The sequence below is a fragment of the Novosphingobium sp. SG751A genome, assembly GCF_013149295.1.
Classification (GTDB): domain Bacteria; phylum Pseudomonadota; class Alphaproteobacteria; order Sphingomonadales; family Sphingomonadaceae; genus Novosphingobium.
Genome location: NZ_JABGCB010000011.1, coordinates 113,801 through 171,471, shown reverse-complemented (window position 1 = coordinate 171,471; position 57,671 = coordinate 113,801). Strand labels below are relative to the sequence as shown.

General features: G+C 67.4%; 31 protein-coding genes and 1 pseudogene (1 of these 32 cut by a window edge). 14 read left to right on the top strand and 18 right to left on the bottom strand.

All coding sequences use genetic code 11. The features are described from left to right. From FHW96_RS16185 to rimO, 5 genes are all read right to left on the bottom strand, one after another. Positions 1–932, bottom strand: the 5' portion of a protein-coding gene (locus FHW96_RS16185) for a toxic anion resistance protein (protein WP_172341608.1). The gene continues 265 nt to the left of window position 1, outside the view; the window shows 932 of its 1,197 coding nt (coding positions 1–932); the start codon lies at positions 930–932; its stop codon lies off the left edge, out of view. A gap of 65 nt (positions 933–997) precedes the next feature. Further along, positions 998–1,558 carry a YqgE/AlgH family protein gene (locus FHW96_RS16180; RefSeq protein ID WP_172341607.1) on the bottom strand — a complete coding sequence of 187 codons (561 nt, stop codon included), beginning with the start codon at positions 1,556–1,558 and terminating at the stop codon, positions 998–1,000. 41 nt (positions 1,559–1,599) lie between these two features. Then, positions 1,600–2,118 carry a hypothetical protein gene (locus FHW96_RS16175; protein ID WP_172341606.1) on the bottom strand — a complete coding sequence of 173 codons (519 nt, stop codon included), beginning with the start codon at positions 2,116–2,118 and terminating at the stop codon, positions 1,600–1,602. Next, positions 2,118–2,894, bottom strand: a complete 777-nt coding sequence (locus tag FHW96_RS16170; RefSeq protein ID WP_172341605.1) for a molybdopterin-binding protein — start codon at positions 2,892–2,894, stop codon at positions 2,118–2,120. Before FHW96_RS16170 ends, FHW96_RS16175 begins: the two co-directional genes overlap by 1 nt. Positions 2,895–3,139: 245 nt before the next feature. Further along, positions 3,140–4,522: a 30S ribosomal protein S12 methylthiotransferase RimO gene (gene rimO / locus FHW96_RS16165; RefSeq protein ID WP_172341604.1), complete on the bottom strand. Its 1,383-nt coding sequence runs from the start codon at positions 4,520–4,522 to the stop codon at positions 3,140–3,142. 74 nt (positions 4,523–4,596) lie between these two features. On the opposite strand from rimO, the gene FHW96_RS26265 reads away from it, so the two are divergent. Further along, entirely contained in the window at positions 4,597–4,956 is a 360-nt protein-coding gene (locus FHW96_RS26265; protein WP_253951021.1) for a DUF1761 domain-containing protein, read from the top strand. Between the two features lie 51 nt (positions 4,957–5,007). Here FHW96_RS26265 and FHW96_RS26260 read toward each other — a convergent pair. The 9 genes and pseudogenes from FHW96_RS26260 to FHW96_RS16120 all read right to left on the bottom strand — a co-directional run. Further along, positions 5,008–5,199, bottom strand: a pseudogene (locus FHW96_RS26260) (gamma-glutamylcyclotransferase); the annotation flags it as partial. A 79-nt stretch (positions 5,200–5,278) separates the two neighbouring features. Further along, positions 5,279–6,316, bottom strand: coding sequence for a M23 family metallopeptidase (locus FHW96_RS16155; RefSeq protein WP_172341603.1), 1,038 nt, complete (start codon positions 6,314–6,316; stop codon positions 5,279–5,281). Beyond that, positions 6,313–7,077 carry a 5'/3'-nucleotidase SurE gene (gene surE / locus FHW96_RS16150; RefSeq protein ID WP_172341602.1) on the bottom strand — a complete coding sequence of 255 codons (765 nt, stop codon included), beginning with the start codon at positions 7,075–7,077 and terminating at the stop codon, positions 6,313–6,315. Before surE ends, FHW96_RS16155 begins: the two co-directional genes overlap by 4 nt. A gap of 139 nt (positions 7,078–7,216) precedes the next feature. Next, on the bottom strand, positions 7,217–7,486 hold the full coding sequence (locus FHW96_RS16145; RefSeq protein ID WP_172341601.1) for a hypothetical protein: 270 nt from the start codon (positions 7,484–7,486) through the stop codon (positions 7,217–7,219). 66 nt (positions 7,487–7,552) lie between these two features. Further along, on the bottom strand, positions 7,553–8,824 hold the full coding sequence (gene serS, locus FHW96_RS16140; RefSeq protein WP_172341600.1) for a serine--tRNA ligase: 1,272 nt from the start codon (positions 8,822–8,824) through the stop codon (positions 7,553–7,555). A gap of 122 nt (positions 8,825–8,946) precedes the next feature. Next, entirely contained in the window at positions 8,947–9,141 is a 195-nt protein-coding gene (locus FHW96_RS16135) for a hypothetical protein (RefSeq protein WP_172341599.1), read from the bottom strand. A gap of 101 nt (positions 9,142–9,242) precedes the next feature. Then, positions 9,243–9,428 carry a hypothetical protein gene (locus FHW96_RS16130; RefSeq protein ID WP_172341598.1) on the bottom strand — a complete coding sequence of 62 codons (186 nt, stop codon included), beginning with the start codon at positions 9,426–9,428 and terminating at the stop codon, positions 9,243–9,245. 81 nt (positions 9,429–9,509) lie between these two features. Further along, positions 9,510–10,796: a dicarboxylate/amino acid:cation symporter gene (locus FHW96_RS16125; protein ID WP_172341597.1), complete on the bottom strand. Its 1,287-nt coding sequence runs from the start codon at positions 10,794–10,796 to the stop codon at positions 9,510–9,512. An 80-nt stretch (positions 10,797–10,876) separates the two neighbouring features. After that, positions 10,877–12,064, bottom strand: coding sequence for a cytochrome P450 (locus FHW96_RS16120; protein ID WP_172341596.1), 1,188 nt, complete (start codon positions 12,062–12,064; stop codon positions 10,877–10,879). A 119-nt stretch (positions 12,065–12,183) separates the two neighbouring features. Here FHW96_RS16120 and FHW96_RS16115 point away from each other — a divergent pair, with 119 nt between their 5' ends. Further along, positions 12,184–13,083, top strand: coding sequence for a helix-turn-helix domain-containing protein (locus tag FHW96_RS16115; RefSeq protein WP_172341595.1), 900 nt, complete (start codon positions 12,184–12,186; stop codon positions 13,081–13,083). Here the strand turns inward: FHW96_RS16115 and FHW96_RS16110 are convergent. Continuing rightward, positions 13,074–13,709, bottom strand: coding sequence for a TetR/AcrR family transcriptional regulator (locus tag FHW96_RS16110; RefSeq protein ID WP_172341594.1), 636 nt, complete (start codon positions 13,707–13,709; stop codon positions 13,074–13,076). The genes FHW96_RS16115 and FHW96_RS16110 overlap by 10 nt on opposite strands. 103 nt (positions 13,710–13,812) lie before the next feature. Between FHW96_RS16110 and FHW96_RS16105 the strand changes: the two genes are divergently transcribed. Both FHW96_RS16105 and FHW96_RS16100 read left to right on the top strand, forming a co-directional pair. Further along, on the top strand, positions 13,813–14,742 hold the full coding sequence (locus tag FHW96_RS16105; RefSeq protein WP_172341593.1) for an MBL fold metallo-hydrolase: 930 nt from the start codon (positions 13,813–13,815) through the stop codon (positions 14,740–14,742). A 47-nt stretch (positions 14,743–14,789) separates the two neighbouring features. After that, the gene (locus tag FHW96_RS16100) at positions 14,790–15,755 is read left to right on the top strand and encodes an MBL fold metallo-hydrolase (RefSeq protein ID WP_172341592.1); all 966 of its coding nucleotides are present in this window, start codon (positions 14,790–14,792) and stop codon (positions 15,753–15,755) included. A gap of 86 nt (positions 15,756–15,841) precedes the next feature. Here the strand turns inward: FHW96_RS16100 and hcp are convergent, their stop codons facing one another. Then, complete coding sequence (hcp, locus tag FHW96_RS16095) at positions 15,842–17,482, bottom strand: hydroxylamine reductase (protein WP_172341591.1); 1,641 nt, start codon at positions 17,480–17,482, stop codon at positions 15,842–15,844. Between the two features lie 97 nt (positions 17,483–17,579). Between hcp and FHW96_RS16090 the strand changes: the two genes are divergently transcribed. The 8 genes from FHW96_RS16090 to FHW96_RS16055 all read left to right on the top strand — a co-directional run bounded on the left by FHW96_RS16090 (position 17,580) and on the right by FHW96_RS16055 (position 28,065). Then, positions 17,580–17,966 (top strand): Rrf2 family transcriptional regulator, encoded by a 387-nt coding sequence (locus FHW96_RS16090; protein WP_172341590.1) that lies wholly within the window; start codon positions 17,580–17,582, stop codon positions 17,964–17,966. A gap of 4 nt (positions 17,967–17,970) precedes the next feature. Then, entirely contained in the window at positions 17,971–19,068 is a 1,098-nt protein-coding gene (locus FHW96_RS16085; RefSeq protein WP_253951008.1) for an HPP family protein, read from the top strand. 89 nt (positions 19,069–19,157) lie between these two features. Beyond that, positions 19,158–19,826, top strand: coding sequence for a response regulator transcription factor (locus FHW96_RS16080; RefSeq protein WP_172341589.1), 669 nt, complete (start codon positions 19,158–19,160; stop codon positions 19,824–19,826). Positions 19,827–19,836: 10 nt separating this feature from the next. Then, a complete protein-coding gene (locus tag FHW96_RS16075) occupies positions 19,837–21,171 on the top strand; it encodes a HAMP domain-containing sensor histidine kinase (protein ID WP_172341588.1) in 1,335 nt (444 codons plus the stop codon). Next, entirely contained in the window at positions 21,168–22,538 is a 1,371-nt protein-coding gene (locus FHW96_RS16070; protein ID WP_172341587.1) for a TolC family protein, read from the top strand. The genes FHW96_RS16075 and FHW96_RS16070 overlap by 4 nt, the downstream gene beginning before the upstream one ends. Continuing rightward, positions 22,535–23,503 (top strand): hypothetical protein, encoded by a 969-nt coding sequence (locus FHW96_RS16065; protein WP_172341586.1) that lies wholly within the window; start codon positions 22,535–22,537, stop codon positions 23,501–23,503. The genes FHW96_RS16070 and FHW96_RS16065 overlap by 4 nt, the downstream gene beginning before the upstream one ends. 3 nt (positions 23,504–23,506) lie before the next feature. Then, positions 23,507–26,590, top strand: a complete 3,084-nt coding sequence (locus tag FHW96_RS16060) for an efflux RND transporter permease subunit (RefSeq protein WP_172341585.1) — start codon at positions 23,507–23,509, stop codon at positions 26,588–26,590. 407 nt (positions 26,591–26,997) lie between these two features. Continuing rightward, positions 26,998–28,065, top strand: coding sequence for a hypothetical protein (locus FHW96_RS16055; RefSeq protein WP_172341584.1), 1,068 nt, complete (start codon positions 26,998–27,000; stop codon positions 28,063–28,065). A 50-nt stretch (positions 28,066–28,115) separates the two neighbouring features. Here the strand turns inward: FHW96_RS16055 and FHW96_RS16050 are convergent, their stop codons facing one another. Continuing rightward, positions 28,116–28,907 carry a SapC family protein gene (locus tag FHW96_RS16050; RefSeq protein WP_172341583.1) on the bottom strand — a complete coding sequence of 264 codons (792 nt, stop codon included), beginning with the start codon at positions 28,905–28,907 and terminating at the stop codon, positions 28,116–28,118. Between the two features lie 423 nt (positions 28,908–29,330). Between FHW96_RS16050 and FHW96_RS16045 the strand changes: the two genes are divergently transcribed. Both FHW96_RS16045 and FHW96_RS16040 read left to right on the top strand, forming a co-directional pair. After that, positions 29,331–51,065: an autotransporter outer membrane beta-barrel domain-containing protein gene (locus tag FHW96_RS16045; protein WP_172341582.1), complete on the top strand. Its 21,735-nt coding sequence runs from the start codon at positions 29,331–29,333 to the stop codon at positions 51,063–51,065. Positions 51,066–51,150: 85 nt separating this feature from the next. After that, positions 51,151–57,345 (top strand): hypothetical protein, encoded by a 6,195-nt coding sequence (locus FHW96_RS16040; RefSeq protein WP_172341581.1) that lies wholly within the window; start codon positions 51,151–51,153, stop codon positions 57,343–57,345. Between the two features lie 51 nt (positions 57,346–57,396). Here the strand turns inward: FHW96_RS16040 and FHW96_RS16035 are convergent, their stop codons facing one another. Then, positions 57,397–57,654, bottom strand: a complete 258-nt coding sequence (locus tag FHW96_RS16035; protein WP_172341580.1) for a hypothetical protein — start codon at positions 57,652–57,654, stop codon at positions 57,397–57,399. Positions 57,655–57,671 lie beyond the last annotated feature (17 nt).

Below are 57,671 nucleotides of genomic sequence, written 5' to 3'. Positions count from 1 at the left end.
AGCAGGGTGCTGGTCGAATCGATGATATTGGCGGTGGTTTCATTGAGCGCCGTGATTTGTTGCAGCACAAGGCGCTGGTTGGTCATCGCCTGCGCCACGGTCACCGCCGTGCGCAACGCCGCCACCGTGGTCGTGCCGGCGCGGTCCACGCCCTTGACCAGTTCGACATTGTTCTTCTTGACCAGATCGAGCGCCAGATAGCCCTGCACCGTCACGGCCATTTGCGTGAGCAGATCCTGCGTGCGCTGGCGCGTGTAGAACAGGGCGGATTCGCGCAAAGCCTTGGCCTTGGCCGGATCGGTGGCGTCCAGGTCGCCCGCCTTGTCCTCGATCTTCTCGTCCAGCTTCTTGGAGATATGGATCATCTGTTCCAGATTTCCCATCGCCTCCCACAGCTTGGCGCGCTCGACGTCGATGGCGGCATTGTCCATCAACAGCTCGTCCTTGCCGCTGGCCAGCTTGTCGAGGATCGCCTTGATATGGCCCTGGCTCGACACATAGCCGTCGAAGTATTTCTGCATCGAATTGCCAAAGGGGATGAGGCCGAACAGCTTCTTGCCCGGCGACAATTTGCCCGCCTTGGCCGGATCGAGCGCCTCGACCGTGCGGCGCAATTCGATCAGATTGGCGCCCACGCCCTGATCCTTGTCCATCGCGCGCACAGGCCGGTCGAGAAAGCGGTTCGACATGCCCGAGGCCGCCGCGATTTCCTTGCGGCCCATGCTGGTCAACTGGTCCACACGCTTGCCGAATTCGGGCGAATTGGTGTCCTGCGCGATCAGATCGGCGATGAAGCTGTCGACCTTTTCATCCAGCTTGCTCTTCTGTTCGGCGGCCAGCGGGACAAGGCCCGCGGCCTGCGCAGGCGCCACCACCGGCACCGGATCGGGCGGGGTCAGCGTGATTGCCGGGCTTTCAAGCGTGCTCGCCATGACTATCCTCTTTGCTCAGATCTCGTGTATTATGAATATAACACGGTTGACGCAAGGCGCAAACCCTATGCCTGCCCGGTGACATTGGTCAGATGGGCTGGGTCGATCCCCTCGGCCCGCCATGCCGCGCTCCATCGCGCCTCAACCGGATGGTTGAACAGGATCGCGCCGCGCCCTTCGGCGGCATACCAGCCATGCTGGCGCATTTCGGCGTCCAACTGCGCCTCGCCCCATCCGGCATAACCCAGCGCGACCAGCCAGCGCGCCGGTCCGCGCCCTTCGGCAATCGCGGCCAGAATGTCGCGGCTGCCCGTCAGGCTCCACTGATCGCTGACCAGCAGCGTGCCTTCGCCCTTCCAGTCTGGGCTGTGCAGGACAAAGCCGCGTTGGGGCTCGACCGGGCCGCCGTGATGCACTTCGCAATCGGGGGCCATCCCGGTCGGAATATTGAGATCATCGAGCAGATTGTGCAGCGTGACGCCTTCGAGCACCTGGCCCACGCCAATGCCCAGCGCGCCATCCTTGTCATGCATGCACAGCGCCAGCACCGCTTCTTCAAAGCGCGGATCAGGCATGCCGGGCATGGCCAGCAGCAGGCGTCCGGCAAGGGATTGCGCTTCAATCATCAGCTAAAGGTAAGCGGGAAAGGACAATTCTGCAAGCTGCGCTATTTACCGATTACCGCAGGCGTATAGCATTCGAGCACCAGCGCCAGCGGCGAACCATCGGGCAGGCGCAGCAGCGCGCGATGCGACAGCACGGTATCACGCGGGCAACCGGGCGCCGCCCCGCGCACCGCCCCCAGCCTTTCGCGGGTAAAGCCCAGCGGGCCCGCCACCTTGCCAAAAGGTGTGTCGGTGGTGTCCAGCGTCTGGTTCATCGCCGGGGTCAGCCTTTGGCGCGCATACCAATTATGCGCCTCGGACAGAACCTTGGCGCCGCAGGACAGGCGAACATGGCGATAGGCCGGTTCCTGATCCTCTGGCAGCTTGAGCGTCTCGTCCAGATCGGGCGGTGGCATGGTGTCCTCGCCCTTGACCTGCGCGGCTGTTATCCGCGCCGGATCGGCCAGATGCTGCGCGCCGCACCATTGGCCCAGCGCGGCGGTCGCGCTGTCCTGCGCGGACAGTGTGGCCTCAAACGCCGAAAGCGCCCCGGCATGGGCCAGCAGCAGCGCCAGAAGCATCAGATCCCGCCCAGCACCGGATCGCGCCCCATCGCCTCCAGCGCCGCCGACAGAGCCGTGACGCAGGCGGCCAGTTGCTCGGCATCGGTCGACCGGATCACGAAATTCGAGCCCGTGCGCCCATCGCGAAAAAAGGGATAGGAGCCGATCGAGACGCCCACATGGTCCTTTTCAGTCTGGGCCAGCAATTGCACCACCTCGCTCTCGCCTACCCAGCAGCCGACCGTTTCGGCCAGCACCGGCAGGCCGCCCTCCAGCGATCCGGTGAGCGCATCAAGCATGCCCGCCGTAATCATCGGCACGCCCGCCATGATATAAATATTGCCCCAATGGATGCCAGGTGCGCCCGAATAGCGGTTGGGAATGAGCCCCGCCCCCTCGGGAACGCGGGCCATGCGCAGGCGCATCTCGGTCAATTCGCTGCCGCGCGAGGCATAGTAATCAGCCAGAATCTGGCGCGCCTCGGGGTGGACCACCACCGGTACGCCCAGAGCCTGCGCAATCGCATCCACCGTGATGTCATCATGCGTCGGGCCGATGCCGCCGGTGGTGAAGAGATAGTCGTTGCGCACGCGCAAGCTGTTGACCGCCTCGACAATCGCGTCCGTATCGTCGGCCACCACGCGTACTTCGCGCAGGCGGATGCCCTGAACCCCCAACCAGCTCGCGATTTGGGCAATATTCTTGTCCTGCGTGCGGCCGGAAAGGATTTCGTCGCCAATCACCACCAGCGCAGCGGTGAAGATGCGGGGCGAGGGAGAAGCTGATTCATCCATGTCCACAGGGGTAAGCAGACTGGCACGGCGCGGCAAGGCGGGAAAAAGGGCAAAACTGTGCAAATCTTGCCAGAATCCAATGAGGGCTACGGATTGCGGGCAAAAAAAACCCGGCCGGAGCCGGGCTTTGGAAGTTTTGGGAGAGGATGCCTAAAAGGCCCGCTCCTTAAGCCTGACAACGCTGACTATTGCAATTGCGAAAACTGCGTATATGATTGCATAAAGTGCAACGAAACAGTTGACTGCTATGCAATCACCCCAAAAAGGTCATGCGCATCAGCATCTTCGATCAGAACATCAACGATGTCGCCCGACTTCAGATCCTGCGGCACATCGCGCAAAAGCACCTGTCCGTCGATCTCTGGGGCATCGGCCTGGCTGCGGCCGGTGGCGCCCATGTCGCCGTCTTCGTCGGGTTCGCCCACTTCGTCGATGATGACGCGAATCACGCGGCCCACCTTGGCCTGAAGCCGCGCGGCGCTGATCGCCTCGGTCTTTTCCATCAGGCGGGCGAAACGCTCCTCCTTGACCGCTTCGGGCACCGCGCCGGGCAGGTCATTGGCGGTGGCGCCCTCAACCGGCTCAAATCGGAAAGCGCCCACACGGTCCAATTGCGCTTCGTCCAGCCAGTCGAGCAGATATTGGAAATCCTCCTCCGTCTCGCCGGGGAAGCCGACCACGAAGGACGAGCGAATCGCCAGATCGGGGCAGATCTCGCGCCACTTCTTGATGCGTTCGAGAACCCGCGCTTCGTTGGCGGGACGCTTCATCGCGCGCAGCACATTGGGCGCGGCGTGCTGGAAGGGAATGTCGAGATAGGGCGTGATCAGCCCCTGCGCCATCAGCGGGATGACATCATCGACATGCGGATAGGGATAGACATAATGCAGACGCACCCACGGGGCCTCGCCCTCGGGGGTGCGAAGCTGCCCCAGTTCGCGGGCCAGATCGGTCATGTGGGCGCGGACCTCGCGGTCCTTCCACGTGCGGCTTTCATGGCGAATATCCACGCCATAGGCCGAGGTGTCCTGCGAGATGACCAGCAGTTCCTTGGTCCCCGCGGCCACCAGCTTTTCAGCCTCGCGCAGCACCGCGTCGATGCGGCGGCTGGCCAGTTTGCCGCGCAGTTGCGGGATGATGCAGAAGGAGCAGGAATGGTTGCAACCCTCTGAAATCTTGAGATAGGAATAGTGGCGCGGGGTCAGCTTGACTTCGCCATCGGCGCCGGCTGGGATCAGATCGACGAAAGGCCCGCGCGTGGGCGGGGCGGCCTCGTGCACGGCATCGACCACCTGTTCATACTGATGCGCGCCGGTCACGGCCAGCACATCGGGAAAACGCGCGCGGATCACCTCGGCCTCATTGCCCATACAGCCGGTCACGATCACGCGGCCATTTTCGGCAATCGCCTCGCCGATTGCAGCCAGAGATTCCTCCTTGGCCGAATCGAGAAAGCCGCAGGTGTTGACCAGCACCACGTCCGCCCCGACATAATCGGGCGCAAACGCATAGCCATCGGCACGCAGGCGGGTCAGGATGCGTTCGCTGTCGACCAGCGCCTTGGGGCAGCCGAGGCTGACCATGCCAACCTTGGGAGATTCGGGAATTTTTGTCAGCTTGTCACTCATGGGCTGCGCCCCTACTCTAAAATGGCGAATAAGGCCAGTTGCGGCGAATCCGACCGTGCAAAGAAGGAAAGTTGATGGGTCCGGTAAACTGGATGGCGGTGGTGGTGTCGGCGCTGGTGGCGGGCTTGCTGGCCTATCCGTGCTATGGCCTTTGGCGAGTGCGACAGATGCCCGCGCCGCGCAGCTTTCTGGCCATGCTCTTTCCAGCCGCGCTGATCGGGCATAATTTTGCGCGGCTCGGCGCAGAAGCGCTGGCGGCAAAGCCAAAGCTTTACTGGATGATGTCAGGCGGTTGGGCTCTGGCTATCGTAATCCCGATCGGGGTTGTTCTGTACAGCCGCCATGCCCTGCGCGGGCGCGAAGCATGGGCGGATGCGACCTATGTTCTGGTCGCCTTCATGGCGATGGGCACGGTGTTCTGGGCGATGGCCTAAGGCCTGGCGCGCGGCATAGATGAAGGCGGGGATCTCCTCGCCATCGACCCGGACCATGATCGTCCGGCGTTCATAACCCTCGCCCTCAAGCGCATCGAGGCGCGCCCAGTGATCGGGCAGGGCGGGCGATTCGAACAGATCGACCGCCACCTCGCCCTCATCCCCCGGCACCAGCGCGGGATAGCCCAAAGCCGCCCCCCAGCCGGTTCCACCAGCTGCCCGCGCACCGCCCCGCGCCGCCATACACCGGGCAGATCGGCCAGTTGGTGATGGTTCGGCTTGCCCGGCGCCAGCGTGCCATAGGTGGCCAAACGGGACTGGCTCATCGAGCGGGCTTGTTCACGGCAGGCGTCTTGCCCTCGCCCTTCTTGCCATCTTCGGGCTTTTCGGTTTTGGCGGGCTTTTCGGCCTTGTCGCCCTTGGCCACATCGCGGCGGGGCAGCAGCGGCAGCGGGTTGACCGGATCGTCATTGCGGCGGATCTCGAAATGCAATTCGTCGCGCGTGGCCCGGCCCGAATGGCCGACAAGGCCCACCCGCTCATGCGCCTTGACGCTGTCGCCGCGCTTGACCGTCAGCTTCGAGAGGAAACCATAGGCGGTCTGCCATCCCTTGCCATGGTCGATCACCACCAGATTGCCGAAACTGTCCGGTTCGCGCCCGGCAAAGATCACCTCGCCCGGCGCGCTGGTGCGCACAGCCTCGCCCTCGGGCGCGACAATATCGAGCCCGTTGTGGAAATCGCCGCCGCCCATGTCGCGGCTCTTGGCCACGAAACCGCGCCGCATCCGCCCTTCCAGCGGCCAAAGGAAGCGAGGTTTGGCATCGGTCTTGGCTTCGCTCTCGGGCGCGGCCTCATCGGCAGACTGATCCGCCTTGCCCGCATCCGCCTTGGCCATATCCGCTTTGCCCGCGCCATCAGGCTTCAGCACGGTGGGGATCAGCAGTTTCTGTCCCTCACGCAGCCGCGCATTGGGTTCCAGCCCATTGGCCACCGCGATTGAAGGATAGGACACGCCATAGCGATAGGCGATGTCGAAACCGGTCTCGCCCGCCTTGACCACATGGTGGCGTGTACGCGGCAGAAACAGTTTTTGCCCGGCATGGACGGCGTAATGGGGCGCCTTGAGGTGGTTGGCCTCGATGATCAGGACCTTGGGCACCTTGGCCCGGTTCGCGATCCCACCCAGCGTTTCACCCGGCACCACCACATGCTCGCTCTCTTCCTCCAGCGGCAGCGGCGAGGGCAGATCGCCCTCGGCGCGGGGGCGGCTCTTGGCCGTCTGCGCCCAAGCGCCGGGCGCGCCGATGATCAGCGAACCCGCCACCAGCGCGGCCATGCGCCAATGCGCTTTGCTCATTGAGCGAACCGCCCGGCCAGCGCGGCCAGCGAGGCGTCATGCGTCAGATCGAGCTGAAGCGGGGTGACCGAGATGAAGCCGTCGGCAATCGCCTCAAGATCGGTGCGGTGGCCCAGCGTATGTTCGATACCGTGCAGGCCGAACCAGAAATAGGGATAGCCGCGCGGGTCGATGCTTTCGACCACCGATCCGCGGGCGTAATCGTGAAAGCCCTGGCGCACGACGCGGATGCCCTGAACATCACCGGCGCGCAGGGGCGGGAAATTGACATTGACCAGCGTGCGCGGCGCAAAGGGCGTGTCGATCAACGGGCGCAGCACCTTCTCGCCCCATTGCTCGGCGGCGTCGAAGGAGACATCGTCGCCCACGCCTTCCTTGGAATAGACCTGAGATAGCGCGATCGAGCGGATGCCCGCCAGCGTCCCCTCCATCGCGGCCGAGACCGTGCCCGAATAGGTTACGTCATCGCCCAGATTGGCGCCGCGATTGACGCCCGACAGGATCAGATCGGGCGCCTCGGGCAAGACCTTGCGCAGGGCCAGTGTGACCGAATCGGTGGGCGTACCGGTGACCGAAAAGCGGCGCTCGCCATGACAGCGCAGCCGCACCGGGCGCGTCAGCGTCAGGCTGTGTCCGGCCCCCGATTGCTCCTCGGAAGGCGCCACGATCCAGATGTCGTCGGAAAGGGTGCGCGCAATGGCTTCCAGAACCTTGAGGCCGGGCGCGTGAATCCCGTCGTCATTGGTCAGGAGGATGCGCATGCCTTGGCCCTTTCATTAAGAAATCAACCACCCGGCCTTACAGCCAAGCGCGCCGCCCCGCAACGAAAGCAGGACGGCGCGACAGGGATTTCTTGGCCGATTTGGCGGTCAGATTTCCAAAATGGGCCAGTCTTGGGGGTCAAATATGTTTTTTGGCCGCCTTGGCGGCATCATCGACCGCATCATCGACCGCATCGTCGGCCTTGTCTGCGGCCTTGTCGATGGCTTTGCCGATCTGGTCGGCGGTGTGGTCGATGGCGTTGCTTTTGGCGGTTTCGCTGGCATCATACCGGTTAAAGAGGACCAGTCCGCCCACCAGCACCGCCAGCAGCAGAATGACCAGCAGGATGGTGCCGGTGCTGCTTCTTTCGACCACGATGATCCGGGGTTCGCTCCGCTGTTCTGTCATGGCCTGCGCTCCTTTGCTGCCGATGCCTGATGGAAGAGGCACCGGCGGCAAAGGTTCCATGATCGGTTAGAGCGCGGTGACGCGATCCAGCCCGCCCATATAGGGGCGCAGCACCTCGGGAATGGTCACCGAGCCATCTTCGTTCTGATAGTTTTCGAGGATCGCCACCAGCGTGCGGCCCACGGCAAGGCCCGAACCGTTGAGCGTGTGGACGAATTTAGTGCCCTTTTCACCCGCCGGCCGATAGCGGGCATTCATGCGGCGCGCCTGAAAATCGCCGCAGTTCGAGCAGGAACTGATCTCGCGATACTTGCCCTGACCCGGCAGCCAGACTTCGAGGTCATAGGTCTTGCGCGCGGAAAAGCCCATGTCGCCGCTGCACAGCAGCATCCGGCGATAGGGCAGGCCAAGGCTTTGCAGGATATGTTCGGCAGCCCCCGTCATGCGTTCGTGTTCATCATCGCTCTGTTCGGGCGTGGTGATGGAGACGAGTTCGCATTTGTCGAACTGATGCTGGCGGATGAGGCCGCGCGTGTCCTTGCCCGCCGCGCCCGCTTCGCTGCGGAAGCACAGGGTCAGCGCAGTGAAGCGCAAGGGCAGGTCGCCATCGAGGATCTGTTCGCGCACAAGGTTGGTCAGCGACACTTCGGCGGTGGGGATCAGCCAGCGGCCGTCGGTGGTGGCAAACAGGTCTTCGGCAAACTTGGGCAATTGCGCGGTGCCGAAAAGCGCGTCGTCGCGCACCAGCACGGGCGGCACGACTTCCTGATAGCCGAAGGTTTCGGTGTGGGTGTCGAGCATGAACTGGCCGATGGCGCGGTTGAGGCGCGCAATCGGCCCGCGCAGATAGGCAAAGCGCGCGCCCGAAACGACCTGCGCGCTTTCGAAATCGAGGCCCAGCGGGGCGCCAATGTCGAAATGCTCCCTGGCCCCCTCGATGGTGCGCGGTTCGCCCCAGCGGGCCACTTCGGCATTGTCATTCTCGTCTGCGCCCTGCGGCACTTCATCAACGGGCAGGTTGGGGATCGTGGAGAGCAGATCAACCAGCACCTTGTCGGCGGCGCGCTTGGCTTCCTCCTTGGCAGGCAGATCGACCTTGATCGCCTCGACCTCGGCCTTGAGCGCAGCCGCGCCCTCCTTGTCACCCTTGCCCATCAGCGCGCCGATCTGCTTTGACGCCGCATTGCGCGTCGCCAGCATCGTGTCCACCGAGGTCTGTGCCGAGCGCGCGTCTGCGTCCGCCTTAAGAATGGTGGCCGAAAGCGGCTCAAGACCACGGCGCGCAAGGCCGGCGTCAAAAGCTGCGGGGTTTTCGCGGATGAATCGAATGTCGTGCATAGGGTAAGGCGGGTATGGGGTGGGCCGGTTTTGGTCAAGTCCCTATGGGGATTGCGCCTTCAGCCCCGGCCATCCGGCCTGTTGTCTCAGGCGGGCGTTGAAGCCCGCCGCATCACAAATTCTCAATCGCGGGTGCGGTCGCAGAAGGAGCGCAGCCGGTCCTCATCCACTTCATTCTGAACATCGACCCGAATCTTGCCCAGAAAATTGCGGATTTCCACTTCGCCCAGATTGTTGCCGTCGCCGATCCACTTTTCGATGTCGGTAATCTGTGTGCGGTCAACGGTGAAAGACTTAAAAGGGATTGGCGCACTCATGGCAATTTCCTCGATGTTTTATGAAAAGGCTAAATCATGATCATCGTTTGGCCATGTCCTGTATAGGTGATTCTGGTTACCAACGGATTAAGTGGTGGTACTTATAGTTGGTGGGCAAGAGGTGCCTCCGGCGGGCAAAGGGCGGGGGCCCTTTGCAATCCTGTTAATGGGTGATGTTTGGTTTGCTGTGGTGGGTTTTGGGCGATGGTTTCTAAAGCCTGCGGCGCGACGATCTTGCGCTGCATGGCGTCGCAGGCTTTTATTTTCCCAATGCTGCGCCGAGCCATTGCGGCCGATCCATGGCGCAACAAAACCATTAATGGGATCGCCAAGGGACGAGTCCCCTGGCCCGCCGGAGGCAAACCCTTTTACCCCTTCAACGCCGCATCCAACGCCGCCTTGTCCAGCTTCCCCTCCCAGCGCGCGACCACGACCGTGGCCACCGCATTGCCGACGAAATTGGTAAGGCTGCGGCATTCGGACATGAAGCGATCGACGCCAAGGATCAGCGCCATGCCCGCCACCGGCACGGATGGCACGATGGAAAGCGTGGCCGCCAGCGTGATGAAGCCCGCGCCCGTCACCCCCGCCGCGCCTTTGGACGACAGCATGGCCACGCCCAGCAAGAGCGCCTGCTGCCCCAGTGTCAGGTCCACATTGCACGCCTGCGCGATGAAGAGCGCGGCCAAAGTCATGTAGATATTCGTGCCGTCGAGGTTGAACGAATAGCCCGTCGGCACGACGAGTCCCACCACCGCCTTGGGGCATCCTGCGCGCTCCATTTTTTCGATCAGCGCAGGCAGCGCGCTTTCCGAGGAGGACGTGCCCAGTACAAGCAGCAGTTCGGATTTGAGATAGGCCAGCAGACGGAAAATCGAAAAGCCCGCAAACCGCCCCACGATCCCCAGCACCACGATCACAAACAGCAGCGAGGTCAGGTAGAACGTGGCCACCAGCCCGACCAGATGGGCCAGACTGTGAACGCCATATTTGCCGATGGTAAAGGCCATCGCGCCAAAGGCCCCCAGCGGCGCTGCCTTCATCACGATGGAGACCAGCCGGAAAAAGACCGTCGAAACATCCTCCAGCACGCCCAGCACCCGTTCGCCCGCATCGCCCACCGAGGCCAGCGAGACGCCGAACAGGATCGCCACCACCAGCACTTGCAGGATATTGCCATCGGTCAGCGCCGAGACATAGGTTTCGGGCACCATCGCATTGATAAAGCCCATGATCGAGCTTTCATGCGCCTTGGCGGCATAATCGGCCACCTTGCTGGCGTCGAGCGATGCCGGGTCGATATTCAGCCCCGCGCCGGGGCGCACCGTATTGGCCACGATGAGGCCCACGATCAGCGCCAGCGTCGAAAAGGTGAAGAAATAGGCAAAAGCCTTGGCTGCCACGCGCCCCACCGAGGACAGATCGCGCATGCCCGCAATGCCCGTCACGATGGTCAGAAAGATAACCGGCGCGATCACCATCTTGACCAGCTTGATGAAAATATCGCCCAGCGGCTTCATCGCCTCGCCCGCATCGGGGGCGAAATGGCCAAGGGCCACGCCCGCAGCAATCGCCATCAGCACTTGCGCATAAAGGTGGCCATACCAGCGCTTGGTCGCCGGCTCGGCCAGGGTGGAAATGTCAGGAATATGCATGGAGGCCTTTCGCGCATCGATTTGCCCCCATGATAGCGGCTGAACCCATGCGCGAAAGGGGGCTGGCTACGCCTTATCGCTTATCCGCGCCGCAGCAGGAGTTTGCTGGGGCTGCGGAAATTGGAGGATGGCACCCAGTCGAGCTTCTCATCGACGCGGGTGAATTCGGGCACGGCGGTCAGGAATTCTTCAAACAGGATCTGAACCGCCACCCGCGCCAGCATTGAGCCGAGGCAGGCGTGAACCCCGCCGCCAAAGCCCAGATGGCGCTTGGGCCGCCTTGTGATGTCATAGGCGTCGGGCTCGTTGAACACGGCGCTGTCGCGGTTGGCCGAGCCATAGGCCAGCATGATGAAATCACCCGCTTTGATGGTCTGCCCATGCAATTCGATATCCTGCGTCGCACAACGCTTGAACCGCTGGGCCGAGGTGTTGAAGCGCAAGCTCTCCTCGATGGCATCGGGCAGCAGCGAGAGATCGGCGCAGATCGCGCGGCGCGCTTGCGGAAAATCGGCCATGTTCAGCGCGAACATGCCCATAAAGCCCGACAGCGATTCAATCCCCGCCATGATCAGCGTGGTGACGGTCAGCTGCACTTCCTTGTCGAGCAGCTTTTCGCCGTCGATTTCGGCGGTGATGAAGTTGGAGAGCAGATCGTCGCCCGGATTGGCCTTGCGCTCCTGCACGATGCGCTGCGCATAATCGGCCATCCATTGGAAAGCGGCCAGATGGGCGGGGCTCTTTTGCCGCGTGACCGGATCGGTCTGGACCATCAGCACGGCATTGTCGCGCACTTTATCGGCATTTTCAGGCGGCAGGGCAAAGAGATAGAAGATGAGGTCAAGCGTGACCGCGCCGCCCAGTTCGCCCACGAAATCGAACACATCCTTGCCCTCGATGGCCGCCAGATGTTTGCGCACCGAGGCGCGCGCCGGTTCGATCACATGGTCGAGCGCCCGCTTCGTCATTGCCGATTGCACCAGCGCGCGCAGGCGGTCATGGCGCGGCGGATCGCTGCTGCCCAGCGTTGCCCCCGCGCGGCCGGGAAATTCGTTGATGAGGTTGCCCTTGGCCGAAGAATAGAGCCGCCAGTTCTGCAAGGCGTTCAAAATATCCTCATGGCGCGAGAGCACCCACATGCCCGCTTCCTCGCTCCAGAAACAGGGATGTTCCTCGCGCAGGACTTTATAGGCGGGATAAGGATCGGCGTCATTTTGCGGCGAATAGGGATCGAAGCGGAATGACTGATCCAGCGTCAGCTCGCTCATCTTGCATATCCTCTCATGGTTTCTATGCCGCCATGATTGCCATGGACGCGGGCCCTGCGTGAGGCGCGCGCCGCGCAAGCTCTTGCACTTTTCGATCAATCGGCGCAGGTTTTGGCCCCATGGCAAACAGGCATCAGATCCGCCGCTATGCGCTTTATGGCGAGGGCAATCATGCGATTGCCCCGGAATTCCTGCATATCGAAACCATCTCGGCCCGGTCCAGCCAGCATGAGTGGACGATTTCGCCCCATGCCCATCCTGGTATTTTTCAACTTCTTCTGCTTGATGGCGGCCATGGCGATCTGGTCGATGATACCGGCATTACCCGGCTCGATCCGGTCAGCCTGGTGGTGGTGCCCTCGGGCTGCGTCCATGCGTTCCGCTTTTCCACCGACGCGCAAGGCTGGGTGCTCTCGCTGGCCGATGCGCTGCTGCATGATCGGCGGCTGGCGGGCTTGCTGGGCGATGGTGGGCTGGCCGGGCATGGCGCGCGCCATCGTCGCCTGCCTGCTGCCTCGGCGCGGCGACTCGGCTGGCTGATGGCCGACCTGGCGCAGGGCGCGGCCGAGGGCGCGGGGATGTTGCCCGCCTCGCTGGTGGCGCATCTGGCGCTGGTGCTGGCGCTGGCCGCTGAGGGCCTGAGCGCCGCGCCAGGTCCGCCACGCAGCGGGCATGACGCGTTGGTCGCCCGTTTTAAAGCCTTGGTCGAGGCGCATTATACCCAAGGCTGGGGCGTGCAGGATTACGCCGCCCAACTGGCCACCACCGCGCCCACGCTGACCCGCGCCTGCCGCGCCGTGCTGGATCAGGCCCCCGCCGAAGTGGTGCAGCAACGCCTGCTGCTCGAAGCGATGCGCCTGCTCACCTATACTGCCAGCAGCATAGGCCAGGTCGCATCCACGCTGGGCTTTGCCGATCCGGCCTATTTCGCCCGCTTCTTCAAATCACGCACCGGGCGCACCGCTTCGGATTTCCGCGAGAGCCGGGCATGGGTGGCCGGCGCCGCATTTCAAATGTAGTGCCGGATTTCCCGGATGAACAGGTCGACGTCGATGGGTGGGCTGGCCTGATTCAGACAGGCGGGAAAGAAGATTTCAGAAAAGAACAGGCTGCGCAATAACAGGCCGATCTGGCGCGCCGCCGCCGCCGGATTGGCCGAACCCAGCCGGGCAAAAATCGGCTCCCATCTTGTTTGCCGCGCCAGCATGACATTTTCGACCAGTTGCATCAGTTCCGGATCGCGCCGCGCCATCAGGAAACATTCATAGCGCGCCAGCACGAATGTATCGCGCGCCTGACTGGCCACCCATTGCCACATTTCAAAGCAGCATTGCGCCACCACCTCGACACTGGGCTTCTCGCCGCACAGCGCCTCGATGCGGTCAACGATCTGGTCCATCTGTCGTGCATCGCGGGCAAAGACCGTGCGGATGGCCATCGCCACCAGATCCTCGCGTCGCCGGAAATAGGCCGATGTCGTGCCCTCTGGCAGACCAAGATGGCGGTCGAGCGCGCGATGGGTAAAGCCCCGGCTGCCATATTCGCCCAGCACTTCGAGCGCGGCCTGCGCCAGATCCTCGCGCCGGTTGCCTTTGGTTGCGCCTTTGTCGCGGGCGCGCGGAATGGGTGGGGCCAGATCGGTCATGTTGCGTCCGTTTTGCCCTGCCCGACCTTGCTTGACAAGGATAGGTGTATTCTACAAATGTAGAAGTCGCAAAGCGGCGGGCGAAACCCGCGAAAGGAGAGCGATGAAGAAGCACCGGATCGGCAGAGGACTGGCCATGGCGGCCCTGATGATGGCGCAAGGGGCATGGGCGGCGGAATCACCCGCCCCGACGGTTTCGGGCAATCGCTTGGTCCTGCTGGGCACGGGCGGCGGGCCGGGCGGGCGGGCGGATCGCTCGGGCATCGCCACCTTGCTGGAGGTTGGCGGCCATCGCTATCTGATTGACGCGGGCGGCGGCGTGTCGCGCCAACTGGCGCTGGCGGGTGTGGCCGAGCGCGATGTGCCGCTGGTGTTCCTGACCCATCTGCATGACGATCATTACGCGGGCCTGCTCAGCCTCGCCAGCTTTGCCTGGTCGACGCGGGGGGCGGGGATGCAGTTGCTGGGGCCTGCGGGCACGGTTGACCTTGCCCATGCCCTTGGCGCGGTGATGGAGGTCAACGCCCGCATCCGCAACGCCGAATCGGGACAGGACCGCCCGGTCGCGGGCTTCCTTGCGGCGCGCGATCTGTCGCCGGGCGCGGGCTTTGCCGACGGCACCGTGCGCGTGACGGCCTTGGCCAACAGCCATTACACGCTGATGGACAAGAGCCGCGCGCCGGGGGCGCAATCGCTCTCCTATCGCTTTGAGGCGGGCGGCAAGGCGGTGGTCTTTACCGGCGATACCGGCCCCATGGCGGGCTTGGCCGAATTTGCGCGCGGGGCCGACGTGCTGGTGGCCGAAATGGCCACCGCCGCCGACCGCGCGATGGTGCCGCCCCCGGTTCAGCGCCACATGGATGTCGAACATCTCTCGCCCGCGCAGGTGGGCGATCTGGCCACGCAGGCGGGCGTGCGCAAGCTGGTGCTGAGCCATGTGGGCAAGGTGGACGAGGCCGATCTGGCGCAGGTGCGCACCCATTATGCCGGGCCGGTGGTGCTGGGCGCCGATTTGCAGAGCATCGCATTTTGAAAACAACCGGCGCGGGCAAAAGGCCGCGCCGGAAAAGGGAGACGATCATGGCGAAGAAACTGATGCTGCTGGCGGGCCTGTTGCTGGCCCAGCCGGTGACGGCGCAAACAGCGGCCCCGCAGCCGGCCTACACATGGGTGACGCTGGGCACGATGGGCGGGCCGATGCCGCGGCCGGGGCGCAATGAACCGGCCAACCTGCTGGTCCGCGCGGGCGAGGCGCATCTGATCGACACCGGCGATGGCGCGATGACCGCCATGGCCGATGCGGGTGCGGACTATCCCGATCTGCGCACCATCTGGATCAGCCATATCCATTTCGACCATCTGGGCGGACTTTATGCGGTGCTGGGCCTGCGTCTGCAGACGCGCACGGTCAGGCCGCTGACCATTTATGGCCCGCCGGGAATAAAGGAGATCGTGGCGGGCCTGATCGCCGCGATGCGGCCCAGCGCGCGTTCGGGCTTCGGCATTCCGGGCGAGGTGCCGATTGATCCGGCCGCCAATATCAATGTGGTCGAACTCGACGATGGCGCGGTGGTAAAGCTGGACGCATTCACCGTTCGGGTAGCCACCAATTCACACTATAGTTTTGTTCCCGGCAGCCCCGAAGAGCATACCTATCGCTCGCTGTCCTATCGCTTCGATCTGCCGGGTCGCTCGATCATCTATACCGGCGATACCGGGCCCAGCGAGAAGGTGACGCAACTGGCCAAGGGGGCGGACATGCTGGTGACCGAGATGATCGATCTGGACAATACGCTGGCGCAGATGGATCGCCGTGTGCAGCACATTTCGCCCGAGGAAAAGACGCATATGGCCGAGCATCTGACGCGCCATCACCTGTCGACCGAGGCCATCGGCCAAATGGCGGCGCGCGCGGGCGTGGGCCGGGTGGTGGTCACCCATATCGCCGGGGGCGCGGTGCAGGGCGCCGATCCGATGTATCGCGATCAGATCGGGCGGCTGTTCAAGGGCCCCGTGGTCATCGCCAGGGACATGGAACGGTTCTGATGGGGGGATCTGTCCGGCCATTGCTGCCCTAAGGCATGGCCTAAACTATGGCGGCCCCGATTCTGTCGGGGCCGCCGATCTTTGGCTTATGCCGCTTCCAGCATCCGGGCCAGATCTTCCTTGGCATCGCCGGTCGGGCGGATGTCGAAGTTTTCGACCAGCACGCCCAGCACTTCGGGCGTCAGGAATTGCGGCAGCGTAGGGCCAAGGTGGATCTTCTTGATCCCCAGATGCAGCATGGTCAGCAGCACGGCGGTGGCCTTCTGTTCAAACCAGCTGATCGCGTAATGCAGCGGCAGATCATTGACCCCGCAGCCCAGCGCGCCCGCCACCGCAACCGCCACCTGAATGGCGGAAAAGGCATCGTTGCACTGGCCCATGTCCAGCACGCGGGGCACGCCGTTGATGTCGCCCATATCCTCGCGGTTAAACCGGAACTTGCCGCAGCCCAGCGTCAGCACGAGGCTGTCGCGCGGCGTGGCCACGGCCAGATCGTGGAAATAATTGCGGCCCGGACGCGCCCCGTCACAACCGCCGATCAGGAACAGGTTCTTCACATCGCCCTTGCCGATCATGTCGAGCAAAGTGTCGGCCACGCCCATCACGGTGTTGCGGGCAAAGCCTGCGGGGATGCGCTGTTCGGGCGCATCTTCGGCAAAACCGGGCTGGGCCATCGCGCAGGCGATGGCGGGGGCGAAATCATGGTCTGTCAGATGCGGAATGCCCGCCCAGCCCACCGGGCCTGCGGTGAAGATCCGGTCGGCATAGCCCTTGATTTCGGGATTGATAAGGCAGTTCGAGGTCATCACGATGGCGCCGGGGAAAGCGTCGAAATCGCGCTGCTGGTCCTGCCATGCGCCGCCGTAATTGCCCGCCAGATGGGCATATTTCTTCAGCCCCGGATAGGCATTGGCGGGCATCAGTTCGCCGTGCGTGTAGACGTTGATGCCTTTGCCCTCGGTCTGCTCAAGGATCGCTTTAAGATCGCCCATGTCATGGCCCGACACCAGCAGCGCCTTGCCCGCGATGGGGGTCATGCGCACCATCGTCACTTCGGGATGGCCGAAACGGGTGGTGTTGGCCGCGTCGAGCAGTTCCATCACCTTGAGGTTCATTGCGCCCACCGCCAAGGATTGCGCGATCAGCGCGGCCATGTCGGTCGGGTCGCCCGCGAGAAAGGCCGAGATGCGGTGAAATTCGGCGCAGATCGCCGCTTCCTCATGGCCCAGCACGCGGGCATGTTCGCTGTAGGCCGCCGTGCCCTTCAGCCCATAAAGGATCAGATTGCGCAGTCCCGTGATGCTGGGGCCGTCGCGGTCCATAAAGCGCTGAATCGCGGCAAAGGGGGCGGCTGCGGCCCATTCCTGCGCATCGGCGCCGGGGTTCCATGTGGCCGGTTCGGGCAGGTCCGACAGGTCGGCCCCCGCCGCGATGGCGCAGGCCTTCGCCCGCTCGCGCATCTCCAGCGCCTGTGCGATCAGTGCAGCAAAGCGCCCTGCGTCGAAATTCACATTAGTCAGCGTGGTGAACCATGCGTGGGGGGTGAAGGCGTCCACCTGCGCATCGCGCGCGCCCTTGGCGGCGGCGCGGTCGGCATAGGCCGAAACCCCCTGCATCAGGCGCAGCAGCACGTCCTGCATGTCGGCCACGGTCGCGCTCTTGCCGCAAGAGCCGATTTTGACAGCGCAGCCGCCCTTGTTCGATTGTTCGCATTGGACGCAGTACATGGGGGCTCTCCAGATAAGATGACTTTCAAAGCCCACTTATCGGCGCTCGACAAAGATTCATTTGAGATGAATCAATTTGCCCATTATTGGCGCACCCATGCAATTGACCCGACACACCGATTATGCGCTGCGCCTGCTGATCGCCCTTGCTCAATCGGATGGCTCGCGCATGGCCATTGCCGATGTGGCCGCAGCCCAGGATATTTCGCGCACCCATCTGATGAAGATCGCCAACCAATTGGCCCATGCCGGTTTTATCGAGGCCACGCGCGGGCGTGGCGGCGGCATCCGGCTGGCCCGCGATCCGGCAGACATCAACATCGGCGCGGTGATTTCCGCGATGGAGCCGGATTGCGGGATGGTCGATTGCGCGGGCTGCGCGCTGGTGCGGCGCTGCGGCCTGCCGGGCGTGTTTGCGCGGGCGCGGGGGGCCTTTGCCGATGTGCTGGCGCAATATTCGCTGGCCGATGTGATGGAGGGGTGAGATCATGCGTGCTGCTGTGAACAACCTGCTCCATTGGGGCGGCATTCAAAGCGCGCCCACCGCATCGCGCCTGTGGACGGCGGGGCTGGGGGCGGCGTTTGGCATTCTGGCGGCGGGGCTGGCGATCCGGTTCTGGCCCCAGATGGGATTAGGCCTGCCCTTGCTGATCGCGCCCATCGGCGCCTCGGCGGTGCTGCTCTTTGCCGTCCCGGCCAGCCCGCTGGCCCAGCCCTGGGCGATTGTCGGGGGCAATATGGTTTCGGCGCTATGCGGCATTTTCTGGATGAAGGTGCTGGGCGATCCGGCCTATGCGGCCTGCCTTGCCGTGGCCAGCGCGATCGTGGCGATGAGCCTTGCGCGCTGTCTGCACCCGCCGGGCGGGGCCTGCGCGCTGACCTGTGTGATCGGGGGCAAGGCGGTGGTGGCGGCGGGCTGGTCCTTTGCGCTGGTGCCGGTGGCGCTGGACAGCGCGCTGCTGGTGGCCTTTGGCGTGCTGTATAATTCGGCGGTGCGGGGCAATTATCCCCACCGCGCCGCGCAATATGCCGCGCCGGGGCCTGCGCGGGCGGGCTTTTCGATGGCCGACATCGAATCGGTCCTCTCGCAATATGATCAGTTGCTCGACGTCAGCAGCGAGGATCTCGACACTCTGTTCCGTCAGGTCGAAACCCGGGCCTATCGCCGCTTGCACGGCACGATCCGTTGCGAACAGATCATGAGCGAGGACGGCCTGACGCTGCGGCCCGAGGATGATCTGGCGCGGGCGGTGGCGCTGTTTGGCGGGCATCGGGTCGGCGCCTTGCCGGTGGTCGATGGCGAGGGGCGGCTCGAAGGATTGCTGCGCCTCGACAGCCTCGTCTCGGTGGGCGAAGAGGCGCGGGTGGAGCAGGTGATGGACACTTCGCCCTGCATCGCGGCGGCCGATGCGCCCATCGACGAATTGCTGCCGATTCTGTCGGGCGGGATGTATCACGAGGCGCTGGTGGTGGACGGGCAGGGCCATCTGCTGGGGATGATTACCCAGACTGACCTGCTATCGGCCCTGTGGCGCGGCCATATTGCCGAACAGATCGCCCTGCACGAAGGGGGCAAAGCGAGTTAAGTCACGCGCGATGGTTGGCAAATTGTATCCACCATCGCGCATGGGAATGGGCTATGCGGTGGCCGAAGCCGCTAGTGAGCCTGATCCGCATGAAAATTCTTCTGGCCGAGGACGATCCCGATACGCGCCAATTCGTCGAGGAAGCGCTCGGCGAGATGGGGCATGGTGTGATGGCCACGGCCAGCGGCGCGCAGGCGCTGGATTGGGCGCGCGATTCCGGCGCCGATATTCTGGTGCTCGACCGGATGCTGCCCGATCTGGACGGGATCGCGGTGCTGCGCGCCCTGCGCGGGGGCGGACATGGCATTCCGGTGCTGATGCTGACCGCGCTGGGCCGGATCGAGGATCGGGTCGATGGGCTGGACGCGGGGGCCGATGATTATCTGGTCAAACCCTTTGCCATCAGTGAGCTGGTCGCGCGGATCAACGCGCTGACGCGGCGTACGGTCCCGGTGGAGGCTGGGCCGTGCTTCGGTGGCATCGCGCTCGATCTGCGCACGCGGCAGGTGACGCGCGATGGGCGGGCGATCCTGTTGCAGCCGCGCGAGTTCCGCCTGCTCGAAGAACTGGTGCGCGAGGGCGGGGCCTTCGTTACGCGCAAGATGCTGCTCGAACGGGTGTGGGATTTCCATTTCGACCCCCAGACGAAGATCGTCGAAACCCATATGAGCCGCCTGCGCTCCAAATTGAACGAGGGTTTTGCCGGCGATGCCATCGAAACGGTGCGCGGCATGGGCTATCGGGTGCGCCCATCATGAGTTTTCCGGCATGAGCTGGCTGCGGGCCAGTGCGGCGCGGCGCATCGCGCTGATCGGCTTTTGCGCCTATGCCTTGGCCATGCTGCTGGTGGCGGGCGCGGTCTTTCTGGCCACCCATGCCGCCTTTTCGCGCCAGATCAGCCAAAGCATCGAACATGCCAATGCCGCGCTGATGGCCGAATATCGCGACGATGGCCTGACCGGCCTGTCGCGCGCGGTGGCGATGCAGCACAGCCCCGGCCCGATCTCGCTGGGCACGGCGGTGTTTGCGGCCGACGGGCGGCATCTGGCGGGCAATCTGGCCACCTCCGCCCCCGCGCCGGGCTGGCAGCGGATCACCTTTTTCGATCCCTTGGAAGGCCCTGACACCGCGCGGGCCAAGGTCACGCTGCTGCCGGGCGGCGAACGTCTGGTGGTGGCCGCCGATCTGGAGGATCTTCAGGCCATCGACCGCGCGATCCTGAGCATTTTTGCGGGCGCGATGCTGGTGCTGCTGGGCATTGGCGTGGGCGGGGCGCTGGTGCTGGCGCGCTATTTGCGCTCTAAACTGGCGGTGATCGAGGATACCGCCTCGGCCATTGTCGAGGGTGATTTTGCCCGTCGCGCACCCATCGGCCATCATGGCGACGAGTTCGACCGCGTGGCGGCCTCGCTCAACGCGATGCTCGATCAGATCACCTCGCTGATCGCCAATCTGCGACAGGTCAGCGCCGATCTGGCCCATGATCTGCGCACGCCGTTGACGGGCCTGCGCAACCATCTGGAGCGCATGGCGGCCAATGGGGAGGAACAGGTCGCCATGGCGCTGGCCCGCACCGACGATGTGCTGGAGCTGTTCGAGGCGATCCTGCGCATTTCCGAGGTCGAGGAGGGCAGCCTGCGCCGCGCCTTTACCCGGCTCGATCTGGCTGCCTTGCTGGGCGAATTGTCCGAAACGCTTGATCTGCTGGCCGAGGATGCGGGAAAAAGGCTGGAGACGCGCTGGCATCCGGGGCTGGCGGTGCTGGGCGACCGGCAATTGCTGGCGCAGGTTCTCATCAATCTGGCTGAGAACGCAATGCGTCATACGCCGCCGGGCGCTTCCATCGAAATCTCGGTGCTGGAGCGCGAGGGCCATGTGGCCTTGCAGGTACGCGACAATGGCCCCGGCATTCCAGAGGCCGACCGCGCCCGCGTGCTGCGCCGTTTCGTGCGGCTCGAATCCTCGCGTTCCACCCCCGGCCATGGGCTGGGCCTCAGCCTCGTTGCCGCGATTGCCGATGCCCATGGCGCGGCGCTGACGCTGGGCGATGCGGGGCCGGGCCTGATCGTCACCCTAACCTTTCCGCGAAAGAGCGCGATATGAAATTGCTGAAATTGTCCATGGGGCTGGGGGCTTGCGGCATGCTGGCGGGATGTATGCATGCCCCGCCGGTGCCGGTGGACCTGAATGTGCAGGTTTCCGCCGCCGCCAGCGCCGCCTATGATCCCGCGCAGGTGGCCGCCGCCGCCCGCGCCATGGCTCCCAGTGCCAAGGTTGCCCCCGATGCGCCCGACCGGCTTTCCTTGCTGGTCGCGCTGATGCTCTATGATCCGCGCATCGCACAGGCGCAAAAGGCGCTGGCCGTGGCGATGCGCGAGGCCGCCTCGGCGCGCAAAGTTGGCCAGCCCAGCTTCTCGCTGACCGGGCAATATTCGAACGACCCCACCACCGAGCCATGGCAGGCCAGCCTTGGGGCCAGCCTGCCGCTGGATTACGGCGGGGTGAAGGGCGCGCGTCTGAGGCGGGCCGATGTCGCGGTGCTGATCGCGCGCCATGATCTGGCCGAGGTGATCTGGGCCGAACGCATGGCCGCGCGCGGGGCCTTGATCGACCTGCTGATCGCGCGGATGCGCAGTCCCTTGCTGACCCAGCAGGCCGCGATCCGCGCGCAAATTCTGGACGCCGCGGATGCCCGCCTGCGCGCGGGCGAAGGCGCGGCCATCGAACGCGACAGCGCCCGCATCGCCGCGCGTCAGGCCCAGCGCGCATTGGACGACAATCGCGCCGCCATTGCGGATGCGCGCGCCCGTTTGGCCACCACGCTGGGCCTGCCGCAATCCGCGCTGGTCGATTTCGGCTGGGCTGATTTTGCCGATCCGGCCGCTGTCGCCCCCGTGCCCGATGCCGGGCTGGCCCATGGCGCGGTGGTCGCGCGCGCCGATGTGTTGCGCACCGTTTCGGCCTATGACCAGAGCGAGGCGGATTTGCGCGGCGAACTGGCGCGGCAATATCCGCAAGTCACTTTGCAACCGTCGATGACATGGGCGGGCGGGCCGATGACGGTTCCCTTTGGTCTTGGTCTGTCGATGCCCTCGTGGGACGCCAATCGCGCCACGATCCGCGCCGCTTTGGCCCGGCGCGAGGCGGCGGGGGCGGCGATCCACACCGCCATCGCCAATGCCCTTGGCGCGATAGATACCGCCGCGCAGGAAAGCCGCGCCGCGCGGTTGGCGCAGGCCCATGTGCAGAGCGGCGAATGGCCCGCCGCCATGGCCGCCGCCCGCCGCGCGCAACAGCGCCTTGCCATGGGCGAGACGGCCCGCATCGAGGCGCTGACCATGCAGGCGGGCGCGCTCGATGCTCAACTGACCCTTACCGATGCGCTGGGGCGGACCCAGCGGGCCGATGCGGCGCTGGAAGATGCGCTGCGCCGTCCGCTGTCCGGCCCCGAAATGGAGATCAAGCGATGAAACAGCCCTTTGCCGTGGCAGGCTATATTCTGGGCGGCGCGCTGGCGGGCGCGGCGCTGCTGCATTTCGCCGCACCTGCCGGCGCGCCGGATGCCGATGATGCGCCCAAGAAGGAGGCTGCTGAGCCGGCGGAAGCCGATGGTGCGCTCCATGCTGATGCGGAAAAGATCGGGCTGCAACTGGCCCCGCTGAGTGCGACGACGATCAGCGAGGGGCAGCAGGGCTATGCCCGCGCGATCGATCTGTCGCCGCTGGCCGCGATCGGCGCGGAGATCACCGCGGCGCAGGCGGCGGTGGCAGCATCCGGCGCGGCGGCGGCGCGGCTGAATGAACTGGCGGCGCAGGACGGCAATGCCTCCCGCCGCGAAGCGCAGGCCGCCAGCGCGCAGGCCACCAGCGACAAGGCGCGCCTGACGCTGGCGTGTCAGCGCGTGGCGCTGGAATTTGGCGCGGGGCTGGCGCGGCTGGGCTGCAACGCGATACCGGGTCTGGCGCGTGAGGCGGCGGCCGGAACGCGCTCGGTGATCCGCATCGACATGCCCGCCGGGCCTCCGCCTGCGGGCGCGATGGTCGAAGTGGGCGAGGGCGCGCAGATGAAACGGCTGCGCGTGTTGGGCCCGGCGGTGGGCGGCGATGCGCAATTGCAGACCGCAGGCGTTCTGGCCTTGGCCGAGGGGACGGCCAGCGTTGGCCGCGTTCTGCCCGCGCGGATCGGCGCAGGGGCGGGGCAGGCGGGCGTTTTGGTGCCGCGTGCGGCGCTGGTGCGTTCCGATGGCGCGCTTTTCGTATATCGCGCGCGAGGCAAGGATGGGTTTGAACGCATCGCGCTGAGCGGCGCGGTGGCGGGCGATGCGGGCTGGGCGGTGCCCGTTGGCGCGTTGCATCCGGGCGACCGCATCGTGGTCGAGGGCGCGGGCACCCTGCTGGGGCTGGAACATGCCGCGCCTGCGGGCGGGGATGATTAAGCCATGCTGACCACGATTGTCCGCCAATCCCTGCGCTATCCATGGCTGGTGCTGCTGGCCGCGCTGACCTTGCTGGCCAGCGGGATCATGGTGCTGCGTCAGGCGCCTTTCGACGTGTTCCCCGAATTCGTGCCCCCACAGGCCAGCGTCCAGACCGAGGTTCCGGGCTTTACCCCGCAACAGGTCGAGCAACTGGTCACGCGCCCGCTGGAGGCGGTGATCAACGGGGCCAATGGGGTGGAAACGGTCCGCTCGGAATCGATTCAGGGCCTCTCGGTCATCAATATCACCTTCCGCGAAGGCTCCGATCCCTATCGCGCGCGCCAGCAGGTGTCCGAGGCGCTGGCCGATGCCGCCGCGCGCCTGCCTGCGGGGGCGGGCACGCCGCGTCTGACGCCGCTGGTGTCCTCGACGATGGACCTGCTCAAGGTCGGGCTGGTCAGCGACCGTCTGACGCCGATGCGATTGCGCGAGCTGGCCGAATGGACCTTGCGGCCGCGTCTGTTGGCCGCGCATGGGGTGGCGCGGGTCAATGTCTATGGCGGCGATGAACGCCGGATCGAGGTGCGCGCGCGGCCCGAGGCGCTGCTGACGCGCGGGTTGGCGCTGTCGGATCTGAGCACGGCGGTGAGCCGCGCGGTGGCCGTCAATGGCGGCGGCTTTGCCGATACGCATAACCAGCGCATCCTGATCGATCCGGGTGCCAGCGCGACGACTGCCAAGGCGGTGGCCGATGCGGTGTTGAACCGCGCGGGCGGCGGCACGGTGCGGATTGGGGATGTGGCCGATGTGGCCGATACCGCCGCGCCGCGGTTTGGCGATGCGCTGGTGATGGGGCGTCCGGGGGTCTTGCTGACCGTATCGAGTCAGTATGGCGCCAACACTCTGGACGCCACGGCGGCGGTGGAGCAGGCGCTGGGCGAATTGACGCCTGCTTTGGCCGGCAGCGGGGTTATGGTCTATCCCGCGCTGCATCGTCCGGCCAATTTCATCGAGACGGCGCTCTCGGGCATCGGGCGCGATCTGGTGGTGGGCGCGCTGATGATTGCGGCGGTGCTGTTTGCCTTTATGCGCCGGTGGAAGGTTGTGCTGATCGCGTTTCTGTCGATCCCGCTTTCGCTGGTGGCGGCGCTGCTGGTGCTCAATGCTTTTGGCATGACGATCAATGTGATGACGCTGGGCGGCTTGGCGGTGGCGCTGGGTGTGGTGATCGACGATGCGATTGTGGACATCGAGAATATCGTGCGGCGGCTGCGCGAGGCGGGGGCGGACGTTGATGCGCAGGCCCGCCGCGCCATCATCGAACGGGCCAGCGTCGAGGTGCGCGCGCCGGTGGTTTATGCCACTTTCGTGCTGGGGCTGACCATGTTGCCGGTGGTGTTGCTCAGCGGGCTGCACGGGGCGTTTTTCGCGCCGTTGGGGCTGGCGTTTTTGCTGGCGACCATGGCCTCGCTGTTGGTGGCGTTGACGGTGACGCCGGCTTTCTCGTTGCTGCTGCTGGGCGCGGATGAACATGCAGAGGAGCCGCGCGTGCTGACCCGGTTCAAGAACCGGCATCAGGCAATGGTAGCGCGGATCTGTTCGCATCCGGTGCGCGCGGGCTGGGCGCTGGCGCTGATCGGGGTGGTGACGCTGGGGGGCTTTTATGCCTTGAACAGCGAATTGCTGCCTGCTTTTCGCGAGCGCCATTATGTGCTGGGCATCAAGGGACCGCCGGGCGCGTCGTTTGACTGGATGCGCGCGACAGGGATCAAGATTTCGAAGCAATTGCTGGCTATTCCCGAGGTCTTGAGCGTTGAGGAGCAGATGGGCCGCGCCGAAGCGGGCGAGGATACATGGCCGCCCAGTCAGGGCGAGTTCCACGTGCGCCTTAAAGCCGTCTCGGCGGCGGGCGAGGAACATGCGCTTTCGGAAATCCGCAGGATTCTGGCCGATACGCCGGGGATCGAGAGCGAGGCGACGACCTTCCTTGGCGACCGCATCGGGGAATCGCTTTCGGGCGAAACCGCCTCGATCTCGGTCAGCGTGCATGGCGCCGATCTGGACGAACTGGACCGCGTGGCGGCGCAGGTGGCGGGCGTGCTTTCGGCCACGCCCGGCGCGGTTGAGGTGCGGGTGAAATCTCAGCCCGGCGCGCCTGCGCTGGGGGTGACGCCCGACCCGGCCCGCATGGCGCTGCACGGCGTCAGCGCGGGCGATGCGGGCGATGCGATCCGCGCCACCTTTGCAGGCTTGAGCGCGGGCCAGATCAGCCTTGCCGACCGCACGGTGGATGTGGTCATCAGCGTGCCGCCCGCCTTACGGCAGGACCCGGAAGCGCTGGGCAATGTGATGGTGCGCGGGTCAGGCGGCAGCGCGGTACGGCTGTCCGATATTGCGACGATCTCGTTGGGCACGGCGCGCGCCACCATCGAGCATGAGGGCGGCCAGCGCCGTCAGGTGGTGACCGCCAACGCTGCCGGCGGGGCCAATGTGGGCCAGATCGTCGCCAATGCACAGGCGCAGATTGCCGCGAAGATCAAGCTGCCCCCCGGCGTTTACCTCTCATGGTCGGGCGCGGCCGAGGGGCAGGCGGCGGCCTCGCGGCAATTGCTGAGCCATGTTGCCTTTACCGCGATCGGCATGGTGGCGCTGCTGGTGCTGGCCTTTGGCGGATTGCGTCCGGCGATGCTGGTGCTGGCGGGCCTGCCTTTGGCGATGGCGGGGGGCGTGGTGGCCGTGGCGTTGACCGGGGGCGTGGTGTCGCTGGGCGCGCTGGTGGGGTTCATCACGCTGTTCGGCATTTCAGCGCGCAATGCCATCCTGCTGATTTCCCACGCCGATCATCTGGTGGCCGAGGAGGGGGCGGCATGGTCGATGGACACGGTGCTGCGCGCGGTGCGTGAACGCGTTACGCCGATCCTGCTGACCGCGTTGGTCACCGGCTTTGCGCTGGTGCCGCTGGCGCTGGAAACCGGGCAATCGGGGCGCGAGATTCAGGGGCCGATGGCGCTGGTCATTCTTGGCGGGCTAGCCAGCTCGCTGTTGCTGACGCTGCTGTTGCTGCCTGCGCTGGTGTGGCGCTGGCGGCATAGAACAGCGGCTTGAGCCTTAGGGGGAAAAAGGGGCCCGTGGATGCATGATCCGCGGGCCCTTAGTCATCGGGTCAGGCCAGAGTCGGCCCGAGGGGGTCTTCCGCCGGAGACGGAAAGGTAAACTGCTGCGTGGCCCGGCGGCCGGTTTGGTTCATGGAGCGGTCAAAGCCAGGCGGACCCCGGTGCAAAACTGATGGTGCAGTCCCCTTGTCGCTCCATGAAACGGCTGGCTTTCGCCACCGGCCCGGCGATTGGGCCAGAGCGCACGCCGATGCTAGAGCCGGCTGGCTCATTTTGAAAAAGCGTGGAAAAAAGGCTATTTGATCCTGCGCTCCCTTATCGGCAATTCCACCGATCTGTCATGAGCCCGCCGGGCGCGCGTTGCCCCGATATGGCTAGGTTCCAAAGGATAGGCTGGTTTTGCAATCGCTTCGTTTCCCATGGTCGCTGACGCATATCGCCCGGATGCCGCATCCCGACATCAGCCGCGTGGCCGACGAATTTCTGGCCGCCGGGGGCGAAACCGGAAAGCAGGACGGGGCGATGGCGCGCCGGCATACGCTGGCCACCTATCGCCTTGTCATCCGCCTGTTGACGGAAATGCAGTTGCAGGGCGTGGTGGCGCTGGCGCGGCTGGTGGACCAGGATTATCTGGGCGGCAATGCGCTTGTCGCGCTGCTGGCCGAGGCCGGGCGGTTGCGGCCCGAGGCGCTGGAATCATCGGCCTGTCTGCTGGACCGGCCGATCACGATCCGGGCCATGGCGCGGTCATTTCGTCGCCCCTATGAGACCATGCGCCGCGCGCTGCACCGATTGTCCGAACTTGGGCTGGTGGATCTGCGCGAGGACGGCGTGGTGTTGGCCCAGGGCGTGGTGGAAAGGGCCGAGATCCGCGCATATCTTTCGCACATGCATGACATCATGGTCACTTTCCTGGAGGACCTGTTTGTCTTTGCCCGTCTGCCCGTTCCCGAAATGCTCCGTTCCGATCCGGCCATGGCGGACCATAGGCAAAGGTTGATCAAACTGGCCGCGCTCGATCTGCATCTGCTCTCGGTCGAAGGGATGCAGGGCATTTTCAGCGACTGGACCGGGCTGTTGCTGGCCGCTGCGATCACCGCGGGGAATATCCGCGATGTGACCTATCATCCCCAACTGGCCTTCACCTATGCGGCGGCAGACAGCATCCCGCCGATGGAATTGCGCAGGCCGGTGCTGTTCAGGACGCTGTGCGACACGCTGCCGCTTTGCCCGACCACGGCATGGCGGCGCATCGCGGTGATGAAAATGCTGGGGTCGATCCGCACCATCGACGGCGGGCTGATTCTGGACAGCAAATGGCTGGGCCATCCCGCGCTGATCGCCAATGCCTGCGAACGGATCGAGCGGATGCATGCGATCATCAACCGTATGGTGCAAAGCGGGGTTGCGCTCGATGCGATCGGTGATCTTTATATCCGTGGCCGGGTCGATCCAATCGACCTCTAGGCCAAGCAGGGGACAGGCGGTTTTGAACCAGCCTGCCCCCCAAAAAGGCTTCAGGCCGTCAGCGGCAGCCGTTCCCAATTGGCCTGCGAGGCGATCTGGGCATAGATCGCAGGCAAGGCGCCCAATGTGCGAAGACGCAGGAAGGCTTCATCGGAAAGCTCGGCCAGCTTCTGCGCCGAAATCGTCTGGAATTCCAGCAGCAGCGTCGGCTGTTCTGCCCCCGGCGCGGTGTAATGCGATTGCTGACCCGCCAGCAGGTCATATTCGCGCAGCAAGGCGACCAGATTGCGGGTGCGGCCATCGGCGGCCACATAGGTTTCGCAGAAATCCAGCGCCTGACGCGTGGCCGCGGTCGGTTCGTCGCCTTCAAACAGGGGCGCCGCACCGTCATCGCCCCGCTTGCCCACGCGCGAAGAGGCGTGGTCGAGGCACAGGATCAGGCGGTCCGAATTTTCATCGCGCGCAAAGACGAAAGGATAGCGGCGCAGATAGGCCGGGATATAGGACCCGGCGCGGAACTGGCCATCCACGATGAACTGGTTGCGATCCGCCTCCAGCGAGGTGACGGCATAGGGCTGGGCGTCTTCGCCAAAGAAGACGATGGGGTAATCCAGACCCGCCCGTTCAAATTCATCGACGGTCAACTGCACCATCGGCGCGCTTGCGGCAAAGGCGTAATCGCCCGCCCCCGTCAACACTGCCACGTCGGCATGGGTGCGCGAATGGACTGCGCGTGGCGAGGCATAGAGCGGCAGGCTGCCCGCCACATCGGGCCCTGCGGCCTCGGGTGCCTGGGCGGTTTTGTTCGCGGCCTTGCGGCTCTTTTCCTGCAGGTTGTCCATCTGTGCTGTAACCCCTCCCTCATGGATAGATTGTCGTTTCCGGTATCGCTGCGGGGTCGCTGCTTTGCCGGTTCGATCACGTGTCAGATTACACGGTCGAAATATTTGCGCAATCTTGGGATACCAATGAAATATTGGTGGAGAACACCGGTTTGGCTAAATTTTTTTTATGAACGCGGAACCCGCCCGTGTGCGGATAAAAAATCCATAATAAAAAAATATTCAATTATATCAATATTTTAAAAAATTCTCTTTCAGCGACCTGCGCGAAAAGTTTCCAGATAGTGTTGATGGATAAGTATAAACTACCAATTCTGGCTATTGCCTTACTCTGCACACCGTCATAGCAATGAACCAATGGGGGTAAAGTATGTGTGGCCGAAGGGCGGCGGCGCAGACATATTCCTGCAATAAATGGGGGCCGTGATGCAAGGGCTTGGTCGAGTGGCTGTCGGCGCGAACGCGCGTGGCAAGGTTGGGCATTCGAGCAAGCGCAAGGCGCCCGCATGGCGCCATGCCAGCTCGCTCACCGTCATGGCCGGGATGATCGCCGTGGGCAGCGGGGGGCTCAATCCGGCATGGGCCGCGCCGCCTCCGCCCATTGTTCTGCCCGCGGTGGGCCAAACTGTGTTCAATCCGGACACGGGCCAGAACGAAACGGTCACCTCGCAAAATCCGCCTGCCTCGGTCACGACGTCGGCCAACAATCAGGTCTTCGTGGCCACCACCGTTGGCCAGAGCTTCACCGTTTCGGGCGTCACCTACACCGTCACGGCCGTCACCACCGGCACCGGCGGCGCGGTGACCGATGTCACCCTGCTCGATTCCAATTCGGTCAGTTCGACCACCCATGTCGTCACCTCGGTCGCCCCGGCCAGCAACGGAACCGGCTCGACCACGCTCAGCTATTCGGGCGGCGGTTATTATAACATTCAGCGCGGCGGAAGCGGCGGCAACGGCCATGCGGGCGCGCTGTTCGTTTCGGCCGGCGATGGCGGCGATGGCGCCAATGGGCCCAACATCACCGACACCTACAGCGGCCCCAACATCGCCACCAGCGGCGACCGCGTGCATGCGATCATCGTCCAGAGCATCGGCGGCAATGGCGGCAGCGGCGGCGACGGCTATCTGGGCGCCAGCGGCGGCAGCGGCGGTTCGGCCGGGCGCGGCGGCAATGTCAATTTCACCAATGCCGCAGGCGTCAAGACCACGGGTCAGGGCAGCTATGGCATCCTTGTGTCCAGTATCAGCGGCAAGGGCGGCTCGGGGGGCGATGGCTTCCTGTTTTCCTCCGGCGGCAGCGCGGGCGGTGCGCCCGGCGTTGGCGGCAATGCCACGGTCACCAACACCGGATCGGTGCTGACCGGCGATGTCGATGCCAATGGCAATCTGCTGCTCAACGCCAATGGTACGGCCCAGAATCCGTCTCAGGGCGCCGGCTCCATCGGTATTTACGCGCAGAGCCTTGGCGGCTCGGCGGGCAGCGGCGGCAGCAGCTATGCCTCGATCGTTTCCGACCCCGGTTCGGGCAGCTTTGGCGGCAATGGCGGCACGGTTCAGGTCAACCAGAACGGCATCGTCAAGACCACCGGCATTGCCGCGCATGGCGTATTGGCGCAATCCATTGGCGGATCGGGCGGCGATGCGGGCACAAGCGCGGGCCTTGTCGCGCTGGGCGGATCGGGCGGCGGCGGCGGCAGCGGCGGCTCGGCCTCGATCACCGCTGACAGCACGGCCCTTACCGAAACCCATGGCAATTATGCCAACGGCCTGATGGCTCAATCGATCGGCGGCGGCGGCGGCAACGGTTCGACCTCGGTAGGTCTGGTCGGGCTGGGCGGCTCGGGCGCGGGCGGCGGCTCGGGCGGGGCGGTATCCATCGTCAATGATGGTGTCATCCGCACCTATGGCCAGTTTGCCAATGGCATCTATGCGCAGAGCGTTGGCGGCGGCGGCGGCAACGGCGGCGCATCGGTGGGCATCGGCGCCATCGGCGGCAGCGGTTCGAACACCAGTCCGGGCGGCACGGTCTCGGTGGTCAACGGCGGGGCGATAACCACGGCCAATATCGGCTCCATCGGCATTTTCGCTCAGTCGATCGGCGGCGGGGGCGGCGATGGCGGCGCGTCCATCGGCCTGATCAGCCTTGGCGGCAAGGGCGGCGGCGGCGGCGCGGGCGGCACGGTTTCGGTCAATAACAGCGGCTCCATCGCCACGGGCGGCACCGGATCGACCGGCATTTTCGCCCAGTCCGTAGGCGGCGGCGGCGGCAATGGCGGCACCTCGACCGGCCTGCTCTCGCTGGGCGGCAGCGGCGCGCAGGGCGGCGTTGGCGGTAATGTCACCGTGCTCAATTCCGGCGCGATCAGCACCTCGGGCGAGGCCTCGATGGGCATTTTTGCCCAATCCGTGGGCGGGGGCGGCGGCAATGGCGGCGGCTCGGGCGGCACGGTGGCGATGGGCGGCGGCGGCGGCGCAGGCGGCAATGCGGGTCGGGTGAGCATCGGCGACACCGGCAGCATCAGCACCGGCGGCGACAATTCCGCCGCAATCTTTGCCCAGGCTGTGGGCGGCGGCGGCGGCAACGGCGGCGGCGCGATCTCGGGCGGTCTGTTTGCCAGCGCGGCCTTTGGCGGCACGGGCGGCAATGGCGGCGCGGGCGGGCTGGTCTGCGTCAATGCCAATGCAGGCTGCACCGGCATTCAGAGCAACCTTGGCAACACCACGATCTATACCACCGGCGACCGTTCGCGCGGGCTTTTCGCCCAGAGCGTGGGCGGCGGCGGCGGCAACGGCGGCTTTGCGGTTTCGGCCTCGGCGGGGCTGGGCGCAACGGTGTCGATGGCCTTCGGCGGCACGGGCGGCAATGGCGGTTCGGGCAATAATGTGATCGTCGGCCTTGCCGGTTCGATCACCACGCAGGGCACGCAATCGGACGGCATTTACGCCAGTTCGGTGGGCGGCGGCGGCGGCAATGGCGGCTTTTCTGTGGCCGCAGGTGTCTCGCTGGGCGCCAGCTTCACCATGGGCTTTGGCGGCGCGGGCGGCGTTGGCGGCACGGGCGGCTCGGTTCTGGTCAACAGCCACACCGATATCACCACCGGCGATAATCAGTCGCGCGGCATCTTTGCGCAGAGCGTTGGCGGCGGCGGCGGCAACGGCGGCTTTGCGGCCAGCGGCGGCGTGGGGCTGGGCGCGGTCAACTCCACCTTTGGCGGCGCTGGCGGCGCAGGTTCGGATGCTTCGACCGTCAATGTCACCTCGGTGGGCACGATTGCCACGCAGGGCACCCAGTCGGACGCGATCTTTGCCGAAAGCGTGGGCGGCGGCGGCGGCAATGGCGGCTTTGCCGTGGGTCTTGCAGGCGGCGCAATCGGCGGGGCCAGCCTGACCTTTGGCGGCGCTGGCGGCAATGGCGGCGCGGGCAAGGCGGTTACGGTTGCCTCAAGCGGCGATCTGTCGACAAACGGCAATTCCTCCTCGGGCATCTTTGCCCAGTCCATCGGCGGCGGCGGCGGCAATGGCGGCTTTTCGGTGTCGGGCGCGGGCGGCGGAATCGGCGGCATCGCGGCCTCGTTTGGCGGCGCGGGCGCGAATGGCGGCAATGCGGGCACGGTCAATGTTTCCAGCGTGGGCGATATTTCCACCAGCGGCGTGACATCCTTTGGCGCGATGGCGCAATCGGTGGGCGGGGGCGGCGGCAATGGCGGCTTTGCCGCTTCGGCCTCGGGCGGCTGGGCCGGCGGGGTCAGCCTGGGCTTTGGCGGCGCGGGCGCGAATGGCGGCAATGGCGCGGCCGTCACGCTCAGCAGCACCGGCAATGTCAGCACCAATGGCGGCAGCGCGCAGGGCCTGTTTGCGCAGAGCGTTGGCGGCGGCGGCGGCAATGGCGGCGGCGTGGTCACCGCGGCGGGCGGTCAGGGCGGCGGGGCCAGCCTGAGCTTTGGCGGCGGCGGCGGCAATGGCGGTGATGGCAGCACGGTCACGCTGGGCAGCAGCGGTGCGGTTTCCACCAATGGCGCCAATTCCGACGCCATTCTCGCCCAGTCGCTGGGCGGGGGCGGCGGCAATGGCGGCTTTGCCATCGCGCTGTCGGGCGGCCAGTTTGGCGCGCTCAGCGTGGCGGTGGGCGGCGATGGCGGCAATGGCGGTACATCGGGCAATGTCGGCGTCACCAGCAACGGTGACCTGACCACCAGCGGCGATTTCTCGACCGGCGCGCGGGCGCAGTCGGTGGGCGGGGGCGGCGGCAATGGCGGCTTTGCCATCAGCGCGGCGGGGGCCCAGTTCGGGGCCGTCTCGCTGGGCTTTGGCGGCAAGGGAGCCAGCGGCGGCATTTCGGGCAATGTCTCGCTCGATTCGACCGGCACCGTGTCCACCACGGGCGCCAATGCGCAGGGTCTGTTCGCGCAGAGCGTGGGCGGCGGCGGCGGCAACGGCGGCTTTTCCGTGGCGGCGGCGGGCGCGCAATTTGGCGCGGCGGCGCTGTCCTTTGGCGGCGGTGCGGGCAATGGTGCGTCGGCGGGGTCTTCCAGCCTGACCAATGCGGGCAATATCACCACCATCGGAGATTTCAGCGCGGGCGCGCAGTCGCAGTCGATTGGCGGGGGCGGCGGCAATGGCGGCTGGTCGGTGGCGGCGGCGGGCGCGCAATATGGCTCGCTGGCACTCGGCTTTGGCGGCGCGGGCGGCGGCGGCGGCAATGCGGGTAGCGCCAGCCTGACCAGCACCGGGACGGTGATCACGCAGGGCGCCCAATCGGCGGGCCTGTTCGCCCAATCGCTGGGCGGCGGCGGCGGCAACGGCGGCTTTTCGGCCAGCCTTGCGGGCGCGCAATACGGCACGGCCTCGCTGTCCTTTGGCGGCGGCGCGGGCGGCGGCGGCGATGCGGGCGATGTTGATCTGAGCAGCACCGGCGACATTTCGACCGCATCGCAGATGTCCAACGGCATCGAGGCACAGAGCGTTGGCGGCGGCGGCGGCAATGGCGGCTTTTCCATCGCGGCGGGCGGGGCGCAATATGGCGCGCTCTCGATGGGCTTTGGCGGTGCGGGCGGCGGCGCGGGCAATGCGGGCAATGTCACGGCCAGCACGATCGGCATGATCCGCACGCTGGGCGATCAGTCCAACGGCATTTTCGCGCAAAGCGTTGGCGGGGGCGGCGGCAATGGCGGTTTCGCCTTCAGCGGCGCGGGCGCGCAATATGGGGCCGCGGCGCTCTCGTTTGGCGGCGGTGCCGGACAGGGCGGTGATGCGGGCACGGTCACCGTGTCGAGCACCGGTGATATCGGCACCAGCGGCATCATGGCCAATGGCATAGTCGCGCAGTCGCTGGGCGGCGGCGGCGGCAATGGCGGCTTCTCGGTTTCGGTGGCGGGTGCGCAATATGCCGCGCCCAGCCTGTCGCTGGGCGGCGCCGGCGGCAATGGCGGCAAGGGCAGCGATGTCTCGGTCGATTCGGCGGGCAATATCCAGACCACCGGCATTCAGGCCTATGGCGTTCTGGCCCAGTCGCTGGGCGGGGGCGGCGGCAATGGCGGCTTTGCCATTTCCGGCTCGATCACTTTCAACAGCAGCGGCGTGGCCGCAGCCGTGGCCGTCGGCGGTCAGGGCGGGCTTGGCGCCACGGCGGGCAATGTCCATCTGGGCAGCACCGGCGATGTGGCCACCACTGGCGACAGTTCGGTCGGCCTGTTTGCGCAATCCGTTGGCGGCGGCGGCGGCAATGGCGGCTTTTCGGGTGCGCTCTCGCTGTCGCAGGGCAATGCCGTGGGCGTGGGCATCGGCGGCACGGGCGGCACGGGCAATGCGGCGGGCAATGTCGATCTGGTCTCGGTCGGCAATATCACCACGCTGGGCAACAATGCCGATGGCATCGAGGCGCAGTCGATTGGCGGCGGCGGCGGCAATGGCGGGTTCAGCCTGACGGTCACCGGATCGATCAAGGGCCAGTCGATCGGCCGCAATTACGGCGGCGCGGGCGGCGATGGCGGTCTTGCGGGCGATGTTTCGGTGCAGAGCACCGGCACCGTGGCCACGCAGGGCAACCTGTCCAACGGCATCTTTGCCCAGAGCGTTGGCGGCGGCGGCGGCAATGGCGGCTTTTCGATTGCCGCCTCGCTTTCGCAAAAGGGCGGGGCCAATACGCAGGGCATCGGTGGCCTGGGCGGCGCGGGCAATGATGCCGGAGCGGTCACGGTCAGCGCCGATCTGGGCGCCAACCCGTTGATCGCGGGCTATTCGGTGGTCACGCAGGGTACGGGTTCCAACGGCATTCTGGCCCAGTCGGTGGGCGGGGGCGGCGGCAATGGCGGCTTTGCCATTGGCGGGGCTTTCTCGGCCGATTCGGACGCCACCAGCAACCAGGTCGGCGGCGGCGGCGGGGCGGCGGGCAATGCCTCGACCGTTTCGGTCACCAATATCGGCGGCATTTCGACGCTGGGCGCGACGGCCAACGGCATTTTTGCTCAGTCGGTGGGCGGCGGCGGCGGCAATGGTGCCTTTGCCGTGGGCGCGGGCGTTTCGTTGAAGAAGGACGCTGATTCCTCGGTGGGCGGCGGCGCGGGCGGTACGGCGGGCAATGCCGATGCGGTCTCGGTGGCCAATACGGGCCTCATCACCACGGTGGGCGCTTTCTCGAACGGCGTGCTGGCGCAGAGCGTTGGTGGCGGCGGCGGCGTGGGCGGCTTCTCGGTGGGCGGCGCTTTCTCCAAGGATGGCGGGGCCTCTTCGGATGTCGTGGGCGGCGGCGGCGGCAGCGGCGGCAATGCGGGCGATGTTACGGTTGACACCAGCGGCGGCGTCTCGACCCAGGGCATGGGCTCGAACGGTGTGTTTGCCCAATCGGTCGGCGGCGGCGGCGGCAAGGGCGGCTTTGGCGTGGGCGCCACGCTGACGCTCAAGGAAGATGGCGATTCCACCTCGACGGTGGGCGGCGGCGCAGGCTCGCTGGGCGGCACATCGGGCAATGTTTCGGTCACCACGAATGGCACGATCACCACGGTGGGCGGCATTGCCAATGGCATTTTTGCCCAGTCGATTGGCGGCGGCGGCGGCTCGGGCGGCTTTGCTGCGGGCGGCGCTTTCTCCAAGGAAGGCGGCGCGGAATCGAGCGTGGTCGGCGGCGAGGGTGGTTCGGGTTCGACCTCGGGCAATGTCACCGTGGCGGCCACCAGCGACATCGGCACACAGGGGCAAGGCTCGAACGGCATTCTGGCCCAGTCGATTGGCGGCGGCGGCGGCAATGGCGGCCTCTCGGTGGGGCTTGGCGCGTCGATCTCGGGCGAATCCTCGTCCAAGGTGGGCGGCGGCGGCGGCGGCACCGGGTCTGATGCGGGCACGGTTTCCGTTACGGGCAGCGGCATTATCGCCACCATCGGCGATCAGGCCAATGGCGTGCTGGCGCAGAGCGTGGGCGGCGGCGGCGGCACGGGCGGTCTGTCGGTCGGGCTGGGCCTGTCCAAGGATGCAGGCGCGGACAGCGAATCGGTGGGCGGCAGCGGCGGCGGCGCGGGCAATGCGGGCGATGTCACCATCGACCGCAGCGGCGCCATCGGCACGCAGGGCGTTCAGGCCAACGGCATTTTCGCGCAAAGCGTGGGCGGCGGCGGCGGCAAGGGCGGTCTTGCTGTGGGCGGCGCTTTCTCGATGACCGATGATGCCTCCTCCTCGGTCGGCGGCGGCGCGGGCGGCACGGCGGGCAATGCGGGCGCGGTTTCGGTCACGCAGAGCGGCTTGATCCAGACCGGCAAAGACAGTTCGAACGGCATCTTTGCTCAGTCGGTTGGCGGCGGCGGCGGTTCGGGCGGCTTCTCGATCGGCGCGTCCTTCTCGAAATCGGGCGGCTCCACCAGCGACAGTGTGGGCGGCGGCGGCGGCAGCGGCGGCAATGCGGGCACTGTCAGTGTCAACACCAGCGGCGGCCTGACCACCAGCGGCAATTACGCCAATGGCGTGCTGGCCCAATCGGTGGGCGGTGGCGGCGGCTCGGGCGGCTTTGCCATCGGCCTTGGCCTCTCGCTTGAGGGTGAGGCGCAATCCTCGGTGGGCGGCGGCGCCGGGTCGAATGGCGGCACGGCGGGCGATGTCGATGTGGCCACGCAGGGCACCATCGTGACCACCGGCCTGTCGGCCAACGGTGTGTTTGCGCAGAGCGTGGGCGGCGGCGGCGGCAGCGGCGGCTTTGCCATTGGCGCGGGTTTCACCAACAGCGGCGGTTCGGCCAGTTCGACCAGCGTCGGCGGCGAGGGCGGTTCGGGCTCGACCTCGGGCAATGTGGTGGTCGCGGCCGACAGCGCCATCGGCACGCATGGCGACAATGCCAATGGCATCTTTGCCCAGTCGATTGGCGGCGGCGGCGGTCGTGGCGGCTTTGCCGTGGGCGGCGCCATCGGCATTGATGGCGATGCCAATTCCAGCGTGGGCGGCGGCGGCGGCGGCACCGGCTCGGATGCGGGCGGTGTGACCGTGTCGGGCTCGGGGGTGATTGTCACCACGGGGGCGAACGCTTCGGGCGTGTTTGCGCAGAGCGTGGGCGGCGGCGGCGGCACCGGCGGCTTCTCCGTGGGCGCGGCTTTCTCCAGCCAGGCGGCGGCGGCCAGCGACAGCGTGGGCGGCACCGGCGGCGGCGCGGGCAATGCAGGCGATGTCAGCGTTACGCGTAACGGCAGCATCAGCACCAGCGGGGCCAATGCGGCGGGCATTGTGGCGCAATCCATCGGCGGCGGCGGCGGTCGCGGCGGCTTTGCCGTGGGCCTTGGCGCGTCCATCGACAGCGACGCGACCAGCTCGGTCGGCGGCGGTGGCGGCGGCACGGCAGGCAATGCCGGCAAGGTCACGGTCAGCGAGACCGGCGACATCACCACCACGGGCGACAATGCGGCGGGCGTCTATGCCCAATCGGTGGGCGGCGGCGGCGGCTCGGGCGGCTTCTCGGTCGGCGGGGCCTTCTCCAGCAAGGGCACGTCCAGTTCGACCAGCGTGGGCGGATCGGGCGCGGGCGGCGGCAATGCCGACGATGTTGCGGTCACGGTCATCGGCAATATCATGACCAGCGGGCGCCTGTCCGACGGCATCTTTGCGCAGAGCGTGGGCGGCGGCGGCGGTGCGGGCGGCTTCTCGATCGGCCTTGGCGTATCGCTGGAAGGCGATGCGGATTCGACCGTGGGCGGCGGTGCGGGCGGCACCGGAGGCAGCGCGGGCAATGTCACCATCGGCGGCAATGGCACCATCATCACGAGCGGCTTCAACGCGGCGGGCATCTTTGCCCAGTCGGTGGGCGGCGGCGGCGGTCAGGGCGGCTTCTCGGTCGGCGCGGGCTTTTCCTCGCAAGGATCGGCCGCGCATGACACGATTGGCGGTTCGGGCGGCGCAGGCGGCGCGGGCGGCGATGTCACCATTGCGCGCAGCGGCGCCATCGGCACGCAGGGCGATGGCGCCAACGGTATTCTGGCGCAATCGGTGGGCGGCGGCGGCGGCAATGGCGGCTTTGCCATCGGCGCTGCGCTCAGCCTCGGCAAGGAGGCTGAATCCAGCGTTGGCGGCAATGCCACCGGCGGCGGCGGCGGCGCGGGCAACACCTCGGGCAATGTTTCGGTCACGCAATCGGGCATGATCGTCACGCAGGGTGTGGGCGCGAACGGCATCTTTGCCCAGTCTGTCGGCGGCGGCGGCGGTTCGGGTGGCTTTGCCATCGGTGCGGGCTTCTCCTCGGAAGGCACCGTGTCGAGCACCAGCATTGGCGGCGAGGGCGGCATCGGCGGCACGTCGGGCGATGTCACCGTTAATCAGACGGGCAATATTTCGACCATCGGTGCGCGTTCGGACGCCATTCTGGCGCAGAGCATCGGCGGCGGCGGCGGCAGCGGCGGCTTTGCCGTGGGCGCGGCGGCCAGCCTGAAGGGGCAGGCCAATTCCTCGGTCGGCGGCGGTTCGGGCGGCACGGGTGGCGATGCGGGCGCGGTCTCGGTGACCAGCGCGGGCCTGCTGACCACGCAGGGCTTCAATTCGAACGCCATCTTTGCCCAGAGCGTGGGCGGCGGCGGCGGCAGCGGCGGCTTCAGCGTCGGCGCGGGCCTCTCCTCAGAGGGCGGAGCGGCCAGTTCGAGCGTTGGCGGCGGCGGCGGCGCGGGGGGCAATGCGTCCTCGGTGTCGGTGGCCCAGACGGGCGACATTGCAACGCAGGGCGTTCAGGCCAACGGCATCTTTGCCCAGTCGGTTGGCGGCGGCGGCGGCGCGGGCGGTTTTGCCGTGGGCGCGGGGGCCAGCCTCAAGGATGACGCCCAGTCCAGCGTGGGCGGCGGCGCGGGCGGCGCGGCCGGTTCGGGCGCCAATGTGACCGTTTCGGAAACCGGGTCGATCAGCACCCATGGCGATGCGGCCAATGGCGTGCTGGCCCAATCGGTGGGCGGCGGCGGCGGCATCGGCGGCTTCTCGATCTCGGGCGCGCTCAGCCAGCAGGGCGGGGCGTCCTCGGATGCCACGGGCGGTTCGGGCGGTTCGGGCGGATCATCGGGCGCGGCGGGCGCGGTGTCTGTGACCATGACCGGCGACATCGAAACCACCGGGGCCCATGCGCGCGGCGTCTTTGCGCAAAGCGTGGGCGGCGGCGGCGGCGCGGGCGGCTTTGCCATCGGCGCGGGGGCCAGCCTTCAGGGCGACGCCAATTCCAGCACCGGCGGCGGGCTGGGCGGCGCGGCGGGCAATTCGGACGCGGTCAGCGTCAGCCTGCATGGCAATATCATCACCAACGGCCTGGCCTCGGCGGCGATCATCGCCCAGTCGATTGGCGGCGGCGGCGGCGCGGGCGGCTTTGCCGTGGGCGCATCGCTGTCCTCTGACGGCGGCACTTCGGCCGAAACCACGGGCGGCGGCGGCGGCTCGTCGGGCAATGCGGGCGCGGTCACGGTCAGCCATGTCGGCGGGATCGAGACATGGAGCGACCAGTCGGGCGCGATTCTGGCGCAGAGCGTGGGCGGCGGCGGCGGCTCGGGCGGCTTTGGCGTGGGCGGTGCGCTCTCGGTCAAGGGCGCGGCCACCTCGGGCGTGGGCGGCGGCTCGGGCGGCGCGGCGGGCGATGCCGATGCCGTTTCGGTCGATAATATCGGCAATATCTTTACCCATGGCGCCAATTCGGCGGCCATCACCGCGCAATCCATCGGCGGCGGCGGCGGTCAGGGCGGCTTTTCGGTCGCGGCGGGTCTGACCACATCCTCGGCCGATGCGGCGGCCAGTTCGACGGGCGGCGCGGGCGGTTCGGCGGGGCGCGGCGCGGATGTGTCGGTGTCCTCGATGGGCCTGCTCAACATCTATGGCGACCACAGCCGGGGCATCGTTGCGCAATCCATCGGCGGCGGCGGCGGCGCGGGTGGCTTCTCGATCTCGGGCGCGCTCTCGACCAGCGCGGGCGGCGCTTCGGACAGCGTGGGCGGCGCGGGCGGCGCGGGCAATTCGGCGGGCAATGTCACGGTCACCTCGGGCGGCCAGATCCTGACCCATGGTGATGTGGCCAATGCGGTGCTGGCCCAGTCGATCGGCGGCGGCGGCGGCGCGGGCGGCTTTTCGGGCAGTCTGGCGGCGGCCCTTGGCGGCGGCGCGGCCAGCAGCTCGGTGGGCGGCAATGGCGGCGTGGGGTCGGATGCGGGCAATGTCACGCTGACGTTGACCGGACAGGTCGGCACGCTGGGCAACAATTCGGCGGCGGTGGTGGCGCAATCCATCGGCGGCGGCGGCGGCCAGGGTGGCTTCTCGCTGGGCGCGGGCTTTGCCTCGAACGGCACGGGGGCCACCGATGTCACGGGCGGCGCGGGCGGCAATGGCGGCGTGGGCGGTGATGTGCTGGTGTTCAGCAGCGCGATCATCCAGACCCATGGCGATCTGTCGGACGGCATTCTGGCCCAGTCGATCGGCGGTGGCGGCGGTGCGGGCGGCTTTGCAGCCTCGGGCACGATGGCGCTGGGCGAAGGCGCGGCCTCTTCGGCCACGGGCGGGCGCGGCGGTACCGGCCAGAACGCGGGCACGGTCACCGTGTTCAACGCCGGTCAGGTCTATGCCTTTACCGCCGGCTCGGCGGGCATCGTGGCGCAATCCATCGGCGGCGGCGGCGGTCAGGGCGGCTTTGCCGGTTCCTTCGCCATTTCCTCGACCAATTCGGCGATCAGCAATGCGCTGGGCGGATCGGGCGGCGTGGGCGGCGATGCCGATCACGTTAAGGTGGTCAATACCGGCGATGTGCAGGTGAATGGTGACCGCTCTGTGGCGATCATGGCGCAGAGCATCGGCGGCGGCGGCGGCGCGGGCGGCTTCTCGCTGGGCGCGGCGGCGTCTCAGGCCAAGGCGGCCAGCGATGCGGTGGGCGGCAGCGGCGGCGCGGGCGGCAATGCCGGTGGTGTCGAGGTGGCCAATGGCAGCACCGGCACAATCCTCACCAATGGCGCCTTTGGCTATGCGGTCTTTGCCCAGAGCATCGGCGGCGGCGGCGGCAATGGCGGCTTTGCGGCGGGCGGTGCGCTTTCGCTCAAGGACGGGGCCAACTCCTCGATCGGCGGGGGCGCTGGCGGCGCGGCGGGCGATGGCTCGACCGTGGCGGTCAACAATTATTCGCAGATCGAAACCAATGGCATCGGCGCCACGGCGGTCTTTGCGCAGAGCATCGGCGGCGGCGGCGGCGCGGGCGGTTTTGCCGCAGGCGCCGGCATCGCGGGCGGCACGGGCAGCACGCTGTCGAGCAGCATTGGCGGGGGTGGCGGTTCGGGCGGCAATGCGGGCGACGTGCGCCTGTTCAACGCCGGTTCGATCCTGACGCAGGCGGATCAGTCGGCGGCGGTGCTGCTGCAATCCATCGGCGGCGGCGGCGGGCGCGGGGCCTTTGCGGTCGGCGGCGCGCTGGCCAAGGGCGAGACGGCCAGCCAGAGCGTGGGCGGCGATGGTGGTGCGGCCGGTTCTGCGGGCGCGGTCGATGTCGTCAATATTGCGGGCGGTACGATTGTCACCAAGGGCGCGCTTTCGAATGCGGTTCAGGCGCAGTCGATCGGCGGCGGCGGCGGCGCGGGCGGCTTTGCCGTGGGCGCGGGCCTTTCGCTCGATGGCGGGGTGGATTCGCATGTCGGCTCGGGATCGGGCGGCGCAGGCGGCAGCGCAGGCGCGGTGACGATCACCACCGATGGCGCCATCGGCACGATGGGCGATGGCTCGGTGGCGGTGCTGGCCCAATCGGTGGGCGGCGGCGGCGGGTCCGGCGGCTTTGCCGTGTCGGGCGGCCTGTCGGCCAATGGCGCGGCCACCAGCAATTCGGTGGGCGGCGCAGGCGCGGGCGGCGGCACGGGCGGCGCTGTCTCGGTGCATAATGGCGGGCTGATCGAAACGCTGGGCGTCAATGCTACGGCGGTCTTTGCCCAGAGCGTTGGCGGCGGCGGCGGCGTTGGCGGCTTCTCGGCGGGCGCGGCGGCGGCCAACAGCGATGGCGCGTCCAACGTGGTGGGCGGCGATGGCGGCGCGGGCGGCGCGGGCGGGGATGTCACGGTGGACAATGCCACCGGCGGCGCGATCCGTACCTCGGGCGCTTTCTCCGATGGCGTCTATGCGCAATCCATCGGCGGCGGCGGCGGTCAGGGCGGCTTTGCCGCAGGCGGCGCGCTGGCGATCAATGGCGATACGGCATCGAAGGTGGGCGCCGGATCGGGCGGCGGCGGCGGCGATGGCGGCCTGATCGGCGTGACCAATGGCGGCAGCATCGAAACCAGCGGCGACAATGCGCTGGGCGTCTTTGCGCAGTCGGTCGGCGGCGGCGGCGGCCAAGGCGGCTTTGCCGCAGGCGGCGGCATCAGCGCGCAGGGCGGCGGCATCTCGAACGTCACGGGCGGATCGGGCGGCGGTGCGGGCGCGGGCGGCATCGTTTCGGTCGCTTCGACCGGCGCGATCAGCACGCTGGGCGCCAATGCCACGGCGGTCTTTGCCCAGAGCGTGGGCGGCGGCGGCGGTGCTGGCGGCTTTGCCGTGGGCGCGGCGGCCTCGCGCGCGGGGGCGGTGGCCAACAGCGTGGGCGGCAATGGCGGCGGCGGCGGCGCGGGCGGCGATGTCACCGTGTCGAACGGCACCGGCATCATCACCACGGTGGGCACGATGGCCGACGGCGTCTATGCGCAGAGCATCGGCGGCGGCGGCGGTGCTGGCGGTTTCTCGGCGGGCGGCGCGTTGACGGTGGATGCCGACGCGACCTCTTCGGTTGGCGGCGGCAATGGCGGCGGCGGCGGGGCCGGCGGCGCGGTGCATGTCGATAATGCGGGCCTGATCGCCACCAAGGGCGCGGGCGCGCAGGCGATCTTTGCCCAGTCGGTCGGCGGCGGCGGCGGTCAGGGCGGCTTTGCCGCAGGCGGCGGCTTGACGGCGCAGGGCGGCGCGGCCTCCGACACGGTGGGCGGCAGCGGCGGCGCTGGCGGCGCGGGTGGTCTTGTCTCGATCACTACATCGGGCGCGGTTCAGACCGAGGGCGCGAACGCCACGGCGATCTTTGCCCAGAGCGTTGGCGGCGGCGGCGGCGTTGGCGGCTTCTCGGCCGGCGGCGCGCTGTCCAAGGCCAAGAGCGCGGCCAGCAATGTCGGCGGCGAAGGCGGCGGCGGTGGCGCAGGCGGCGATGTTGAGGTGGACAATGCCGATGGCGGTGCGGTCACCACGCTGGGCGCACTGTCCTATGGCGTTTATGCGCAGAGCGTTGGCGGCGGCGGCGGCAAGGGCGGCTTTGCCGCAGGCGGCGCGCTGGGCGTCGATGATGATGCGACATCGGTGGTGGGCGGCGGATCGGCGGGCGGCGGCGGTGCCGGTGGCCGGATCACTTTCAACAATGGCGGCGCCATCGGCACGGTGGGCGCAGGCTCCATCGCGGTCTTTGCTCAGTCGGTGGGCGGCGGCGGCGGCGCCGGCGGCTTTGCGGCCGGGGGCGGGTTGACTGTCAACGGCGGGGCGCAGGCCAACAGCATCGGCGGCGCCGGCGGCGCGGGCGGTTCGGGCGGCATCATCGCGCTGACCAGCTCGGGCGCGATCACCACGCTGGGCGATAATGCCACGGCGGTCTATGCCCAGAGCATCGGCGGCGGCGGCGGCGTTGGCGGCTTCAGCGTCGGCGGCGCGGGCGCGCAGGCGGGTTCGGCCACCGAAACCGTGGGCGGCACGGGCGGCGGCGGCGGCAATGGCGGCGCGATCAGCTTTGCCAACACCGCCACCGGATCGGTATTGACGATGGGCACTCTGTCCTATGGCGTCTATGCCCAGAGCATCGGCGGCGGCGGCGGCAGCGGCGGCTTTGCCGTAGGCGGCGGGCTGACGGTCGATGGCGGGGCCAGTTCGAGCATCGGCGCGGGCAGCGGCGGCGCAGGCGGCAGCGGCGGCGCGATCACCTTTACCAATGGCGGCACTATCGGCACGGCGGGCGATGGCTCTATCGCCGTCTTTGCCCAGTCGGTTGGCGGCGGCGGCGGCGCAGGCGGTTTTGCCGTGTCGGGCGGTCTGGCCGCCAATGGCGGCGCACAATCCAATAGCGTGGGCGGCAATGGCGGCGGCGGCGGCGCGGGCGGCGTGGTCGATCTGGCCACCACCGGATCGGTCATCACGCTGGGCGCGAATGCCACGGCCATCTTTGCCCAGAGCATCGGCGGCGGCGGCGGCGCGGGCGGCTTCTCCGTGTCGGGCGGTCTGGCCAAGGCGGATGCGGCGGCCAATGCGATTGGCGGCACGGGTGGCGGCAGCGGCGCGGGCGGCGTGGTCAGCGTGAGCAATGGTGGCACCGTGGGCACGGCGGGCGACAATTCGCTGGCGGTCTTTGCCCAATCGGTGGGCGGCGGCGGCGGCCAGGGCGGCTTTGCCGCGGGCGGCGGCCTTTCGGCCAGCGGCGGCGCGGCCAGCGATGTGATCGGCGGCACGGGCGGCGCAGGCGGCGCGGGCGGCAATGCCTCGGTGGCCAATGCGGGCCTGATCGAAACGCTGGGCGCCAATTCGACCGCGATCTATGCCCAGAGCATCGGCGGCGGCGGCGGTGTCGGCGGCTTCAGTGTCGGCGGCGCGGGCGCGCAGGCGGATAGCGCAGCCAATATCGTGGGTGGCAGCGGCGGCGGCGGCGGCGCGGGCGGTATCGTCAGCGTGGGCAATACGGCGACCGGTTCGGTCGCCACCAGCGGCCTGTTCTCCTATGGCGTCTATGCGCAGAGCGTGGGCGGCGGCGGCGGCAGCGGCGGCTTTGCCGCAGGCGGCGCGGTGGGCCTGTCAGGCGATGCCAGCTCGACCGTGGGCGGCGGATCGGCGGGCGGCGGCGGCGCGGGCGGCAAGGTTGATCTGACCAATGCCGGTTCGATCACGACGGCCGGGGCCAGCGCCATTGCGGTGTTTGGCCAGTCGGTTGGCGGCGGCGGCGGCGCGGGCGGCTTTGCGGCGGGCGGCGGCCTGTCGGGCGGCGGCGCGGCGGCCAACACGGTCGGCGGCGCGGGCGGCGCGGGCGGCGCCGGGGGTCAGGTCACGTTGACCTCCAGCGGGATCATTGCCACCACGGGCGACAATGCCGATGCGGTCTTTGCGCAGAGCGTGGGCGGCGGCGGCGGTGCTGGCGGATTCTCCGTGGGCGGCGCGGGCGCGCAGGCGGATAGCGCGGCCAATATCGTGGGCGGCACGGGCGGCGGCGGCGGCGATGGCGGCCTCGTCTCGCTCTCCAACGCGGCGGATGGCAAAATTTCCACCACGGGCAAGCTGTCCTACGCGGTCTTTGCGCAGTCGGTTGGCGGCGGCGGCGGCGCGGGCGGCTTTACCGCAGGCGGTGCGCTGACCCTTGGTGGCGATGCGACATCAAGCGTTGGCGGCGGCGGCGGCAGCGCTGGCGGCAAGGGCGCAGCGGTCACGCTGTCCAACCTTGGCCAGATCGGCACAGCGGGCGACGATTCCATCGCGGTCTTTGCACAGAGCATCGGCGGCGGCGGCGGCGCGGGCGGCTTTGCCGCGGGCGGCGGCATCGCGGCTTCGGGTCAGGCGCTTGGTTCAAGCGTTGGCGGGGCTGGCGGGGCTGGCGGGGCAGGCGGCGTCCTGACGCTGGACAACAGCGGTATTGTGGCCACCAGCGGCCAGATGGCCAGCGCCATTCTGGCGCAGAGCATCGGCGGCGGCGGCGGCGTGGGCGGCTTTGCCGTGGGCGCCGGCGCTTCGCAGGCCGGTTCGCTGGCCGATGTGATCGGCGGCAGCGGCGGGGCAGGCGGGCTTGGCGGCGCTATCACCATCACCAACAGCAGCGCGGGCGCGATCTCGACTCTGGGCGCCTTTGCCTATGGCATTCAGGCGCAGAGTGTGGGCGGCGGCGGCGGCAATGGCGGCTTTGCGGCGGGCGGCACGGTGGCGCTGGGCGGCGATGCGCGCTCGACCATCGGCGGCGGCGCGGGCGGCGGCGGCGGTATCGGCGGCGCGATCACCCTGACCAACGCGGGCACGGTGGACACCGAAGGCGCAGGGGCCATCGCGGTCTTTGCCCAGTCGGTGGGCGGCGGCGGTGGCGCGGGCGGCTTTGCCGGTGCGCTCAGCGCGGCGGGCGGCAGCACGTTCGGCTCGGCCATTGGCGGCGACGGCGGTGCGGCCAGCATGGGCGGCGCGGTGAGCATCACCAACACGGGCCAGATTCATACCGGCGGCGCAAATGCGGTGGGCGTCTATGCCCAGAGCATCGGCGGCGGCGGCGGTGTCGGCGGCTTCTCGCTGGCGGCGGGCGGCGGCGTGGGCAGCCTGTCCAACGCGATTGGCGGCATGGGCGGGGCCGGCGGCGAAGGCGGCGCGGTCAGCGTCAGCAATGCCGGCGGGGCGACCATCGTGGCCGATGGCGCGCTCTCCTATGGCGTCTATGCTCAGAGCGTGGGCGGCGGCGGCGGCAAGGGCGGCTTTGCCGTGACCGGTACGCTGGCCACCAGTGGTTCGGCCAATTCCAGCCTTGGCGCGGGCGCCGGGGGCGGCGGCGGCGATGGGGGCCTTGTGGGCGTGACCAATGACGGCGCGGTGCAGGCCAAGGGCGCGGGATCGGTGGGCGTGTTTGCGCAAAGCGTGGGCGGCGGCGGCGGCGCGGGCGGCTTTGCGGGCGGCCTGACCATCGGCAGCGGCGGGGCGATTGCCCAATCGGTCGGCGGCGAAGGCGGCGGCGGCGGCACGGGCGGCGTGGTTTCGGTGGCCAACACCGGGCTGGTTCAGACGCTGTCCGACAATTCCATCGGCGTGTTTGCGCAAAGCGTGGGCGGCGGCGGCGGCCTTGGCGGCTTCTCGATTGCCGGTTCGGGCTCTTCGGGCTCGGGCACGGCCACCTCGATCGGCGGCACGGGCGGCGCAGGCGGCAGCGCGGGCGATGTCACCATCACCAACAGCGGCCTGATCAATGCCAAGGGCAACCTTTCCTATGGCGTGTTTGCCCAGTCGGTTGGCGGCGGCGGCGGCGTTGCGGGCATGGCGGTGTCGGGCACTCTGGCCGAAGGCAGCGGCGGTTTGACCTCGGCGCTGGGCGGCGCGGGCGGCGGCGGCGGCAACGGCGGCGTGGTGACGGTGAGCAACACCGGATCGATCGTGGTCGAAGGCGCGGCATCGGTGGGCGTTCTGGCCCAGTCGATCGGCGGCGGCGGCGGCGCGGGCGGCTTTTCGGGCAGCCTTGCCGCATCGGGCGGCACGCTGGGCAACCAGCTTGGCGGTTCGGGCGGCGCGGGCGGCAACGGCGGCAATGTCACCGTTACTTCGACGGGTTCGATCACCACGCTGGGCGACGATTCGGTCGCGGTGCTGGCGCAATCCATCGCGGGCGGCGGCGGCCAGTCGGCCTTTGCCATCGCGGCTCAGACCGGCTCGTTCGACGCGCTCAGCCTGCGCCTTGGCGCGCAGGGCAATGGTATTACCGGCACGCAGGGTCAGGTCATTGTCAATCTGTCGGGCGGCACGATCCGCACGGCGGGCGCTTTGTCCTATGGCTTGCTGGCGCAGGCGATTGGCGCGGGCGGCGGCAATGGCGCGATCTCGGTGCCCGATCCGCTCTCGGTGGGCGGGGGCGGTGTCACGCTGGCGGTCGGCGGCAGCGGCGGGGTCACGGGCGATGGCAATGTCGTTGATCTGACCAATGCCAATCCCATCGGCACCGGCGGCGCGGGGGCCATCGGCTTTGTCGCGCAGAGCGTTGGCGGCGGCGGCGGCATTGAGGGCGTGACGGGCGATGTCACGCTGGGGTCGGGCAATTCGGCATGGACCACGACGGTCGGCGGCACCTCCACCTCGGCGGGCAGCGGCCAGTCGGTCACCATCGCCAATTCCGGCGCGATCAGCACCACAGGCATTTCGGCCTATGGCCTGCTGGCGCAGAGCGTTGGCGGCGGCGGCGGCGTGGGTTCGCTGGCGCTGGGTGTGACCACAGGTTCGGCCTCGGCCATGAATCTGGCCACGGGCGGATCGCAGACCACACAGGGCGATGGCGGCGACATCACCTTCACCACATCGACCGGCGCGATCAGCACCACGGGCAAGTTGGCCTCGGGTCTGGTGGTCCAGTCGATTGGCGGCGGCGGCGGCGTGGCCGATGCGACCTCGCTGAACGGCGCGGCGATTGGCGCGGGCGGCATCACGCTGGCCTCGGGCGCAACGGGCGGCGCGGGCGGCAATGGCGGGGCGATCACGCTGAGCCAGAACGGGGCCATTTCCACCACCGGCGCGGGCGCGAGCGGCGTTTCGCTGCAATCCATCGGCGGCGGCGGCGGCGTTTCGGCCATGGATAACACCGGCGGCAGCGGCGCGGTTTCGGGCGCGAGCATCGGCGGCGCGGCCAGCGGCAATGGCGGGGCGATCAGCTTCAACCTTGCCGGAAATGTCACCACCACCGGCATCGGTGCGGGCGGCGTTTCGGTGCAGTCCATCGGCGGCGGCGGCGGCACGGTGGACAGCTTTGGCTCGACGGTCTCGGCGCCTCTGGTGTTGGGTTCGACCAATGGCGCATCGGGCAATGGCGGCGCGGTCAATCTGACCACCTCGGGCGGCATCGCCACCAGCGGGGCGGGGGCAACCGGCCTGTTGGTGCAATCCATCGGCGGCGGCGGCGGCAATGCCATGGCAACGGACGCCGGCGGCGCGGTCCAGACCCTTGCGGTCCAGACGGCGGCGGGCGGCGGCGGCAATGGCGGCGCGACCAGCGTGACCGTCGGCGGCGCGATCACCACCACCGGGGCCAAGGCCAATGGCGTGGTGGTGCAGTCCATCGGCGGCGGCGGCGGCCTTGTGGGCAACACGTCGGTCGCGCTGGGCGGGATCGGTTCGGGCGGCGCGGTGGGCCTGACGGTCAATGCGCCGGTCGTCACCACGGGCAATGGCTCTTCGGCGCTGGTTGTAGGCAGCGAGGGCGGCAGCGGCGCGGGGGCGATCAACATCGCCATCGGCACCGTGGCCATCACCGGCGGCAAGGGCGGCAATGCGCTGCAACTGCATGGCGGGGCCAATAATACGATCACCACGGCGGGCACGCTGACCACGGCCGATGGCCAGACCGGCATGGTGATCACCGCCACCGGGGGCAACAATGCCATCACCAACACCGGCACGATCGTCGGTTCGATTGATCTGGGTTCGGGCAATAACAGCCTGACCAACGTTGCGGGCGGGGTGTTCCTGGCCGGGCCGCTGGTCAATCTGGGCTCGGGCACGTTCTTCAACAGCGGCACGATTGATCCGGGCGGGGCCAATGTGGTTAAAACGCTGGCCATTACCGGCAATCTGGCGACCACAGGCACCAGCCTTTATCGCAGCGATTTCGACGCGCGCACCAACACCGCCGATCTGGTCACGGTATCGGGCACGGCGGCTCTGGCGGGCACGGTCAATGTCAATGTGATGAACCCGGGCTATGCCAAATCGGGCGCGCATGACATCGTGATCCTGCGGGCGGCGGGCGGCATTACCAGCCATGCCGGGCTGACGCTGGTGGCGCCCAATTCGGCGGTGGCCAGCTATAGCCTGACCTATCCCAACGCCAATGACGAGACGCTGCATTACGTCATCGAATTCGCGCCAAACGGGCTGAGCGCCCAGCAGGCGCGGCTGGGGCAGCTCATCAACCGCATCCAGACCAATCCGACCGCCGCCTTTGCGCCGACCGCCGCCACGATCATGACGATCCCGACGGTATCCACGCTGGGCGCGGTCTATGACAGTCTGAGCGGGGAGGGCGTGGTGGCGGCCAAGACGGCGGCCTTTGCCGTCTCGACCAATTTCCACGATGCGATTTCGCTTCAGCGTGAATCGCGCCTGCTGGATGGTGGTCCGGGCAAGCCCATCGAGCGCTTCGGCAATCTGTGGCTGACCATGACGGGCGGCAATGAAACCGTGCGCGGGGCCAATGGCACGCATGATGTGGAGACCAACGGCTATGCCCTTCAGGGCGGCTGGGATATCCGCCTTGGCCGCAACACCGTGGCCGGGATCAGCGTGGCGGGCGATCCGCAGAACTTCCGCGTGGGCGGGGTCGGCACGGGCGGACGGATCACTTCGTTCAGCGCGGGCGGCTATCTGGGCACAAATGTCGGGCCTTTGTCGCTGGGGGCCGATCTGGTCTACAGCAACTATGCCACGACCTATACGCGCTCGATGGCGCTGCCCGGGACCAGCGAACTGGCGCGCGGGGCCTTTACCATGAAGGCGCTGTCGGGCCGGATGCAGATCACCGGCAATTTCGTGACCGGTTCGCTGCAGATGCGTCCCTTCGCCAGTCTGGATGTGACGCGCCTGTCGGTGCCTTCCTTCAACGAAACCTCGACGACCACGGCAGGAACGGCCGGGGTGCTGGGGCTGGGCTTTGGCAAGGAGGCGATGGTGCGCAGCCGGACCTTTGCGGGCGTGGATCTGGGCCGCAACTTCGATCTGGGCGGCAGCACCACTCTGACGCTGGCGGGCAAGGCGGCATGGTCGCATGACTTTGATCCGCAGCGTTCGCTGATGGCCGGTTTTGCCGGGGTGCCTGACTACAGCTTCGAGACGCTGGGCGCCTCGGCGCCTGCGGATGCGGCACGGTTGGATCTGCGCGGCGCGGTGACGCGCGGCAATGTCCAGTTCCGCTTCAATCTGGGCAGCACGATGGCCGCCCGTTACCACAATTTCGCCGCACAGGCCGGTTTCCGGGTCGCGTGGTGATGATGCTTTCGACACTTAACGGGGGCCGTCGTGCCCCCAACATCTTTTGGGGCTGCGGCCTCGACGCATCAGGGGGAGACTTGCTGTGAAAAATGTCCTGAAGAGCGGAGCTTCGGCAATGGCGCTGATGCTTTTCACGCCGCAAGCCGCGCTGGCGGCCCCGGTCGGGGCCTGCGGCATCCCCGATACGTCGCAGAACCCCAATGTGGTGTCCTGCATATCGGATCCGACCAGCTATCAGAACGGCATCGTCTATGATCAGAACAGCTTTGCTACCCCGGCGGGGCTGAAGATCGACATTTACGGCACGGCGGTGGTCAACACCAATCTGGCCGGGGCTGCGGTATCGGTAACCGGTTCGAGCGGCAATGCGGCCCAGATCGCGCTGCGTGCGGGCGCGCATGTGACCAATACGGGCATTGCCGCAGAGGCGCTGGCCTCGGGCACAGGCACCGCCTCGATTGACAACCACGGCATCCTTGCCGCCCAGACCGGCGGCCTGCTGGCCCTTGGCGACACCAGCGGGGCGGCGGGCGCGGGCTCGGTTATCAACCGGAGCGACGGCTCGGTCACGCTCACCCCTTCCTCGGGCACGGTCTATGGCGCGCTGGCGCAGGGCGGGTCGGCCAGCGTGGTCAACAATGGCGCAATCTCGCTGACCAACGCCACCGCCACCGGCGCGTTCAGCGGCCTTGCCGCCGGTTCCTATGCCAGCGGCGGAACGCTTTCGATCAACAACACCGGCATTGTCTCGCTCGATGTGCGCGGCACGGTGGCGCTGACGGGCATGAATGTGATCGCCAATGCGGGCGCGGCCACGCTGACCAATTCGGGCAGCGTGAGCGTACATAGCGGGTCGGGCGCGGCCACGGGTATGTTGGTGAACAATGCGGGCGCGGGCGGGGCCACAACGCTGACCAACACCGGATCGCTGGCGGTGGCTTCGGATACGGGCACGGCCATCGGCATGGACGTTCAGCATGGCACCAGCGTCACGCTCAACAACACCCAGACCGTAACGGGCGGCACAAGCCTGACCGTGACGGGCGCGGATGTCATCGGCTTTCGCGTGGCCAATGCCACCGGGGCGATGACGCTCAACAATTCGGGCGTAGCGATCGGCCTGACCGCGGGCGCGGGCCATAGCGCGACTGCGGCAACCCTGAGCGGGGGCACTACCCAGACCGTCCATTTCAGCGATGCCAAGCCGGGCAGCACGCTCTATTCGGGCGATGTTACGGTTCAGGCGGGCGGGGATGCCACCGGCATCGCGCTGAGCGGGGCAAGCGGCGCGGTGGATGTCTCGCTGACCGGGGCCTCGCTCTCGGTGACCAGCACGGCGGGCAATGCCAGCGGTGTGTCGGTGTCGGGCGGATCGAGCGTTCAGATAACGACGGCCTTTGACGCACCCAACGAGGTTGCCGCGAACATCGCGGTGATCGGCGGCGGTAATGGCGGCACGGCGGGCGGTATCGCCATTTCGGGCGCCACCGGCACCGAAACGGTCAATCTGGGCCAGAGCTTTTCGGTAACCAACACCGCCAATGGCGGCGGCGCAGCCACGGGCATCACGCTGGATGGCGGCACCGATGGCGCGATCACGCTGGCCAGGGGCCTGTCGGTGACGGGTGTGGGCGCAACGGGCGTGAGCGCCGGGGCGACCACCGCCCAGTCGGGCAATGATACGCTGACCAGCAATGCCGCCTTTACGGTGGATGGCACCACGGGCAGCGCCACCGGCATCAGCCTGAACGCGGGCGGCGGCGCTTCGGCCACGGTGAGCCGCCTGTCGGTGACGGGCACGGGGGCGACAGGCGCGGCGCTGACCGGCGGCACGGGTGCGGTCAGCTTTACCGACAATGGCGCGCTTTCGGTTCTGGGCGGTACGGGCGCGGCCAGCGGCATCAGCACCACGGGCGGCACGGATCAGACCATCGCGCTGACTCAGGGTGGCACGGTAACGGGCGCCTCGGCCACGGGCGCGACGATGAGCGGGGCCAGCGGGGCGGAGAATTTCACCGCTTCGGATATCTTCACCGTCACCGGCGGTACGGGCAACGCCACCGGCGTTTCGGCCTCGGGCGGCTCGGCCCAGACGCTGACCTTTACCAAGGCGCTTTCGGTCGGCTCGACGGGCGGCACGGCCAATGGCGTGCTGACCAGCGGCTCGAGCGCCGCGCTGACGCTCAACGCCAATGACACATTCACCGTGACATCGGGCACCGCCGGAGCGAATGGCGTCACCGTGTCGAGCAGCGCCGGCGCCAGCACCACCTATGCCAAGGGGCTCAATGTCCATGGCGGGGGCGTCTCCAACGGTCAGAACCTGTTCAGCGCGGGCGCCATGACCACCGTGGCCAACGGCGCATGGTCGGTCACCGCAGACAGCGGCCAGGCCATCGGCGGGCAGGATTTCGGGGGCACCTCGCAATCCATCACGCTCAATGGCGCGGTGACGATTCAGGGTGTGACTTTCGCGGGCGGTTTTGCCACCAGCGGCGGCAGCGGGGCGGCATCGATCGCGTTCAACGGCGGCCTTTCGGTCTCGGCCAGCGGCGGTTCGGCCGCAGGCGCGGCACAGACGGGCGGCACCAGCGAGACGATCACCGTTCTGAACGGCGCCACCATTTCGGGTACGGCCAGCGGCACTTACGGCTTCCGCCAATTCGGCGGTACGGATGCCACCACCTTTACCGGCACCGGCGCCATCGCCGTTTCCACCACCAGCGGCAGCGCATGGGGCATCATCCAGTCGGGCGGATCGAGCGAGACGATCACGCTGAATGATGCGCTGAGCGTGAATGGCGCGGGCGGGAGCACCATCGGCCTGCAGCAGACGGGATCGGCCACCGGGCTTATCACCACCAAGGCGGGCTTTACCGTTGCCAACACCAGCACCGGCGCTACCGGCGTTTTGACCACCAACAGCACCAGCAGCACGGCCAACATCAACGCCGGGCTGAGCGTGACAGGCGGCAGCGGCACGTCCTATGGCGTGCAGATGACCGGCGCGGGCAGCCAGAGCGTCAATGTCACCGGCGACCTGTCGGTGACGGCTGACAATGCGGTCGCCAATAACAACGCATGGGGCATCTTGCTGACCGGGGGTACGGCGAAATCGGCGGGTGTCACCGGCACGCTGACGGTTTCGGCCAATGGTCAGGCAGTCGGTGCTTCCCTCAATGGCGGCAGCGGCGCGGCCGGTTTTACCGCCGGTGGTCCGATCAATGTGACCTCGGTGGCGGGGTCGGCCTATGGTCTTTCGCTGATTGACGGCACGACGCACACGATCAGCACGGCCAAGGCTGTCACCGTCAGCGGCGCCAATGCTGAAGCCTATGGCTTGCGCAGCCGTCTGGCCAGCGGATCGGTGGCGATCACCGCCGCCGATACGGTCACGGTCAGCAACAGTTCGGGTGTGGCCACCGGCATTCAGGTGCTGAACGGGGCTGATGTCACGGTTTCGGTGGCCAAGGCGGTGACCGCGACGGCGACGGGCGCGGGCAATGCCTATGGGCTGGACCTGTCGGGCGCGACGGGCATGACCACCGTGAATGTTCCGGCGGGCATCCTGATCAAGGCGGCGGCCAATACGGGTGCGGCCTATGGCATTTCGGCGGTCAATGGCGCGGGCCTGACCATCGATCCGCCAGATGTGACTGTTACCAGCGCGGGCGATGCCTACGGCGTTTACAGCACTGGCCAGACCGGCGCGCAGAATGTGACGTTGGGCACGGTTTCGGCCACCTCGACGGGCGCGACGGCCAATGGCGTCTCGCTTTCGGGCAATGGCGCGATCACGTTGATCGATGCGGCCGGCATCACGGCCAATTCGGCCACGGGCGGCAATGGCGTCAGCCTGACCCAGACCGGCACCAGCGGGGCGATCAGCGCCACGTTGAACACGGTCGCCACCACCGGGCCCGCCACCATCGGCGTCAATCTGGCCCAGAGCAATGCGGCAGGCACCACCGGCACGATTGCCGCAACGATCCAGTCGGTGAGCACCACCGGCGCGGGATCGACCGGCATTGCGATCACCGGATCGGAAAGCGGCGCGGCCGGCCTCACACTGGGTTCTGCGTCGCATACGGGCGGCGTGACCACCACGGGCGCGGGCGCGCATGGCGTGGTTCTGGCCACCACCAATGGCGCGGGCACGATCACCAACAACGCCACCATTGCCGTTTCGGGCAGCGGCAGCGAGGGCATCGTGGCCACCGGCGCGGGGCCGATCACCATCGCCAACTGGAACCTGACCACAGCGGCGGGCAAGGGCATTGATGCGACCGGGGCAGGCGGTGCGGTGGCGATCACCTCGACCACGGTGAGCGCGGCGGGCGGCGATGCGATCAGCGCGGTCAACACCGGGGCCGGGACGATTGGCATCAACGCCACCACCACCGGGGCCACCGGCGGGCGCGGCATTTATGCCAACAGCGGGACGGGCGCGATCACCATTGCGGCCAAAACCACCACCGCCACGGGCGCGAACGCGATTGCCGTTTCATCGACGGGCGGCAATGTCACGGTCAATCTGGCCGATGGCGGCGCGACCAGCAGCAGCACCGGGGCGGGCCTGAGCATCAACACCGGGGGCACGGCCACGATCAATCTGGGCAGCGCGGCGACCTCGGCCACGATCACGGGCGCGACGGCAGGCATCAGTTCGGCCGCCGCCGGGGGCCAAAGCGTCACCCTGTCGGGCATTGTGGGCGCTGGCAACAATGCCGCCGTGCTGCTGTCGGGCGGGGCGGTCACGCTGGTCAACAAGGGCACGATCAACGGCTATATGACGCTGTCGAGCGCGGGCAATACCGTGAGCAACAGCGGCACATGGAACGCCTTTGGCGGTGACACCACCTTTGGCGGCACATCGACGCTGAACAATTCGGGCACGATCAATATCAACCCGGCGGCGGTCGCGGCCTCCACCGCCCGTTTCCTCAACCTGACCTCGATCACCAACAGCGGCACGATCTCGCTGGCCAATGGCCATACGGGCGATGTGCTGGATGTGGGCGGGGCGGCAGTGACGGGCGCCTCGGGCAAGCTGGTGCTGGACGCCAATCTGGGCGTGGCGGCCGTGGGCGTCAGCGCTGCGCAAAGCGCCGACATGCTGCGTACCACCGGGGCCAGCGGCGGCACCACCACCATCGTCATCAACGACCTTGGCGCCGCGCAGGCGGGACAGTTCAATTTCAACGGCATCCGCGTGGTCACCAATGGCGCGTCCTCGTCAGGGGCCTATGCGCTGCAGGGAGGGCCGATCAACAAGGGCTTTGTCCAATATGTGCTGGCGCAGGATTCCGGGTCGAACTGGAACCTTGTCGGCTTGCCCTCGGCGGCGGCGTTTGAATTGGTGCGCACCGCGGCCCAGGCCCAGAAGTTCTGGCGCCGGTCGGGCGACACATGGGCCGAACAGGTTCGCGCCACCGATCTGTCGCGGGGCAATTCGATGTGGATGCAGGTCTATGGCGGCGGCCAGACCGACAAATCGGCGCCGGTCTATAATCTGACCGTGCTGGGCAAATCGGTTGGCTTCAACCCCAATCTGGACATTCGCAACACCTGGCAGGGCGTCCAGATCGGCTATCAACTGGGCCGCGAGAGCTGGGGCGTGGGCCTGACGGGCGGCTATGGCGAACAGACCGGCAGGCTGAACGCCACGAGCGACCAGATCAAGATCAAGGGCGGCAATGTCGGCGCCTATCTGCGGCTGCTCTCGCAGGAAGGGCTCTATGCCAACGTGCTGGTCAAGGTTGATCGCTTCAGCGTGAATTACAACTTCAACGGCCTTGCCTCGGCGCCTTCGTTCAACGGCACCACCTATGGCGCCAATGTCGAGGTGGGCGCGCATCTGCGTTCGGGCACGATGTTCTTCGAGCCTTCGGCGGGCATTTCGGCCACGCATACCGATCTGGACGGCTTTACCGGCGGCGCGGGCGGCATGGCGGTGCAGTTCACCAACAATGGCAGCGCCTATGGCCGGGTCGGCCTGCGGGCGGGGGTTGAAACCAAGTCGGCCAACTGGGTGGTGCGCCCCTATGTCGGCGTCGGCTGGGAAGGCGAACTGTCGGGTCAGGGCCATGCGCTCCTCTCCTCGGGCGGGACGGGCGTCGATTTTGCCGATGCATCGGAAGGCGGCCGGGCCCGGATCGAGGCGGGCATTCAGGGCGCACGCACGAGCGGCCTGTCGATCTTTGCCAAGGTCGATGTGGTTGAAGGCAGCAAGGCCCATGGCGTGGCCGGGCGCGCAGGCATCGCGCTGCGCTGGTGATGGATGGCGTATCGGTCGGCCCGGATAAAGGGCCGACCGATACGACCGGATTTACGAAGCGTCGGGCGCGGGGCCGAAGGCGGCAGTGATGCGCGCCTCGGCCTCGGTTGCCTGCGCGATCATCAGGCTGAGCGCCTTGGCGGTGTCATGCATCAGGCCTGCGCCGATCGGCCTTTCGCCGTTGATGAAGCGGCGGAGCGCCCTTTCATCTATCCCCAGCCGCCGCGAGGCCGCCGTGGTGCCGCCCAGCACCTGAATGCAATGGGCGAAATGTTCTTGCGGGTCCGGCATGGTGGATGGTGCGGTCATGGCCCCCTCTTCCCTTC

Coding starts and splice junctions, on each gene's coding strand:
- FHW96_RS16180 (WP_172341607.1), bottom strand. CDS start 1,558: ATGATTGAAGCGCAATCCCTTGCCGGACGCCTGCTGCTGGCCATGCCC.
- FHW96_RS16175 (WP_172341606.1), bottom strand. CDS start 2,118: ATGCTTCTGGCGCTGCTGCTGGCCCATGCCGGGGCGCTTTCGGCGTTT.
- FHW96_RS16170 (WP_172341605.1), bottom strand. CDS start 2,894: ATGGATGAATCAGCTTCTCCCTCGCCCCGCATCTTCACCGCTGCGCTG.
- rimO (WP_172341604.1), bottom strand. CDS start 4,522: ATGAGTGACAAGCTGACAAAAATTCCCGAATCTCCCAAGGTTGGCATG.
- FHW96_RS26265 (WP_253951021.1), top strand. CDS start 4,597: ATGGGTCCGGTAAACTGGATGGCGGTGGTGGTGTCGGCGCTGGTGGCG.
- FHW96_RS16155 (WP_172341603.1), bottom strand. CDS start 6,316: ATGAGCAAAGCGCATTGGCGCATGGCCGCGCTGGTGGCGGGTTCGCTG.
- surE (WP_172341602.1), bottom strand. CDS start 7,077: ATGCGCATCCTCCTGACCAATGACGACGGGATTCACGCGCCCGGCCTC.
- FHW96_RS16145 (WP_172341601.1), bottom strand. CDS start 7,486: ATGACAGAACAGCGGAGCGAACCCCGGATCATCGTGGTCGAAAGAAGC.
- serS (WP_172341600.1), bottom strand. CDS start 8,824: ATGCACGACATTCGATTCATCCGCGAAAACCCCGCAGCTTTTGACGCC.
- FHW96_RS16135 (WP_172341599.1), bottom strand. CDS start 9,141: ATGAGTGCGCCAATCCCTTTTAAGTCTTTCACCGTTGACCGCACACAG.
- FHW96_RS16130 (WP_172341598.1), bottom strand. CDS start 9,428: ATGGCTCGGCGCAGCATTGGGAAAATAAAAGCCTGCGACGCCATGCAG.
- FHW96_RS16125 (WP_172341597.1), bottom strand. CDS start 10,796: ATGCATATTCCTGACATTTCCACCCTGGCCGAGCCGGCGACCAAGCGC.
- FHW96_RS16120 (WP_172341596.1), bottom strand. CDS start 12,064: ATGAGCGAGCTGACGCTGGATCAGTCATTCCGCTTCGATCCCTATTCG.
- FHW96_RS16115 (WP_172341595.1), top strand. CDS start 12,184: ATGGCAAACAGGCATCAGATCCGCCGCTATGCGCTTTATGGCGAGGGC.
- FHW96_RS16110 (WP_172341594.1), bottom strand. CDS start 13,709: ATGACCGATCTGGCCCCACCCATTCCGCGCGCCCGCGACAAAGGCGCA.
- FHW96_RS16105 (WP_172341593.1), top strand. CDS start 13,813: ATGAAGAAGCACCGGATCGGCAGAGGACTGGCCATGGCGGCCCTGATG.
- FHW96_RS16100 (WP_172341592.1), top strand. CDS start 14,790: ATGGCGAAGAAACTGATGCTGCTGGCGGGCCTGTTGCTGGCCCAGCCG.
- hcp (WP_172341591.1), bottom strand. CDS start 17,482: ATGTACTGCGTCCAATGCGAACAATCGAACAAGGGCGGCTGCGCTGTC.
- FHW96_RS16090 (WP_172341590.1), top strand. CDS start 17,580: ATGCAATTGACCCGACACACCGATTATGCGCTGCGCCTGCTGATCGCC.
- FHW96_RS16085 (WP_253951008.1), top strand. CDS start 17,971: ATGCGTGCTGCTGTGAACAACCTGCTCCATTGGGGCGGCATTCAAAGC.
- FHW96_RS16080 (WP_172341589.1), top strand. CDS start 19,158: ATGAAAATTCTTCTGGCCGAGGACGATCCCGATACGCGCCAATTCGTC.
- FHW96_RS16075 (WP_172341588.1), top strand. CDS start 19,837: ATGAGCTGGCTGCGGGCCAGTGCGGCGCGGCGCATCGCGCTGATCGGC.
- FHW96_RS16070 (WP_172341587.1), top strand. CDS start 21,168: ATGAAATTGCTGAAATTGTCCATGGGGCTGGGGGCTTGCGGCATGCTG.
- FHW96_RS16065 (WP_172341586.1), top strand. CDS start 22,535: ATGAAACAGCCCTTTGCCGTGGCAGGCTATATTCTGGGCGGCGCGCTG.
- FHW96_RS16060 (WP_172341585.1), top strand. CDS start 23,507: ATGCTGACCACGATTGTCCGCCAATCCCTGCGCTATCCATGGCTGGTG.
- FHW96_RS16050 (WP_172341583.1), bottom strand. CDS start 28,907: ATGGACAACCTGCAGGAAAAGAGCCGCAAGGCCGCGAACAAAACCGCC.
- FHW96_RS16035 (WP_172341580.1), bottom strand. CDS start 57,654: ATGACCGCACCATCCACCATGCCGGACCCGCAAGAACATTTCGCCCAT.